The 56,849-nt window shown below is 64.3% G+C and carries 51 protein-coding genes, 1 other RNA gene and 2 pseudogenes; 44 read left to right on the forward strand and 10 right to left on the reverse strand.

The annotated features are described in order from the left end of the window. The first annotated feature begins 50 nt into the window (after positions 1 to 50). From RS897_RS18915 to RS897_RS18950, 8 genes and pseudogenes are all read left to right on the forward strand, one after another. Complete coding sequence (locus tag RS897_RS18915) at positions 51 to 1,655, forward strand: DHA2 family efflux MFS transporter permease subunit (RefSeq protein WP_315838026.1); 1,605 nt, start codon at positions 51 to 53, stop codon at positions 1,653 to 1,655. A gap of 769 nt (positions 1,656 to 2,424) precedes the next feature. Then, positions 2,425 to 4,227, forward strand: coding sequence for an ABC transporter ATP-binding protein (locus RS897_RS18920; protein WP_315838027.1), 1,803 nt, complete (start codon positions 2,425 to 2,427; stop codon positions 4,225 to 4,227). Positions 4,228 to 4,464: 237 nt separating this feature from the next. After that, the gene (locus RS897_RS18925; RefSeq protein WP_315838028.1) at positions 4,465 to 5,601 is read left to right on the forward strand and encodes a thiolase family protein; all 1,137 of its coding nucleotides are present in this window, start codon (positions 4,465 to 4,467) and stop codon (positions 5,599 to 5,601) included. Continuing rightward, on the forward strand, positions 5,598 to 5,969 hold the full coding sequence (locus RS897_RS18930; RefSeq protein WP_315838029.1) for a Zn-ribbon domain-containing OB-fold protein: 372 nt from the start codon (positions 5,598 to 5,600) through the stop codon (positions 5,967 to 5,969). The genes RS897_RS18925 and RS897_RS18930 overlap by 4 nt, the downstream gene beginning before the upstream one ends. A 413-nt stretch (positions 5,970 to 6,382) precedes the next feature. Beyond that, entirely contained in the window at positions 6,383 to 6,907 is a 525-nt protein-coding gene (locus tag RS897_RS18935; protein ID WP_315838030.1) for a peptidoglycan-binding domain-containing protein, read from the forward strand. After that, complete coding sequence (locus tag RS897_RS18940) at positions 6,889 to 7,278, forward strand: hypothetical protein (protein ID WP_315838031.1); 390 nt, start codon at positions 6,889 to 6,891, stop codon at positions 7,276 to 7,278. Before RS897_RS18935 ends, RS897_RS18940 begins: the two co-directional genes overlap by 19 nt. A gap of 371 nt (positions 7,279 to 7,649) precedes the next feature. After that, positions 7,650 to 8,201, forward strand: a pseudogene (locus RS897_RS18945) (thiolase family protein); the annotation flags it as partial. Next, complete coding sequence (locus RS897_RS18950) at positions 8,198 to 8,560, forward strand: Zn-ribbon domain-containing OB-fold protein (RefSeq protein ID WP_315838032.1); 363 nt, start codon at positions 8,198 to 8,200, stop codon at positions 8,558 to 8,560. The pseudogene RS897_RS18945 and the gene RS897_RS18950, both read left to right, overlap by 4 nt. A 9-nt stretch (positions 8,561 to 8,569) precedes the next feature. Here the strand turns inward: RS897_RS18950 and RS897_RS18955 are convergent, their stop codons facing one another. Then, positions 8,570 to 9,124: a GNAT family N-acetyltransferase gene (locus RS897_RS18955; protein WP_315838033.1), complete on the reverse strand. Its 555-nt coding sequence runs from the start codon at positions 9,122 to 9,124 to the stop codon at positions 8,570 to 8,572. Positions 9,125 to 9,291: 167 nt separating this feature from the next. On the opposite strand from RS897_RS18955, the gene RS897_RS18960 reads away from it, so the two are divergent. The 4 genes from RS897_RS18960 to RS897_RS18975 all read left to right on the forward strand — a co-directional run bounded on the left by RS897_RS18960 (position 9,292) and on the right by RS897_RS18975 (position 11,028). Continuing rightward, positions 9,292 to 9,735 (forward strand): hypothetical protein, encoded by a 444-nt coding sequence (locus tag RS897_RS18960; protein WP_315838034.1) that lies wholly within the window; start codon positions 9,292 to 9,294, stop codon positions 9,733 to 9,735. Positions 9,736 to 9,746: 11 nt separating this feature from the next. Beyond that, a complete protein-coding gene (locus RS897_RS18965) occupies positions 9,747 to 9,938 on the forward strand; it encodes a hypothetical protein (protein ID WP_315838035.1) in 192 nt (63 codons plus the stop codon). A gap of 170 nt (positions 9,939 to 10,108) precedes the next feature. Continuing rightward, positions 10,109 to 10,369, forward strand: coding sequence for a hypothetical protein (locus tag RS897_RS18970; RefSeq protein ID WP_315838036.1), 261 nt, complete (start codon positions 10,109 to 10,111; stop codon positions 10,367 to 10,369). An 80-nt stretch (positions 10,370 to 10,449) separates the two neighbouring features. Further along, positions 10,450 to 11,028, forward strand: coding sequence for a nucleotidyl transferase AbiEii/AbiGii toxin family protein (locus RS897_RS18975; protein ID WP_315838037.1), 579 nt, complete (start codon positions 10,450 to 10,452; stop codon positions 11,026 to 11,028). A 244-nt stretch (positions 11,029 to 11,272) separates the two neighbouring features. Here RS897_RS18975 and rnpB read toward each other — a convergent pair. Next, positions 11,273 to 11,692: RNase P RNA component class A (gene rnpB, locus RS897_RS18980), an RNA gene on the reverse strand. Between the two features lie 3 nt (positions 11,693 to 11,695). Beyond that, entirely contained in the window at positions 11,696 to 12,601 is a 906-nt protein-coding gene (locus RS897_RS18985) for an N-acetylmuramoyl-L-alanine amidase (RefSeq protein WP_315838038.1), read from the reverse strand. Positions 12,602 to 13,404: 803 nt separating this feature from the next. On the opposite strand from RS897_RS18985, the gene rsmH reads away from it, so the two are divergent. From rsmH to murD, 7 genes are all read left to right on the forward strand, one after another. Then, positions 13,405 to 14,412 carry a 16S rRNA (cytosine(1402)-N(4))-methyltransferase RsmH gene (rsmH, locus tag RS897_RS18990; protein WP_315838039.1) on the forward strand — a complete coding sequence of 336 codons (1,008 nt, stop codon included), beginning with the start codon at positions 13,405 to 13,407 and terminating at the stop codon, positions 14,410 to 14,412. 3 nt (positions 14,413 to 14,415) lie between these two features. Continuing rightward, the gene (gene ftsL, locus RS897_RS18995; protein ID WP_315838040.1) at positions 14,416 to 14,799 is read left to right on the forward strand and encodes a cell division protein FtsL; all 384 of its coding nucleotides are present in this window, start codon (positions 14,416 to 14,418) and stop codon (positions 14,797 to 14,799) included. Then, positions 14,796 to 16,541: a peptidoglycan D,D-transpeptidase FtsI family protein gene (locus RS897_RS19000; RefSeq protein ID WP_315838041.1), complete on the forward strand. Its 1,746-nt coding sequence runs from the start codon at positions 14,796 to 14,798 to the stop codon at positions 16,539 to 16,541. The genes ftsL and RS897_RS19000 overlap by 4 nt, the downstream gene beginning before the upstream one ends. 213 nt (positions 16,542 to 16,754) lie before the next feature. Continuing rightward, positions 16,755 to 18,215, forward strand: a complete 1,461-nt coding sequence (locus RS897_RS19005; protein ID WP_315838042.1) for a UDP-N-acetylmuramoyl-L-alanyl-D-glutamate--2,6-diaminopimelate ligase — start codon at positions 16,755 to 16,757, stop codon at positions 18,213 to 18,215. Then, complete coding sequence (locus tag RS897_RS19010; RefSeq protein WP_315838043.1) at positions 18,212 to 19,669, forward strand: UDP-N-acetylmuramoylalanyl-D-glutamyl-2,6-diaminopimelate--D-alanyl-D-alanine ligase; 1,458 nt, start codon at positions 18,212 to 18,214, stop codon at positions 19,667 to 19,669. Before RS897_RS19005 ends, RS897_RS19010 begins: the two co-directional genes overlap by 4 nt. Positions 19,670 to 19,679: 10 nt before the next feature. Further along, positions 19,680 to 20,762 (forward strand): phospho-N-acetylmuramoyl-pentapeptide-transferase, encoded by a 1,083-nt coding sequence (mraY, locus tag RS897_RS19015; protein WP_315838044.1) that lies wholly within the window; start codon positions 19,680 to 19,682, stop codon positions 20,760 to 20,762. 68 nt (positions 20,763 to 20,830) lie between these two features. Then, positions 20,831 to 22,231, forward strand: coding sequence for a UDP-N-acetylmuramoyl-L-alanine--D-glutamate ligase (murD, locus tag RS897_RS19020; RefSeq protein WP_315838045.1), 1,401 nt, complete (start codon positions 20,831 to 20,833; stop codon positions 22,229 to 22,231). A 128-nt stretch (positions 22,232 to 22,359) separates the two neighbouring features. Here the strand turns inward: murD and RS897_RS19025 are convergent, their stop codons facing one another. Continuing rightward, positions 22,360 to 22,782 carry a GFA family protein gene (locus RS897_RS19025; protein ID WP_315838046.1) on the reverse strand — a complete coding sequence of 141 codons (423 nt, stop codon included), beginning with the start codon at positions 22,780 to 22,782 and terminating at the stop codon, positions 22,360 to 22,362. Positions 22,783 to 23,024: 242 nt separating this feature from the next. On the opposite strand from RS897_RS19025, the gene ftsW reads away from it, so the two are divergent. The 3 genes from ftsW to RS897_RS19040 all read left to right on the forward strand — a co-directional run bounded on the left by ftsW (position 23,025) and on the right by RS897_RS19040 (position 26,735). After that, positions 23,025 to 24,176 carry a putative lipid II flippase FtsW gene (gene ftsW, locus RS897_RS19030; protein ID WP_315838047.1) on the forward strand — a complete coding sequence of 384 codons (1,152 nt, stop codon included), beginning with the start codon at positions 23,025 to 23,027 and terminating at the stop codon, positions 24,174 to 24,176. A gap of 65 nt (positions 24,177 to 24,241) precedes the next feature. Continuing rightward, entirely contained in the window at positions 24,242 to 25,342 is a 1,101-nt protein-coding gene (murG, locus tag RS897_RS19035; protein ID WP_315838048.1) for an undecaprenyldiphospho-muramoylpentapeptide beta-N-acetylglucosaminyltransferase, read from the forward strand. Between the two features lie 103 nt (positions 25,343 to 25,445). Further along, positions 25,446 to 26,735, forward strand: coding sequence for a hemolysin family protein (locus RS897_RS19040; RefSeq protein WP_315838049.1), 1,290 nt, complete (start codon positions 25,446 to 25,448; stop codon positions 26,733 to 26,735). A gap of 12 nt (positions 26,736 to 26,747) precedes the next feature. On the opposite strand, the gene RS897_RS19045 is transcribed toward RS897_RS19040, so the two are convergent. Both RS897_RS19045 and RS897_RS19050 read right to left on the reverse strand, forming a co-directional pair. After that, positions 26,748 to 27,716, reverse strand: coding sequence for an alpha/beta fold hydrolase (locus RS897_RS19045; protein ID WP_315838050.1), 969 nt, complete (start codon positions 27,714 to 27,716; stop codon positions 26,748 to 26,750). Positions 27,717 to 27,809: 93 nt separating this feature from the next. Then, entirely contained in the window at positions 27,810 to 28,715 is a 906-nt protein-coding gene (locus RS897_RS19050) for a LysR family transcriptional regulator (protein WP_315838051.1), read from the reverse strand. 133 nt (positions 28,716 to 28,848) lie between these two features. Between RS897_RS19050 and RS897_RS19055 the strand changes: the two genes are divergently transcribed. After that, positions 28,849 to 30,021: an MFS transporter gene (locus tag RS897_RS19055; protein WP_315838052.1), complete on the forward strand. Its 1,173-nt coding sequence runs from the start codon at positions 28,849 to 28,851 to the stop codon at positions 30,019 to 30,021. Positions 30,022 to 30,066: 45 nt separating this feature from the next. Here the strand turns inward: RS897_RS19055 and RS897_RS19060 are convergent, their stop codons facing one another. Further along, positions 30,067 to 30,858, reverse strand: coding sequence for an AraC family transcriptional regulator (locus RS897_RS19060; RefSeq protein WP_315838053.1), 792 nt, complete (start codon positions 30,856 to 30,858; stop codon positions 30,067 to 30,069). Positions 30,859 to 30,981: 123 nt separating this feature from the next. Between RS897_RS19060 and RS897_RS19065 the strand changes: the two genes are divergently transcribed. From RS897_RS19065 to ligA, 13 genes and pseudogenes are all read left to right on the forward strand, one after another. Continuing rightward, complete coding sequence (locus RS897_RS19065) at positions 30,982 to 32,220, forward strand: FAD-dependent oxidoreductase (RefSeq protein ID WP_315838054.1); 1,239 nt, start codon at positions 30,982 to 30,984, stop codon at positions 32,218 to 32,220. A gap of 19 nt (positions 32,221 to 32,239) precedes the next feature. Further along, positions 32,240 to 32,650 carry a hypothetical protein gene (locus tag RS897_RS19070; RefSeq protein WP_315838055.1) on the forward strand — a complete coding sequence of 137 codons (411 nt, stop codon included), beginning with the start codon at positions 32,240 to 32,242 and terminating at the stop codon, positions 32,648 to 32,650. Between the two features lie 144 nt (positions 32,651 to 32,794). Further along, positions 32,795 to 34,207 (forward strand): UDP-N-acetylmuramate--L-alanine ligase, encoded by a 1,413-nt coding sequence (gene murC, locus RS897_RS19075; protein ID WP_315838056.1) that lies wholly within the window; start codon positions 32,795 to 32,797, stop codon positions 34,205 to 34,207. Then, positions 34,204 to 35,130 (forward strand): UDP-N-acetylmuramate dehydrogenase, encoded by a 927-nt coding sequence (gene murB / locus RS897_RS19080; RefSeq protein ID WP_315838057.1) that lies wholly within the window; start codon positions 34,204 to 34,206, stop codon positions 35,128 to 35,130. The genes murC and murB overlap by 4 nt, the downstream gene beginning before the upstream one ends. Next, positions 35,130 to 36,128, forward strand: coding sequence for a D-alanine--D-alanine ligase family protein (locus RS897_RS19085; protein ID WP_315838058.1), 999 nt, complete (start codon positions 35,130 to 35,132; stop codon positions 36,126 to 36,128). Before murB ends, RS897_RS19085 begins: the two co-directional genes overlap by 1 nt. A 54-nt stretch (positions 36,129 to 36,182) precedes the next feature. Continuing rightward, positions 36,183 to 36,501, forward strand: a pseudogene (locus tag RS897_RS19090) (D-alanine--D-alanine ligase); the annotation flags it as partial. Next, positions 36,468 to 37,457 (forward strand): cell division protein FtsQ/DivIB, encoded by a 990-nt coding sequence (locus RS897_RS19095; RefSeq protein WP_315838059.1) that lies wholly within the window; start codon positions 36,468 to 36,470, stop codon positions 37,455 to 37,457. The pseudogene RS897_RS19090 and the gene RS897_RS19095, both read left to right, overlap by 34 nt. Then, on the forward strand, positions 37,454 to 38,782 hold the full coding sequence (ftsA, locus tag RS897_RS19100; RefSeq protein WP_315838060.1) for a cell division protein FtsA: 1,329 nt from the start codon (positions 37,454 to 37,456) through the stop codon (positions 38,780 to 38,782). The genes RS897_RS19095 and ftsA overlap by 4 nt, the downstream gene beginning before the upstream one ends. A 105-nt stretch (positions 38,783 to 38,887) precedes the next feature. Further along, positions 38,888 to 40,657, forward strand: coding sequence for a cell division protein FtsZ (gene ftsZ / locus RS897_RS19105; protein WP_315838061.1), 1,770 nt, complete (start codon positions 38,888 to 38,890; stop codon positions 40,655 to 40,657). A 377-nt stretch (positions 40,658 to 41,034) separates the two neighbouring features. Then, entirely contained in the window at positions 41,035 to 42,000 is a 966-nt protein-coding gene (lpxC, locus tag RS897_RS19110; protein ID WP_315838062.1) for a UDP-3-O-acyl-N-acetylglucosamine deacetylase, read from the forward strand. A 453-nt stretch (positions 42,001 to 42,453) separates the two neighbouring features. Continuing rightward, a complete protein-coding gene (locus RS897_RS19115; protein WP_407654514.1) occupies positions 42,454 to 43,344 on the forward strand; it encodes an outer membrane protein assembly factor BamD in 891 nt (296 codons plus the stop codon). A 12-nt stretch (positions 43,345 to 43,356) separates the two neighbouring features. After that, positions 43,357 to 45,030: a DNA repair protein RecN gene (gene recN, locus RS897_RS19120; RefSeq protein WP_315838063.1), complete on the forward strand. Its 1,674-nt coding sequence runs from the start codon at positions 43,357 to 43,359 to the stop codon at positions 45,028 to 45,030. Positions 45,031 to 45,107: 77 nt separating this feature from the next. Further along, complete coding sequence (gene ligA / locus RS897_RS19125) at positions 45,108 to 47,261, forward strand: NAD-dependent DNA ligase LigA (RefSeq protein WP_315838064.1); 2,154 nt, start codon at positions 45,108 to 45,110, stop codon at positions 47,259 to 47,261. A gap of 172 nt (positions 47,262 to 47,433) precedes the next feature. Here ligA and RS897_RS19130 read toward each other — a convergent pair whose 3' ends face one another. Further along, complete coding sequence (locus RS897_RS19130) at positions 47,434 to 48,321, reverse strand: LysR substrate-binding domain-containing protein (RefSeq protein WP_315838065.1); 888 nt, start codon at positions 48,319 to 48,321, stop codon at positions 47,434 to 47,436. A gap of 423 nt (positions 48,322 to 48,744) precedes the next feature. On the opposite strand from RS897_RS19130, the gene RS897_RS19135 reads away from it, so the two are divergent. The 8 genes from RS897_RS19135 to RS897_RS19170 all read left to right on the forward strand — a co-directional run bounded on the left by RS897_RS19135 (position 48,745) and on the right by RS897_RS19170 (position 54,637). Beyond that, entirely contained in the window at positions 48,745 to 49,479 is a 735-nt protein-coding gene (locus RS897_RS19135) for a FadR/GntR family transcriptional regulator (protein WP_315838066.1), read from the forward strand. After that, on the forward strand, positions 49,469 to 49,966 hold the full coding sequence (locus RS897_RS19140) for a 2,4'-dihydroxyacetophenone dioxygenase family protein (protein ID WP_315838067.1): 498 nt from the start codon (positions 49,469 to 49,471) through the stop codon (positions 49,964 to 49,966). Before RS897_RS19135 ends, RS897_RS19140 begins: the two co-directional genes overlap by 11 nt. Further along, complete coding sequence (locus tag RS897_RS19145; RefSeq protein WP_315838689.1) at positions 49,966 to 50,739, forward strand: SDR family NAD(P)-dependent oxidoreductase; 774 nt, start codon at positions 49,966 to 49,968, stop codon at positions 50,737 to 50,739. Before RS897_RS19140 ends, RS897_RS19145 begins: the two co-directional genes overlap by 1 nt. 87 nt (positions 50,740 to 50,826) lie before the next feature. Continuing rightward, on the forward strand, positions 50,827 to 51,690 hold the full coding sequence (locus tag RS897_RS19150; protein WP_315838068.1) for an ABC transporter permease: 864 nt from the start codon (positions 50,827 to 50,829) through the stop codon (positions 51,688 to 51,690). Next, entirely contained in the window at positions 51,687 to 52,493 is an 807-nt protein-coding gene (locus RS897_RS19155; protein ID WP_315838069.1) for an ABC transporter permease, read from the forward strand. The genes RS897_RS19150 and RS897_RS19155 overlap by 4 nt, the downstream gene beginning before the upstream one ends. Beyond that, the gene (locus RS897_RS19160; protein WP_315838070.1) at positions 52,490 to 53,248 is read left to right on the forward strand and encodes an ABC transporter ATP-binding protein; all 759 of its coding nucleotides are present in this window, start codon (positions 52,490 to 52,492) and stop codon (positions 53,246 to 53,248) included. The genes RS897_RS19155 and RS897_RS19160 overlap by 4 nt, the downstream gene beginning before the upstream one ends. Beyond that, on the forward strand, positions 53,245 to 53,580 hold the full coding sequence (locus tag RS897_RS19165) for a hypothetical protein (RefSeq protein WP_315838071.1): 336 nt from the start codon (positions 53,245 to 53,247) through the stop codon (positions 53,578 to 53,580). The genes RS897_RS19160 and RS897_RS19165 overlap by 4 nt, the downstream gene beginning before the upstream one ends. A 1-nt stretch (position 53,581) precedes the next feature. Beyond that, positions 53,582 to 54,637, forward strand: coding sequence for an ABC transporter substrate-binding protein (locus RS897_RS19170; protein WP_315838072.1), 1,056 nt, complete (start codon positions 53,582 to 53,584; stop codon positions 54,635 to 54,637). Positions 54,638 to 54,695: 58 nt separating this feature from the next. Here RS897_RS19170 and RS897_RS19175 read toward each other — a convergent pair whose 3' ends face one another. Next, the gene (locus tag RS897_RS19175) at positions 54,696 to 55,559 is read right to left on the reverse strand and encodes an alpha/beta fold hydrolase (protein ID WP_315838073.1); all 864 of its coding nucleotides are present in this window, start codon (positions 55,557 to 55,559) and stop codon (positions 54,696 to 54,698) included. Between the two features lie 29 nt (positions 55,560 to 55,588). Then, entirely contained in the window at positions 55,589 to 56,812 is a 1,224-nt protein-coding gene (locus RS897_RS19180; RefSeq protein ID WP_315838690.1) for a multidrug effflux MFS transporter, read from the reverse strand. Positions 56,813 to 56,849 lie beyond the last annotated feature (37 nt).

Consider the following 56,849-nt stretch of genomic DNA (forward strand, 5'->3'; position numbering starts at 1 on the left):
ACCTCAGGGTGACGGAGTTAATGATGCCGTAGATCACAGGACGTGCCGTTATGTCCGGCTCCACCACTGCAACTCCGACCATGGGCGGGCCGCCGCAGGCTGCGGCGACCGCTGTGGATTCCGAGCGCCTCGTGCCGAAGCGGGTGTTCGCATTCCTGATCATGGTGTTCGGGATGTTCATGTCGATCCTGGACATCCAGATCGTCTCGGCATCGCTCTCGGAAATCCAGGCCGGCCTCTCGGCCTCGTCGAACGAAATCTCCTGGGTGCAGACCGCGTATCTGATCGCCGAGGTGATCGCGATTCCGCTGTCGGGCTTCATGTCGCGGGCGCTCGGCACGCGTTATCTGTTCGCGATCTCGGCCGCCGGCTTCACCTTCGCCAGCCTGATGTGCGGCATGACCTCGACCATCGGCGAGATGATCCTGTGGCGTGCCATCCAGGGTTTCCTCGGCGCGGGCATGATTCCGACCGTGTTCGCCTCGGCCTACACGATCTTCCCGCGCAGCAAGATGTTCGTGGTGACGCCGATCATCGGCCTTGTGGCGACGCTGGCGCCGACCGTCGGCCCCACCATCGGCGGCTATTTGACCGAAGCGTTGTCGTGGCACTGGCTGTTCTTCATCAACGTGCTGCCGGGCATCGGCATCACCATCGGCGTGCTGTTGCTGGTCGATTTCGACGAGCCGCATCTGGAACTGCTCGATCGTTTCGACTGGGTCGGCCTGATTTCGATGGGCGGTTTTCTCGGCGCGCTGGAATACGTGCTGGAAGAGGGACCGCAATACGACTGGCTGGATGACGAGTCGGTGGCGTTCTTCGCCGTGGTCTGCGGCCTCTCGGCCATCGTGTTCTTCTACCGCGTGCTCACCGCCGAGGAGCCGATTGTCGATATCCGCGCCTTCAAGAACAAGAACTTCGCGTTCGGCAGCATGTTCTCGTTCTGCGTCGGCATCGGGCTCTACGGCCTGACCTATATCTATCCGCGTTACCTCGCCGAGATCCGGGGATATAGCGCGATGATGATCGGCGAGACCATGTTCGTCTCGGGCATCGCAATGTTTTTGACCGCGCCGCTGGTCGGCCGGCTGATGCAGAAGATGGACATGCGGATCATGATCGCCATCGGCCTCGGGCTGTTCGCGCTGGGCACCTGGCAGATGACCTGGATGACCCGCGACTATGATTTCTGGGAGCTGTTCTTTCCGCAGGTGTTCCGTGGCTGCGGCATGATGATGGCGATGGTCCCGGTCAACAACATTGCGCTGGGAACGCTGCCGCCGTCACTGCTGAAGAATGCCTCGGGGCTGTTCAACCTGACCCGCAACCTCGGCGGCGCGGTGGGACTGGCGCTGATCAACACTATCCTCAATCATCGCACCGACCTGCACATCTCCCGCCTGCACGAGAAGGTCAATTGGGGCAACGCCACCGCGGTGGAAACCCTCAACATGCTGACCCAGAAGTTCCAGGGCATGGGCGATGCGTCGATGATGGCGCTGAAGCAGCTGTCGATGATCACCCACCGGCAGGCGTCGGTGATGAGTTATGCGGATTCGTTCCTGATCCTGACGGTGTTCTATCTCGCGCTGAGCACCCTGGTGTTCTTTGTCGACAAGCCGAGCCTGACCGGGCCGCCGCCGGACGCGCATTAGTCTAGAGCGCGATGATATGACGTTCGAACGTGTCATCCGTCATCCTGAGGTGCGAGCCCAACGGGTCCGCGCAAAGCGCGGCCCGATGACCGGCTCCGGCGAGCCTCGAAGGATGCACGGCCCATACGTCAGACGCCGCCTCGGCCCTCCATCCTTCGAGGCCCGCTTCGCGGGCACCTCAGGATGACGGGAGCTTTTCGATCTGAACACGTTATGCTCTGTCGTCCGTAGCCCGCATGAGCAACGCGACATGCGGGACGGGCGATTGTGATCGACCCTGAATATCGCGCTTGCGCGCTTATCCGGGCTACAGCTCTCAGCTGCCCCGGCCTGCCGAGGGCGCAAAATGTGGATTCCCGGCGACACTTTGTCGGAATCATTCCAGCTTTTCGCATTTCGGCAAAATGCTGCCACAATGACTGCCCATGAGATGAGCATTGTTTCCATGCGCGCCATATCGGCCCGCCACCATGTCAACGCGATCGTTTCAACGTTTATCGTTTTAACGCCAACCGGGAGGGACTGCATGAGCACCACGTTTTTGCACACAGCGCCTCTCAGCGTCGACCTCTGGTCGTTGATCCGCACTAGCTAGTTCTTCGCTAGAGCGCGATCGCCCCCGGCCCGGTCTGACGACTGGCCGGCTTCGTCCCCGGGACGACTTCACCCTTTGATCTGCTTATCCGACGCCGGCGGCGCATGCCTGTTGCTGTCGCGTCCTCTGCCAATGGAGCCGGTTTGCGCCCGCAATGCGCGACCGGATCGCACAATGACCCAACTTCGCAAACAGCGTGCGGCTGCGTTCCGCACGGTTTTACCCTTTGTCTTCCGGCACTGGCGCAACCAGTCGTGGCGCGTCACCGGTGTCTGCGCGGCGCTGTCCGTGTCGACGCTGGCCGACGTGTTCATGCCGTATTACGCGGGACGGCTGGTGGACGCGGTGGCGTCCAGCGGCGCCGATCACGCCGGACGCGACGCCGCTTTCGTCGCGTTCGGGGCAATCATCGCGCTCGGTGCGCTGTCCGTCATGCTGCGACATGTCGGGTTCCAGAGCATCGTCGCTTTGACGCTGCGCACCATGAGCGATGTGGCGCGCGATGCGTTCTGGCGGGTGCAGCGGTTCTCGACCGACTGGCACGCCAACAGCTTCTCGGGCTCGACCGTGCGCAAGATTACGCGCGGCATGGGCGCGCTGGATCTGTTGAACGACACCATCCTGATGGCGCTGTTGCCGTCATTGGTGGTGCTGCTGGGGTCGATGCTGCTGCTCGGCGCGCAATGGCCGGCGCTGGGGCTGGTGATTGCTGTCGGCACCATCGCCTATGTGGCGCTGACCGTGGTGTTCTCGACGCATTACATCGCGCCCGCGGCGCGCTCCTCCAATGCCTGGGACACCAAGCTTGGCGGAACGCTGGCGGATTCGCTGGGCTGCAATGCCGTGGTGAAATCGTTCGGCGCCGAGTTTCGCGAGGATGATCGCCTTGCGAACGTGCTCGGTCACTGGTCCGTGCGTACCGGCCGGACCTGGCGGCGTTACACCCGCTCGGGCACGGCGCAACTGGTGTTGCTGCTGGTGATGCGGACGGCGGTGATCGGCGGCGCGCTGCTGATCTGGCTGGCCGGCAGCGCCTCGGCAGGCGACGTCGCGTACGTGATGACGAGCTATTTCGTCATCCACGGGTATCTGCGCGACATCGGCATGCACATCAACCACCTGCAACGCTCGGTCAACGACATGGACGAGCTGGTTGCGCTGCATGATGAGGAGATCGGCATCGCCGACGTTGTGGACGCGAAGCCAATCGCGGTGCGCTATGGCGCCATCCGGTTCGACGACGTGACGTTCCACTACGGCCAGCACGCCGCCCCGCTGTACAACGGATTGTCGGTCGACATCCGTGCCGGCGAGCGGGTCGGTCTGGTCGGTCGCTCGGGCTCGGGCAAAACCACGTTCGTGAAGCTGATTCAGCGGCTGCACGACGTGAATGGCGGCCGGGTGCTGATCGACGGGCAGGACGTGCGGCTGGCGACGCAGCAATCGCTGCGCAGCCAGATCGCAATCGTGCAGCAAGAGCCGATCCTGTTTCACCGTTCGCTCGCCGAGAATATCGCCTACAGCAGGCCGGAGGCGACGCGCGAGGAGATCGAGCGCGCTGCGGAACTGGCCAATGCGCACGACTTCATCACCCGGCTGCCGAAAGGCTACGGCACGCTGGTGGGTGAACGCGGCGTCAAGCTGTCGGGCGGCGAACGTCAGCGCGTCGCGCTGGCGCGCGCATTCCTGGCGAATGCGCCGCTGCTGATCCTGGACGAGGCCACATCGAGCCTCGATTCGGAATCGGAGGCGCTGATCCAGCAGGCGATGGAGCGGCTGATGCAGGGCCGCACCGCGATCGTGATCGCGCACCGGTTGTCCACGGTGCGTTCGCTCGATCGCATCCTGGTGTTCGAACGCGGCCGCATTGCCGAAGAGGGCACGCACGCCTCATTGGTGCGCCACCCCGACGGCATCTACCGCGGCTTGTTCGAGCGCCAGGTGCTCGAATTCGGCGGCCTGAGCGCCGCCGAGTGATCGGTGCCGCTATTCCGCGACGCGGGAATAGTGAACGACTTGCGAAAGATCCACGGCCCGGCATGATGTGCCGGGCCGTGGATCGTTGAATAAGGCGATCTCCGACTCCAACCCTCATGGTGAGGAGGCGCTTTTGCGCCGTCTCGAACCACGAGGCCCATGCAGCCGGCCTCATCCTTCGAGACGCGGCCAAGAGGCCGCTCCTCAGGATGAGGGTGTAGGTCACAGGATGACGGAATGAGCTTCATCACCGGTGTCGGGCTGACGCCGTTTGGCAAACACGAGGGGCGTTCGACCCTCGATCTCATGAGTTTTGCCTCGACGCTGGCGCTTGCGGACGCGGGCCTCGGACGCGGCGAGATCGATGGCGTGATCTGCGGTTATTCCACCACGATGCCGCATCTGATGCTGGCCACCGTGTTCGCCGAGCATTTCGGACTGAAGCCGCAGTACGCGCATGCGATCCAGGTCGGCGGCGCCACCGGTTTGGCGATGGCGATGCTGGCGCACGAATTGGTCGAAGCCGGTGTGGTCAGGAATATGCTGGTGGTCGCCGGCGAAAACCGGCTGACCGGCCAGGCCCGCGACAGCGCCATGCAGACCCTGGCCCAGGTCGGCCATCCCGCCTATGAGGTGCCGCTCGGGCCGACCATCCCGGCCTATTACGGTCTTGTGGCGTCGCGCTACATGCATCAGTTCGGCGTGACCGAGGAAGATCTTGCCGAATTCGCCGTGCTGATGCGCCGCCATGCGCTGGCGCATCCCGGCGCCCAGTTCCAGGAGCCGATCACCGTGGAGCAGGTGATGGCCTCGCGCATGATCGCCACGCCGCTGAAGCTGCTGGATTGTTGTCCGGTGTCCGACGGCGGCGCGGCCTTCGTGGTCAGCCGCGAGCCGACATCGTCCCATCATGTGCGGATACGCGGCTGCGGCCAGGCGCATCTGCATCAGCACGTCACCGCGATGGACAATGTCACCGAGACCGGCGCTTCGGCTGCTTTTGCGCGGGCGCAGGCCAAGGCCGGTATCGGCGTTGCCGACATCAAGTATGCGGCCGTCTATGACAGCTTCACCATCACGCTGACCATGCTGCTCGAAGAGCTCGGATTGGCGGCACGCGGCGAGGCGGCGGCACGCGCCCGCAATGGCGACTTCGGCGTATCCGGCGCTTTGCCGCTCAACACCCATGGCGGCCTGCTCAGCTACGGCCATTGCGGCTGTGGCGGCGCCATGGCCCATCTGGTCGAAACCCAGTTGCAGATGACCGGGCGTGCCGGGCCGCGCCAGGTGCGCGACGCCTCGGTGGCGCTGCTGCACGGCGACGGCGGCGTGCTGTCGTCCCATGTCACCATGATGCTGGAGCGGGCACGATGAGCGATGTGGCGATCGACGACATCAAGGACTGGACCACTGGCGCGAACGCCATCGCCTATCAATCCTGCAGCACCTGCCGCGCGGTCTGGTATTTTCGTCGCGGCTTCTGTCCGTCCTGCGGCGCAGCCGACCCCAGGAGCCTTCGCGCCAGCGGTCGGGGCACGGTGTATGCGGCATCCCTGGTGTGCCGCGCGGCCACGCCTGAAGCCAAGGCGCATGTGCCTTACATGGTGGTGCTGGTCGATGCCGCCGAGGGCTTTCGGTTGATGGCGCACGGCGACAAGGACTTGAAGATCGGGGACGCGGTGACGGCGCGGTTCGAGAATTTTACCCGGCGTCCGATGCCCTATTTTGTGCGCTTGAAATAAGCGGTGTTCGATCTCATCCGGTGGCGCATTCATGTCGGACACGGCGACATGCCGCCACCGCCGGGTATCTTCCCGCACGACCAAGCGCCAGTCATCAGGATGGCCGACGATGGCCTTGAACTGCTCATGGCCTGTTGGGGCATGCCAAACCCTCGTCAGATCAATGGAAAAGCACGAACATCCACAACGTTGGATCGCCTCACTGGCGGCGCTGGATGGTCCCGGCCCATTGCTGCCTGGTCCCAGTGACCGGCTTCTCTGGGTACGCACCGGAGCCGGACCCGGCAACCGAGAAGAAGGACATCGTCTGGTTTTCGACTTCAACGATGTCCTTCGATTGAACTAGAACACCTCGATAAGCGACTGAGAGAAAGTGGGGCTGCATCCGTTTCACGACGCAAGGGGACACTATCGTGCCGCTCTCATCGCCGCTGTTCACCAAAGAAGGCGCGGGCAAACAACGCCTGGAAGATTGCGCCTCCCTCCCTGACGCTAATTTTTATGCCGGCAAGCCGCCGACCAGGCCCGGCACGGAAGACGCCGTGAGGCGGATCCAGACCGCGCTGCAGACGCTGGGTTTCAAACTCGCCGTGGACGGCGTGTACGGAAGCGAGACGGCAAATGCGGTGTTCGCTTTCAAGAACTCGCGTAGTCCCAAGATCCTTGGCCCCGGCCAGACGATTCCGGACAAGGTCGTCGGCATCGGGACCATCACCGCCCTCGACAAGGCGATGGGCGGAAGCCCGAGCCCACCCGGCCCACCGCCCCAGCCGCCGAGCCCCCGCCCGCGCCGCCGCCTCGGCCCGTGCCGCCGCCCAAGCCTGTGCCGCCGCCCAAGCCCGGGCCCGCGCCGCAGCCTACGCCTCAATCGTCAGTCACCTGGAATTTCAAGCTCAGCTTCCTCGCAAATGAATTTGGCATGGCCAGTTACAAGATAACGCTGACCGATCCCCTCTTTGGGGACATCAAAACCTTTCCCGTCACCAAGGACCAGTTCAAGTCAACCATGGGTCAAGGTGTCCTTGTCAAATTCCAAAAAAGTGCTGGTACCGTCATTTTCCCAAGACAGGTCCAACTCGATGATTTCCCTGGTTCCTCCCTCGGCATACGTGCAACGCCCAACGGCACCGCCGCGTCCGTTGACGCCAGGTTACTCTTCACCCTCAATCTGCCATCCGATGATGGTCAGACGAAACCGTTTCTGGCCGCATCGACAGTCATCGTCGGCACGACTCTGGGAACGCCCCCTCCATCAGCAGAACTTGACGGGCTCGGTGCGATACAGGTCGGGCACGATGGCGACGATTGACGCACTTGGCAGACTGTCTTGACAGACTGTCTTGGCAGTCCGTTCCTGACATCTTTGCGCAGGGTCAGCGGACCGGGCGCCATGCGGCGCGTGACAACGAGAGGCGTGGCTCCGGCGCGTCCTGAGCCTGTTAACCGTTGAGTAACCATGTCTGGTGAGGCGCCGTTAAGATCTGATCTGGCCCGAAAAACCCGTTCCCTGTTCGGTCCGCGAGAACGTTTCGTGATTTCAGGCCGTCGGCTTTGCTAGACCTCCGGCTCCCCTGGGATGCGGTCATCGACGGAGAGATCGTCGTCGTCGTGGATGGAAAGCCGAACCTCTAGGCGATGCAGGCACCGCTCGACAACAGGCGAGGGGCCCGGCGTGGTGACGCCGAGCCGCTGAAGCTGCTCGACTGCTGCCCGGTGTCCGACGGCGGCGCCGCCTTTGTGGTCAGCCGCGAACCGATATCGTCCCATCATGTCCGCATACGTGGCTGCGGCCAGGCGCATCTGCACCAGCACGTCACCGCGATGGACAATGTCACCGAGACCGGCGCTTCGGCTGCTTTTGCGCGGGCGCAGGCCAAGGCCGGTTTCGGCCTTGCCGATATCAAGTATGCAGCTATCTACGACAGTTTCACCATCACGCTCACCATGCTGCTCGAAGAACTCGGATTGGCCGCACGCGGCGAGGCGGCGGCGCGGGCCCGCAATGGCGACTTCGGCGTATCCGGCGCTTTGCCGCTCAACACCCATGGCGGTCTCCTGAGCTACGGCCATTGCGGTTGTGGCGGCGCCATGGCCCATCTGGTCGAAACCCAGTTGCAGATGACCGGGCGTGCCGGGCCGCGTCAGGTGCGCGACGCTTCGGTGGCGTTGCTGCATGGGGACGGCGGTGTGCTGTCGTCCCATGTCACCATGATGCTGGAGCAGTCACGATGAGCGAGACGGTCGACACCATGGATTGGACGCAAGGCGCTGAAACGATCAGCTATCAATTGTGCGGCGCCTGCCGCTCCGTCTGGTATTTCCGCCGTGGGTTCTGTCCGTCGTGTGGAGCGGCCGAGCCGGAATTGCACCGGGCGAGCGGCAAGGGTGTCGTCTATGCAGCGTCGCTGGTATGCCGGGCTGCCACGCCCGAGGCCAAGGCCCACGTGCCCTACATGATCGTGCTTATCGATATGGCGGAAGGCTTTCGTGTGATGGCGCACGGCGACAAGGCGCTCGCGATCGGCGACGCGGTTGTCGCGCGGTTCGAGAACTTCACCGATCGTCGCGTGCCGTATTTTGAGAAGGTATGAAGCCGGACATCACTCCGTGCCGTCGCTTGCGGAGCTGTTGTTTTCGGGAGATCGGGCGACCCAGATAAGCCCGTGCCAGGCGCCGGTGCTCTGATAGTGGGCGGTGAAGTCGCGGCTCCCGTCCCGTTGCAAACCTAGTCGCGACATCACCGCCTGGGATCGCAGATTGTCCGCTGCCGTGTAGGACACGATCTCCTGCAAACCCGCGCGCTTGAATGCATCGTCGAGTGCGCCTTGCGCAGCCTCGGTCACGTATCCGTGGCCCCAGGCGCTTCGGACCAATCGCCAGCCGATCTCGAAGTGCCTCCCCAGTGGATGATCGGGGCCGGCCGGCATCACGCCGGCATAACCGAGGAAATCACCGGCATGGTTCTCAATGACCCATCTGCAGAAGCCGTGCCGGTTGAAGGCGGCGACATAACGATCGAGCTTTGCGTCGCTCGCCACTCGACCGATCGGACCTCCAAGATCGTGCATCACCTCGGGGTCTGCGTTCATCGTGGCGAATGAGTCGCGATCAGTTTCGTGCCATGGGCGAAGTCGCAACCGATCTGTCTTGATCACTGAAACAGCCCTCCGGATCCTATGCGGCGCCTATGCGGAGGAGTCCGTAGCGCTCTCGAAATCATATCCTGACACGACGATATTGACGGCATGAGTCAAGCGTCCCGCACCGACGATCTCCAAATGGGGGCGGCGTGGACGGGACGATAACGAACGAGAGTGACGTCATGTCTGATCTTCAGGTCGCCAATGGCGACAGAATTATTGCACCGATGATCGAACTTGCGGGGTGTGCGGCACGGCACCGCATCATCGTCGCCGGCGCGAAGAGCATGGAAATGATGCTGGAGTTGCATCGGCGTGGTTATCCGCACGCCGCGGCCACGGGCAATTGCGGCCGCCCCGCCGGTCAGTACGACATTGCGCTGATCGATTGGCGCAGGCGCACGCTGCATGCGCTTGAGCCGACGCTGGACTGGCTGATGAATTTCCTCAGCACGAGAGGCGTGCTGGTGGTCTGGGTCGACGCCCAGAAGCCGGCGGCGAACCAGAGCCTGCGCGACGCGCTGGAAAAACGTGGCTTCATGATCGAGCAGAGCACCGTGCACGACTGCGGTTGCGCGCTGTCGGCGCGACGCTTCCTGGCTCATCCGATTCAAAAGGCAGCTTAGGGACAACTCACATGGCCAAGGCCAGAGTACGGCGCGACGTCATTCGCGAATGGATGTCCCTTGCGCGGGACCAGCGACAATCCAGCCAGCAGGCACTCGCCTTCGCGACAGCGGCGCTCCAGCGACACAGCCTGCCGCGTAGCCGGCGATCGCCGCACACCGTCATCATGGGATGGCTGCGGCCACGCGCGGGACGTCCCTGAGGACAAGCGGCCGCTAGGTCGTCGCTGCAACTGTAAGCCACGGATGGAACTCACTATTTTAGGCTTTGTTGACGGGATATAAAAGGATTGGTTGACAACGTGCGTCGTCGGATCAATCTAAAAGAAGCCTATGAGGGAACCTTTCCCCTTTTGATGGCAGTGAGATTAGGATGATGAGCCCCGCCCTGGTTTTAACAACCGTGAATGCGCCGCATAGCAAACAGCTAAGCGCGTTGGAGCTTGTCCATTATCTGCTTGATCATCAAGCCGCGAAGGACGTCCCGGGCCACATGTCGTTGTTTTTTGGCGAAGTCAGTCCTGATTTGCAGATCGGCTTTGCCAACATGTTCGATATTACCGAGGTACAGCTTGTGGACGCGGCGAAGGCTTTCGCCTCCTATTCGGGCGAATCTTATCCGCTCGCAGCGTGAACGGTCAAAATCGCCCATCCGATTGGACGCGGTTGTTTCGCATCGCTTGTTCGCTCATAGACCAAGTAAACTCAGAACAATTGATCATCGATGCTTGGGCATTCGGCGGCGGGACAGCCATGATGCTCCAAATCGATCATCGCGAAAGCCGTGACATCGATATTTTCCTATCGGACCCACAATTACTTGCGTTTTTCGATCCACGGACCCACGACTTTGAATTTGAAGTTCGACCGGCCGAATATAATGGTGACGGCATCGGCTTTCTGAAACTCGCGTTCGGGGATATCGGAGAAATTGATTTTATCGTTGGCCATGCGATGACCTCATTACCAACGACACAACGAACGATTGAAGGTGTCTCGGTTCAGTTGGAAACTATCCCTGAGATCATCACCAAGAAAATCTACCATCGTGGATCAAACATAAGGCCCCGAGATATTTTTGATATTGCAGCGGCCGGTGAAACTCACTCAGATGCAATTATTGAAGAGTTGCGTTCCTATCGCCTGCAAGTGACGCAAACACTTGCGAGGATTGAAAAGTTGAATCCACAGTTTGTGCGCGATGCGATTGCCCAGTTGGCCATAAAAGAAAACTACAAAGCGATCTCTCAAACTGCAATCGAACGGGCACAAGCAATCCTTCTCTCTGTATAGTCCAAAGTCATGCCGCGGCTCGTGAGGCGTCTGGCGAGGTCGACGGTCTCTTGTCCATTGGAGCGACAAGGCCAACGACGCTGACATAGCGAGTCGCGATGCGCTCTTCGTCATCGACAACTTCATACCGCGAAGCACGAGGCACTTCGCCGAGACCGTGAATAAATCAAGGCCCAAACGGGCGAAGGGCCCGGCGTGGTTTGCGCCGAGCCCTTCATTCAAAACGCGTGACGCGTTCCTTAAAAGCATCAGCCGGCCTGTAAGCCGGGTTTTGTAGGGCACCGCGCGCTTGCGCGCGCGATACGTGACGGCCATTCCTCTGGGACAACGCTTGCGCGTTGCCTCGAGCAACCTACCCGAACGGTCGAGCCAGACATGCCCTGCGGAGTTATCGCTCGATGAGCGAACTGTCCGCGACGCCGTTCCTATTCGGTTTTGCTCCCGGTGGGGTTTACCCTGCCATCTCCGTCGCCGGAGACGCGGTGCGCTCTTACCGCACCTTTTCACCCTTACCCGCGCCGCGGCGCAGGCGGTTCGTTCTCTGTGGCACTTTCCCTGGGGTCGCCCCCGCCGGACGTTATCCGGCACCGTTTGTCCATGGAGCCCGGACTTTCCTCTCCCGCGACCTTTCGATCCTTGCGGGAGCGGCCGTCCAGCCGACTGACGGTCATGTCATGGAGTGCGGCGGCAACGGGGTCAAGTGCGGCGCATCGGCCGGCCGGCTGTCGAGCAGTGCCTGCAGGGTGGCGATCGTCGAGGGATCGGCGAGGCCGTCGACCCGCTCAGGCCGAAAATGGCGCTGAAACGCAGTCACCACGTCCATGGTGCCGCTGTCGTACTGGCCGGTGCGCGGCACGGCATAGCCATAAGCCGCGAACCGTTCCTGCAGCGCCATGACGTCTTCGCCGGCGGCCCCCAGTGTGAGGGCAGGGCCCTTGCTGATTCGCGCCGGCCGCACCCAGTGGCCGACGCCGGAGCTTGCGAGCAGCCGCCACGGGAATTTCTCGCCGGGATCCTTCTTGCGATCCGGCGCGATGTCGGAATGCGCCAGCACCCGGTGTTTGACGATCTTGCGGCGAATCGTGATGCCGCGGCAGAGCGCGATGACGGCAGCGATCTGGCGCGACGGGAAATCCGGATAACCCCAGTCGTGGCCGCCGTTGATGATCTCGACGCCGATGGAGCAGGAATTGATGTCGGTCTCGCCCGCCCATTGCGAGGTGCCCGCATGCCAGGCGCGCCGCGCTTCCGGCACGCACTGCACGATGCGGCCGTCCTCCAGCACGACATAGTGCGCCGAGACCTCGGTGCCGGCCTTGCACAGCCGCGCCAGGGCGCTCTCGGCGTCCTGCATCCCGGTGTAATGCAGCACGACCATGTCCGGCGCGCGGTTGCCGCGCCGGTCGCCATAGTTTGCGGAGGGGATTACATCGGAAATCACCGACGAATCCGGCATGAACTTCAGCATGTCGGCGTGGAACCAGGGCGATGGAAGTTTCGAGCGAAGCGTGGACGCAGGGGTCCTTTGACGCTTCGACTCAGTGCCACCCGACGTAAACGACCCTTGGTCCATCTCACACCCAAACCCGGCAGCACAGCGGCGGTAAGCCGACTTTCGAAAGACTTGGGAACCGCAGACTTGGGAACCGCAGCCTTGGGAACCGCAGACCTGGGAACCGCGGTTCCGACCTCATCACACCCCAACGCAGCGCATCCATTCCAGCAAACGAGATTCAAGGTTTCCGCCTGACCGACGGCTGTCGCGTCGTCGCCGGGCAACCCTCGGGTAATGTTATCCCGCCATGGGACAGCGGGCGCAATCGCTTTGCGTTGTCCGGCGCTGCACTGCGAACATCCTTAATCGAAGAATATCTTTTAGAATCAATGGATTGGGATCTGCTAGAGGGTGCGACGCATGGTGGGACCGCAAAACCGGGCAGCGGGTTTTACAATTTGAGCCGGATTATCAACGATTCCTTAATGTTAACTCCCGCTTACTGAGCATGAACGCCGGTTCGCGGCGAGTTCGCGGCAACAGGCAGTGTGGCGGTTCAGAAATTTCCCCCGAGCGAGCGGCGAGTCCGGGAGGGAAATTTCTGAACCACACGCCACACTGCATTTAAAACATCTAGCGTTCTTCGAATCCGAAGTTCGCTCGAAGGTGCTGCTAGGTCGAAGCGAACTTCGGATTCGAAACGCTAGAATGTTCATGATCGATCGCAACATCCCATGGTTGGCCACCAGATCCCATGCGGACGCCACGTTGCCCTTGAGGATGCCTTTAAGGGTCCCTGGGGGGCCTCGCAAAGGCGGCGTGCCGCTGAGGTCGCATCTGCGCGCCGGCGATTGGATCGCTCAGTCGGATGGGGGCGGCTCATGACGTCCAGCACGAAAGCGGAAGCTCCGCTGCATATTCCCGTGCTCGGCCGCGAGGCCGTGGACGCGCTGGCGCCGCGCGACGGCGGCATCTATGTGGACGCGACTTTCGGGGCGGGCGGCTACAGCCGTATGATCCTCGATGTGCCCGGCACCCGCGTGATCGGCATCGACCGCGACCGCACCGCCATCGCCGGTGGTTTCGATCTCGTCGACGCCGCGAACGGGCGCCTCACCCTGGTGGAGGACCGGTTTTCTGAGCTGGCTGACGTCTGCGCCGTGCAGGGCTTTGAGTCGGTCGACGGCATCGTCATGGATGTCGGCGTGTCGTCGATGCAGCTCGATCAGGCCGGGCGCGGCTTCTCGTTCCGGTTCGACGGTCCTCTCGACATGCGCATGGGCCACAACGGCCCGACCGCGGCGGACGTGATTGCCACGGCGTCCGAGAGCGATCTCGCTGATGTCATCTATATCTTCGGCGAGGAGCGGAAGTCGCGCGGCATCGCGCGCGCCATCGTCGCCGCGCGGCGCGAGACGCCGATCACCACCACCCGGGCGCTGGCCGACATCGTGGGTCGCGTGGTGCGCTCCAAGCCGAACGACATTCATCCCGCCACCCGCACGTTCCAGGCGCTGCGCATTCTGGTCAATGAAGAACTCGACGAACTGCAGACGGCGCTGGTCGCGGCCGAGCAGGTGCTCAAGCCCGGCGGCCGGCTGGCGGTGGTTTCGTTCCACTCGCTGGAAGATCGCATCGTCAAGACCTTCTTCAATGCGCGCGGCAAAAGCGGCGGCGGCTCGCGGCATCTGCCGGAGGTCAGCCAGCTTGCGCCGAGCTTCGAGATTCTGACCCGGCGTCCGGTCACGGCCGACGACGCTGAAGTCGCGGCCAATCCGCGCGCGCGCTCGGCGAAGTTGCGTTCGGCCGCGCGCACCGAGGCCCCTGCGCATCCGGCCGACGGACTGCAGGATTGGCCGTCACTGGCAACCGTCATGAGGGGAGGCTAGCACGTGCGCATCGTGCATCTCTTCGTGATCTGCGCGCTGGTGTTCGCGGCCGCCTATGTCTATCGCATCAAGATGGAATCGACGGTGCGCACCGAGAATGTGCTGAAGCTGCGCGCCGACATCCGCGAGCAGCGCGACGCGATCGCGGGCCTGCATGCGGAATGGGCCAAGCTGCAGAATCCGGCGCGGCTGCAGGGATTGGCGCAACGCCATCTGGCGACGCGGCCGATCGAAGCCCTGCAATACGACCAGCTGAAGAACCTGCCGGACCGGCCGCCGAGCTTCGCGCGATCCACCACCCCCGATCCGATCGGCGCCATGCTCGATACCATCAACAAGGATGTCACCAGCTCGGTGCCCACCCCTGCGGCGGAGGATGCGCAGTGACCGACACCGCGCTGACCGTCGCCCGCCCGCAGGAGCCGTTTCGCCGCCGGCTGATCCGCAGCCTGCTGTACGGACGCAAGGACCGCAGCGCCAAGGCGCGCGCCCGCGTTGGCCTGATCATCATTGCATTCACCGCGATTTATGCGGTGATCGGGGTGCGGCTGATGATGTTCGCCGTGGTCGGCGACGGTCACGGCGCGCGGCGTAGCGTGTCCGGCGACGCCACCGCCACCGCGCGCCCCGACATCGTCGATCGCAACGGCGAAATCCTCGCCACCGACGTCAAGTCGCCGTCGCTGTTCGGCGAGCCGCGCCGCATCATCGACAAGGATGAGGCGATCGAACTGCTGACCGCGACACTGCCCGATCTCGACACCGCGGAAGTGCGGCAGCGGCTGAGCACCCGCAGAGGTTTTGTCTGGCTGAAGCGTGAAATCACCCCGCAGCAGCAGCAGGATATCCACAAGCTCGGCATTCCCGGCATCGGCTTCCTGCGCGAGAACAAGCGGGTCTATCCGAGCGGCCAGGAGGTCGCGCACCTCATCGGCCTGGTCAACATCGACAACCAGGGCATTGCCGGCATCGAGAAGTGGTTGGACAACAACGGCCTTGCGGATCTGCATCGCGCCGGCTTCGCCACCGATCGCCAGCAGGAGCCGGTCGAACTGTCGGTCGACCTGCGTGTCGAGCATGCGCTGCGCGACGAACTGATGAAGGCCAAGGAGAAATTCCGCGCCAAGGCGGCCTCCGGCCTCGTCACCAATGTCCGCACCGGTGAAATCGTGGCGATGGTCTCGCTGCCGGACTTCGATCCGAACAATCCGAAAGAGGCCAACGATCCCGATCGCATCAACCGGCTGACCACCGGCGTTTATGAAATGGGGTCGACCTTCAAGTCGTTCACGCTGGCGATGGCGCTGGATTCCGGCAAGATCAACCTGAATTCGATGTGGGATGCGCGCGGGAATCTGCACTACGGCAAATTCACGATCCACGACGCCCATCCGCTCGGGCGTTTCATCAACACTAAAGAAGTGTTCACCTTCTCGTCCAACATCGGCGCCGCGCGGATCGCGCTGGGTCAGGGCGTCGAGGCGCACAAGGCGTTCCTTGCCAAGATGGGCCAATTGACGCGGCTGCGCACCGAGCTGCCGGAGAGCGCGGCGCCGCTGGTGCCGCGGCGCTGGGGTGAGCTCAACACGGTGACCATCGCATTCGGCCAGGGCCTGTCGGTGGCGCCGCTGCAGGCGGTGATGGGCATCAACGCGCTGGTCAATGGCGGCTACCTGATTCCGCCGACGTTCCTGAAGCGCAGCGAAGCCGAAGCCAAGGCGATGGCCAAGAAGGTGGTCAAGACCGAGACCAGCGACAAGATGCGTTATCTGATGCGCCTCAACGCTGAAGTTGGTTCGGCAAGACAGGCCGACGTCAAAGGCTATTATGTCGGCGGCAAGACCGGCACGTCCGAAAAGGTCATCAACGGCCGTTATGCCAAGAAACGCGTGCTGAACTCCTTCACTGCGATCCTGCCGGCCGACAATCCGCAGTATCAAATTCTGATCATGCTGGACGAGCCGCAGGCGCTGCCGGAAACCCATGGCTTTATCACCTCGGGCTGGAACACGGTTCCGACCGGCGGCAAGGTGATCGCGCGAATTGCGCCGCTTTTGGGCGTCGAGCCGCGGATGGATTTGCCGCCTGCGGACCGCCTTATTCTTGCGGCATCGAAGGAAAGCCGGTAAGCGCAGACGCATTCCGCCGTCTCGCGGCCGGGCCTGACAACGGGCTCTTGAGAGCGGCCTGGGATACCGTGACACGATTTTGTGACGCGATTTTGCGACTTGGACTCTCAGATCTGGAATTCAAGATCTGAAGTCCGTGACTGGATTTGCAGCAACGTTCTGGTGCCGGGTTTTCATGTGCTTGACATGTCGCGAACGAGAGATGCCGTCACGATGAGACTTCGTGATCTTCTTGGTGACGATGCCGCGCTCGACACGGAGACCGGCGCCATCGCGGTGTCGGGCCTCGCCCTGGACAGCCGAGCGGTCGCCAGCGGCGATGTGTTCTTTGCGTTGGCCGGGTCGAAGACCGACGGCACGCGCTTCATCGACCAGGCGGTGATCGCCGGTGCTGTGGCCGTGGTGGGCGATCAGCCGCCGCCGGCGATCTGCCTCGTGCCGTATATCGAGGTCGCCAATGCCCGCCGAGCGCTGGCGCTGGCCGCGGCGCGGTTGTACCTGCGCCAGCCGGGCACCATCGCCGCGGTGACCGGCACCAGCGGCAAGACATCGGTTGCGGCTTTCACGCGCCAGATCTGGCAGATCCTCGGCTTTGCATCCGCCTCCATCGGCACCATCGGTCTCGTCGCGCCCTCGCGCACGATCTATGGCTCGCTGACCACACCGGATCCGATCGCGCTGCATCGCTCGCTGGATGAGTTGGCCGGCGAGGGTGTCACGCATCTGGCGTTCGAAGCCTCGTCCCACGGCCTCGACCAGTTCAGGCTTGACGGCGTGCGCGTCAGCGCCGGCGCCTTCACCAATCTGTCGCGCGACCACATGGATTATCATCCGAGCGTCGAGCACTATCTCGCGGCGAAGCTGCGGCTGTTCCGCGATCTGGTGGCCGCCGACGGCGCCGCGGTGATTTCCGCCGACCATGATCATTCGCAGGCGGTGATCGATGTGGCGCGGGCGCGCGGGCTTCGGGTGCTGACCGTCGGGCGCAACGGTGACGACAAGGGCGGCGGCATTCGCCTTGTCGATGCGACGATCGACGGGTTCGGGCAGAAGCTGACGCTCGCCTATGGCGGCAAGACCCGCTCGCTGCGGCTGCCGCTGGTCGGCGAATTCCAGATCGAGAACGCGCTGGTCGCTGCGGGCCTCGTGATCGGCACCGGTGGTGCCGTGGAGCGGACGTTTGCGGCGCTGGAACAGCTCGAAGGCGCCAAGGGGCGGCTCGAATTGGTCGGTGAGCGCCGGGGCGCGCCGGTGTTCATCGATTATGCCCACAAGCCCGACGCGCTGGAAAAGGCGCTGGTCGCGCTGCGGCCTTATGCCCGGCGGCGGCTGGTGGTGGTGTTCGGCGCCGGCGGCGATCGCGACGCGGGCAAGCGTCCGCTGATGGGCGAGATTGCTTCGCGTTTTGCCGATACCGTGATCGTCACCGACGACAATCCGCGCAGCGAAGATCCTGCCACGATCCGTGCCGCGATTTTGGCTGCGGCCACGGGTGCCCGCGAGATCGGCGATCGCGCGGAGGCCATCCGTGTTGGGGTTGCGGGGCTCGAGGCCGGTGACGTGCTCGTGATTGCCGGCAAGGGCCATGAAACCGGACAGATCGTCGGCGAGCGGGTATTGCCGTTCAGCGATCACGATGCGGCGCGCGCCGCGCTTGCGGAGACTGCGAGATGAGTGCGGAGCCGTTGTGGACCCTCGCCGCCATGGCGGACGCGATGCGCGCCGCGCGCAGCGGCGCGTTGCCCGCCGTCGTCACCGGCATCTCGATCGACAGCCGCACCGTCGCGCCGGGCGAGGCTTATTTTGCCATCAAGGGCGATGTGCATGACGGGCACGCTTTCGTCGAAGCCGCCCTGAAGAATGGCGCGGCGTTGGCCGTGATCGCGGATTCGCACCGCAGCAAATTTTCCGGCGATGCGCCGCTGCTGGTGGTGCCGGACGTGCTCGCAGCACTTGGCGATCTCGGCATCGCGGCGCGGGCGCGCTTGAACGGCCGGGTGATCGCCGTCACCGGCTCGGTCGGCAAGACCTCGACCAAGGAGGCGCTGCGGCGCGTGCTCGGTGCGCAGGGCAAGACCCATGCGGCGGTGGCCTCCTTCAACAATCACTGGGGCGTGCCGCTGACACTGGCGCGCTGTCCGGCCGACGTCGCCTATGGTGTGTTCGAGATCGGCATGAACCATGCCGGCGAGATCGAGCCGCTGGTGAAAATGGTGCGGCCGCATGTGGCCGTCATCACCACCGTCGAACCGGTGCATCTGGAATTCTTCTCAGGCATCGAGGCGATCGCCGATGCCAAGGCGGAGATTTTCTTAGGCCTGGAGCACGGTGGCGCCGTGGTGCTGAATCGGGACAATTCGCAATTCAAGCGCCTGCAAAAGGCGGCGGAGAAGCGCGGCATCAAACGTATCGTCTCGTTCGGCACCGACAAGAAAGCCGATGCGCGGCTGCTGGATGTCTCGCTGCACGCGGATTGTTCGGCGGTGCATGCCGATATTCTCGATCACGACATCACCTACAAGATCGGAATGCCGGGCCGGCACATGGCGATGAATTCGCTGGCGGTGCTTGCGGCTGTGTCGCTGGCCGGCGCGGATCTGGTCGCCGCGGCGCTGTCGCTTGCCGGGATGCAGGCGGCCACCGGCCGCGGCGCGCGGCAGACGCTGGAATTGCCGCAGGGCACCGCGGCCCTGATCGATGAGAGCTACAACGCCAATCCGGCCTCGATGGCGGCGGCGCTGAATGTGCTGGGACAGGCCCTGGTCGGCCCGCGCGGGCGGCGCATCGCGGTGCTCGGTGACATGCTCGAACTCGGGCCGACCGGCGCGGAGCTGCATCGGGGGCTGACTGATGCGGTGACCGCCAACAAGATCGACCAGGTATTTTGTTGCGGCCCCCTGATGCGAAATCTGTGGGATGCCCTTCCATCGACGCGCCGGGGCGGCTATGCCGACAGCTCCGCGGCGCTCGCGGGCGAGGTGGCGGCGGCGCTGCGCAGCGGCGATGTCGTCATGGTCAAGGGCTCGCTTGGTTCCAAGATGAAGATCATTGTCACGGCGCTGGTCAAGCGCTTTCCCGGCAATGCCGCGTTCGATGACGTTCGTGTGCAGGGCGATCCGGCGGTGTAAGGCGGTTTGAATGTTTTATTGGTTGATCGATCTCTCCGGCACGATTCCCGTGTTCAACGTGTTCCGCTACATCACCTTCCGCACCGGTGGCGCGATGGTGACCGCGGCGCTGTTCGTGTTCCTGTTCGGGCCCTGGATCATCGACAATCTGCGGCTGCGCCAGGGCAAGGGCCAGCCGATCCGCACCGACGGACCGCAGTCACATCTCGCCAAGAAGGGCACGCCCACCATGGGCGGCCTGATGATCCTGTCGGGTCTCGTGGTGTCGACGCTGTTGTGGGCCAATCCGCGCAACCCTTATGTCTGGATCGTGCTGGCGGTGACGCTCAGTTTCGGTTTCGTCGGCTTTTATGACGATTATCTGAAGGTGACGAAGCAGACCGACGCCGGATTTTCGGGGCGGTTCCGCCTGCTGATCGAATTCGCCATTGCGGGCCTCGCCTGCTTCGCGTTCGTGTGGCTGGGGCGGGCGCCGTTCTCCACCTCGCTGGTGATTCCGTTTTTCAAGGATATCGCGCTGAACTTCGGCTGGTTCTTCGTGGTGTTCGGCGCCTTCATCGTGGTCGGCGCCGGCAATGCCGTCAATCTCACCGACGGCCTCGACGGCCTGGCCATTGTGCCGGTGATGATCGCGTCGCTGTCGTTCGGCATGATCTCGTATCTGGTCGGCAACGCGGTGTTCTCGGATTATCTGCAGATCAATTACGTCGCCGGCACTGGTGAGTTGGCGGTGTTATGCGGGGCGGTGCTTGGCGCAGGACTCGGATTCCTGTGGTTCAATGCGCCGCCGGCCTCGATCTTCATGGGTGATACCGGATCGCTGGCGCTCGGCGGCATGCTCGGCTCGATCGCGGTGGCGGTGAAGCACGAGATCGTGCTGGCGGTGATCGGTGGTCTCTTCGTGCTGGAAGCCGTCTCGGTGATCGTGCAGGTGACGTCCTTCAAGCTCACCGGAAAACGGGTGTTCAAGATGGCGCCGATCCATCATCATTTTGAACAACTGGGGTGGACCGAGCCGCAAATCGTGATCCGGTTCTGGATCATTTCCGTGATGCTGGCCCTTGCCGGCCTCTCCACGCTCAAGCTTAGATAGGCTCTTGCCCGGATGGGCTTTGGCTCGGCTCTGGGCTAAACAGGCTTTTTGCAGGCTCAGGTGAAATCGTGATCCCTGTTACCAGTTTTGCGGGCCGCACCGTTGCTGTGTTCGGATTGGGCGGCTCGGGGCTGGCGAGCTGCCATGCTCTGAAGGCTGGCGGTGCCGAGGTCATCGCCAGCGACGACGATGCGGGCAAGCTTGCGGAAGCCGCCAAGGCGGGCTTCATGACCGCCGACCTGCGCACGGTGTCGTGGTCGAATATCGCCGCGCTGGTGCTGACGCCCGGCGTGCCGCTGACCCATCCGGTGCCGCACTGGAGCGTGCTGCTGGCCAAGCAGGCCAACGTGCCCGTGATCGGCGATATCGAATTGTTCTGCCGCGAGCGGCGTCGCCATGCGCCGAGTGCGCCGTTTGTCGCCATCACCGGCACCAACGGCAAGTCGACCACCACGGCCCTGATCGCGCATTTGATGAAGGTCGCCGGCCATGACGTGCAGATGGGCGGCAACATCGGCACCGCGATCCTGTCGCTGGAGCCGCCGCGGCTCGGCCGCGTCCATGTCATCGAGATGTCGTCCTACCAGATCGATCTTGCGCCCTCGCTCGATCCGCTGGTCGGCATCCTGCTCAATGTCAGCGAGGATCACCTCGATCGTCACGGCACCATCGATCACTATGCCGCGGTGAAGGAGCGGCTGGTGGCCGGCGTGCAGCGCGGCGGCACCGCGATCATCGGTGTCGACGACCACTGGAGCCAGGCGGCGGCGGATCGCGTCGAGCAGGGCGGCAAGCATGTGGTGCGCATCTCCGTGAAGCGCCCGCTGGCCGATGGCGTCTATGCCGATCACGAAAGCCTGCTGCGCACATCCGGCGGCGCCCGCACCGAGATCGCGCGAATTGGCGGCATCGGCTCGCTGCGCGGACTGCACAATGCGCAGAACGCGGCGTGCGCGGCGGCTGCGGCGCTGGCGCTCGGAGTATCATTTCCAGTGCTGCAGGAGGGATTGCGCAGCTTTCCCGGCCTTGCGCACCGCATGGAGCAGATCGGCCGCCGCGACAAGGTGCTGTTCATCAACGATTCCAAAGGCACCAACGCGGACGCCGCGGCGCGGGCGCTGGCATCGTTTGACGACATCTTCTGGATCGCCGGCGGCAAGCCGAAGAGCGGCGGCATCGAAAGCCTGCGCGAATTTTTCCCGCGTGTCCGCAAGGCTTATCTGATCGGCGAGGCGGCCGGCGAGTTCGCAGGCACGCTTGGCGCCGAGGTGGCGCACGAGATCAGCGGCACGCTCGATGTCGCCGTCGGCCAGGCCGCGCGTGATGCGGAGGCGTCAGGCCTCGCACAGCCGATCGTATTGCTGTCTCCCGCCTGCGCGTCGTTCGACCAGTACCGCAATTTCGAACTCCGCGGACAGCACTTCCGCGAGCTGGTGCTGGCACTGGGCGGTGTGGTGCCGGTGGTTTAGCGGCCTAGGCTTTCGACCGTAGCCCGGGCGAGCGAAGCGACCCCGGGGGGCCAGATGCACCGTCGTTCCCGGATATCGCGCTTGCGCGCTCATCCGGGCTACGAGGCATCCGTCTTTTAGTTGCGCTACTACTCCGGAACCGCCTCTCCCGATCCCCCCAGCTCCGCCGGAAAATCCTTCAACTTCGGCAGGCCGTCCTTCATCGGCAGCACCGTCTCGGAATAGTTGACGTGAACGCCGGGCGTAAACGTCAGGCTCGGGATGGTCGCTGCGAACACGTCGATAAGGCCGAGGGGCGGGTGAGTGGTCATCAGATGCCCGCCGCACTTCTTGCAGAACTGGCGCTGGCTGACCGGGGTCTTCTGGAACATGCCGACGTGTTCGGCGCCCGAGGTGATCTGCACCGCTTCCGGCTTCCACAAGGTGAAGGCGTTGACCGGTCCGCCGGACCACGAGCGGCAGGACCGGCAATGGCAATAGCCCATGCCTTCCGGCGATCCCTCGACTTTCAGTTCGACTGCGCCGCAAAAACAACTTCCAACATGGGTCATGGTGTTCCTCTTAATGTTTTGGTCTTGGCCCGCCTGCAGGTGCACACGAGCAGATCCAGCGTCAGGTGATCCGGGTCTTCGTTCAAGTCCTTATTCACGCTCTTGTTAGCCAACCCGGCCCGGCGCCGCGCCCTGCGATCAGGGGATCAAACCGCTTTCTCTGCAAATGTTTCCAATTTCTTAATGGTCTGGAAACCATGTTGGGGGACCAATGGAAGCGGTTTTTCGGCCAGGGATTAGCCATGATTTCTCGTGAACAGCGCACCCCGTTGAGCGAATGGTGGTGGACGGTGGATCGCCTGCTGCTGGCGGCGATGTTTGCGCTGATGCTGGCCGGGATCATCCTGTCGCTGGCGGCCAGCCCGCCGGTGGCGGTGCGCATCGGGCTCGATCCGTTCCACTTCTTCAACCGTCATGTCATTTTCCTGCTGCCGTCCTTCATGGTGATGATCGCGGTCTCGTTCCTGTCGCCGCGCCAGATCCGACGCGCCGCCTTGATCGTGTTCGCCATCAGTGTCGTGCTGATCGTGGCGACGCTGCTGTTCGGGGCCGAGGTGAAGGGCGCCCGGCGCTGGATCACCATCCTCGGCCTCAACATCCAGGCCTCGGAAGCGGCGAAGCCGTCGTTCGTGGTGCTGGTGGCGTGGCTGTTTTCGGAATCCGCGCGGCGGCCGGAAATGCCGGCGACCTCTATGGCGCTGGCGCTGCTGCTGACACTGGTGACGCTGCTGGTGGCTGAGCCCGATTTCGGCCAGACCATACTGATCCTGATGGTATGGGGCGCGCTGTTCTTCATCGCCGGCATGCGCATCATCTGGGTATTCGGCCTCGCCGGTGCCGCCGCCGCCGGCCTGTTCGCCGCCTACATGTTCGTGCCGCACGTCGCCGGCCGCATCAAACGCTTCATGGATCCGGCGTCCGGCGACACCTTCCAGGTCGATATGGCGACCGAGTCCTTCAGCCACGGCGGCTGGTTCGGGCAGGGGCCGGGCGAGGGCACGGTGAAACGCATCCTGCCCGACAGCCACACCGACTTCGTGTTTGCGGTGGCGGCGGAGGAGTTCGGCATCATCCTGTGCCTGATCCTGTTGTCGCTGTTCGCCTTCATCGTGATCCGCACCCTATCGCGCGCCTATGCCAGCGAAGACCTGTTCGCGCGGTTCGCGGCCTCCGGCCTTGCGATCCTGTTCGGCGTGCAGGCCTCGATCAACATGGCGGTCAATTTGCACCTGATCCCGGCCAAGGGAATGACGCTGCCGTTCATCTCCTATGGTGGCTCGTCGATGATCTCGCTGGCCTATGGCGTCGGCATGATGCTGGCGCTGACGCGGCTGCGGCCGAGCATCGAGGTGCAGTCGGTGGGCGATGCTTATGACGCGCGCCAGTACGCCTGACCTGGGCGCAGCGCTGAGCGCTTTGCCGGTTGTGTTTGTCTCCGGATCTTGCTCTATCCCGAGCCATGACTGACGCGCCCCTGATCATCCTTGCCGCCGGTGGCACCGGCGGCCACCTGTTTCCCGCCGAAGCGCTGGGCACCGAGCTGTTGAAGCGCGGCCTGCGGGTGCGGCTTGTCACCGATGCGCGCGCGGTGCGCTACAGCGGGCTGTTCACGCCTGAGATGACCGACGTGGTGCCGAGCGAAACCGTGCGCAGCCGCTCGCCGCTGTCGCTGGCGAAAACCGGCGTGCTGCTCGCCACCGGTACAATGATCGCGTTCAATCTGATGCGTCGGCTGAAACCCGCCGCGGTGATCGGCTTCGGCGGTTATCCGACGCTGCCGCCGCTGATCGCGGCACGGCTCGCCGGCCGGCCCAGCATCATCCATGACGCCAATGCGGTGATGGGCCGCGCCAACAAGTTCCTGTCCGGCCGGGTCACCGCGATCGCTACCTCGCTGCCCGGCGTGCTCGACCATGCGCCGGCACTGGCTGCTAAAACAACCGTCACCGGCACGCCGATGCGTCCGGCGATTCTTTCAGCCGCCGGCATGGCGTTCGTGCCGCCGGATGTAGACGGCGCGCTGCGCCTGCTGGTGGTCGGCGGCAGCCAGGGCGCGCGGGTGATGGCGGATATCGTCCCTCCGGCGATCGAGCGGCTTGAAGCCGCGTTGTGGCGCCGTCTCGTGCTGGTGCAGCAGGTGCGCCAGGAAGATATGGCGCGGGTGCGCGCGGTGTATGACCGGCTCAAGATCAATGCCGACCTGCAGCCGTTCTTCAGCGATCTGCCGGCGCGGCTGGCGTCCAGCCATCTGGTGATCTCGCGCTCCGGTGCCGGCACAGTGGCCGAACTCGCCGCCATCGGACGTCCCTCGATCCTGGTGCCGCTGCCCGGTGCGATCGATCAGGATCAGTTCGCCAATGCCGGCGTGCTCCAGCGCGTCGATGGCGCGATCCGCATCGTGCAGTCCGATTTCACGCCGGACCGGCTGGCCACGGAAATCTCGTCGCTCGCGGCCGCGCCGCTGCGGCTGACCACGATGGCCACGCGCGCCCGCTCGGCAGGCACCCTCGATGCCGCGCAGCGGCTTGCGGACCTGGTGATGAAGGTGGCGGGGATTTAACCGCCAACCTGACCATCCGGCGGCGCTTTGGCCCGCGTCAAGTCTGCCAATTGTCGTTGCAACGCCTTATATAGTCGGCTCGGATTTCAGAAAGTTGGGATCGATGTTGGCGTTGGAACTCGGGATCGTCGTGGTCCTGATCGTGGTGAATGGCTTGCTCGCGATGTCGGAGCTGGCCGTGGTGTCGTCCCGGCCGGCACGGCTGGCGGCGCTGGTTGAAAAAGGCGTCACCGGCTCGCGGCGTGCGCTGGCGCTGGCATCGGACCCCGGAAAATTCCTCTCCACGGTGCAGATCGGAATCACGCTGGTCGGCGTGCTGTCGGGCGCGTTCTCCGGCGCCACGCTGGGGCAGCGACTGACCGCGCTTTTGGTCGAGGCGGGCCTGCGCCAGGGCGTGGCCGATGCGGTCGGCGTCGGTATCGTGGTCAGCGTCATCACCTATGCTTCACTGATCGTCGGCGAACTGGTGCCGAAACAGATCGCGCTGCGCGATCCGGAAGCGATGGCGGTGCGCGTCGCGCCGGCCATGACCGTTGTCGCCAGAATCAGTTCACCACTGGTGTGGCTGCTCGATGCCTCGGGCGACGCGGTGCTGTGGCTGCTCGGCCAGCGCGGCGAGGTCTCCGACAAGGTGTCGGAGGACGAGATCCGCACGCTGATTGTCGAAGCCGAGAATGCCGGCGTGCTGGAGCCCGGCGAAAAGGAGATGATTGCGGGCGTGATGCGGCTTGGCGACCGTCCGGTCGGCGCGGTGATGACCCCGCGGCGCGAGGTCAGCATGGTCGATCTGTCCGGCGACATCGGCAGCGTTCGCTCTGCGTTCGTGGCGAGTCCGCATTCCCGCCTTGTCGCCCACGAGAACAATCGCGATCACCCAATCGGCATCCTGCACGCCAAAGACCTGCTCGATGCTTTTGTCGCAGGCAGCGCCATCGATGTTCGCGCGCTGGTCAAGGAGGCGCCGGCAATTCCGGAGTCGGTCGACGCGCGCGACGTAGTGGCGATCCTGAAGACGTCCGCCGTCCATATGGGTCTGGTGTTCGACGAATACGGCACTTTCCAGGGCGTGGTGACCAGCGCCGACATTCTCGAGTCCATCGTTGGCGAGTTCAAAAACGGCGACGGCCCGGACGAGCTGGCCTGGGTGCAACGCGACGACGGCAGCTATCTGTTGTCCGGCTGGATGCCGGTGGACGACATGGCCGACTTGCTGTCAGTCATCCTGCCGGAGGGCCGCGATTACCAGACGGTGGCTGGCTTCGCTCTCCAGCATTTCGAAACCCTGCCGAACGTCGGTCAAAACTTCACACGCGACGGCTGGCGTATCGAAGTGGTTGATATGGACGGCCGCCGTATCGACAAGCTGCTGGCGGCGCGCGAGGTTGCGGGTTAGCGCGAGATATCTTTACATCCCGCGGAGCGCTGCGATCAGGGCTTTGTTGAACGCGATCGAATCTTCGATTTGCGGGATGTGGCCGAGCCCCGGCAGGACGTCGAGCGACGCCTTCGGCAACAGTGTCTGTAGATCCCTGGCTTGCGCCAATGGGGTGACGGTGTCCTTGTCGCCCCAGAGCAGGGCGGTGGGCGCCGCGATGCCTGCGACGGCGCGGCGATCCGCACTCAGCGCGCCGCGATCGGCGCTGGTGAAATACAACAGCCAGTCGGCGATGTCGGCGGTGCTGTTCTTCAGCCGCATCGGTGTCTGCAGGATGCCGATGGTCTGAGCATCCGCAGCGGCTTTGTTCGCGATCAGTTGTGACAGCAGGGTCTTGGTGGCCAGCGGATTGGTAACGGTCAGTGATACCAGGAGCTCGCGGATCCATCGCGGATGAAGCAGCCATGGCGGGTCGCTCGGCGGAGCGGTCAGGCCCAGTGCAGCATCGACGAGCACCAGGCCACGCGTGCGGTCCGGATGGCGCATCACGTATTCCAGGGCTGTGCCGGCACCAAAGGAATGTCCGACAATGATGGCTTTGGTAACGCCGAGGGTGGTGAGGATATTGTCGATCCGCGCCGCCTGCGCGCCGCGAGTGTAATCGCCCGGCCGGTCCGAGAAGCCGAACGGCGGCAGATCGAGCGCGATCACGCGAAAGCCTGACGACGTCAGCGCATCGGTGGTTCGCCACCACAATTGGCTCCACGCGGCGGTGCCGTGAATCAGGACCACGGGGATGGCCTGAGTGTCACCCTTGTCCTGGATGAAGATCCGTCCGGAGCGCGTCGCGATCGTCTTGCCGGAGGCCGGCATGATCTGGTCGCGGTCCGCGGTCTCGCGCAGCGCCGCGGCCAATCGAAACGCGATCGCCGCCGCGCATGCCAGGACAAGCAGCAGGAGCAGGCTTCGAACGGCGAACTTGACGAGCTTGCGTATCATCGAGATGCGGCCCCGTGGGCTGTTGGCCGATCTCGCTTGATAAAGAGCGGGCGTTAATCGTCTTTTACGACGCGTGCGGCATTTCGCGCCCGTCTACAATTTCACATGCTCCACCAGATAATCCAGGAACGCCCGGACACGCGCGGGCAGCTGGCCGCCATGGCCGACGAACACCGCGTGGATCGCTTCGAGATCGCCGGGGTTGAAGTCTTCCAGCACCGGGACCAATCGGCCGGCATCGATATCGGTCCTGACGTGAAAGCGCGTCAGCCGCGCCAGGCCCATGCCGGCGACCACCAGCCGCTGCATGGCTTCGCCGTCGCTGACCAGCGAATTGCCCGATGGTAAAACGCTGACGGTTTTGCCGCTGTCATCGCGGAACGGCCAGCCCTCGACCTGCTTGATGAAGCAGAACCCAAGCATGTTGTGGTGCTCGAGATCCGCCGGCGTTCGCGGCGTGCCGTGCTCGGCGAGATAGGACGGCGCCGCCACCACCACCATCGGGCTTTCGCCGAGTTTGCGCGCGAGCAGCCGCGATTCACGTAACGGTCCGACGCGGATGGCGACGTCGGCCCGCTCCTCCATCAGGTCGACCACGGTGTCGGTGAGCGACACGTCGACACTGACGCCGGGGTAGCGCTTGATGAAGCCGGGCAGCAGCGGCAACAGCCGGTGCAGGCCGAAGGGCACACTGGTGTTGACCCGCAGCCGGCCGCGTGGTGTCGCTCCCGTGGTGGCTTCGCGCTCGGCGGCATTGATGTCCTCAAGGATCCGGATCGCGCGCTCGTAATAGGCGCTGCCCTCCGGGGTCAGCTGCAGTTTTCGCGTCGAGCGGTTGACCAGCCGCACCCCTAGCCGGCTTTCCAGCCGGGCCAGCAGCTTGCTGACCGCCGAGGGGGTCATCCGGAAGGTGCGGGCGGCGGCGGAAAAGCCGCCGAGATCGACCACGCGAACGAAAACTTCCATCTCGCCGGAGCGATTGACGTCCATTCGCGACATTGTGACTTCAATTCATAAATATTGTTCCTTAGAGAATTCTAATTCACGAATAGCCGGATGTCCATCTCAGGCCAGTCGGGTCTCGTCCCGGCCCCCCCTCCGTCGGGCCTGCTGCTTTCCAAGGACTCCTGCCATGCCACTTGCACTCTATGCGCTCACCGCCGGCGCTTTCGGAATTGGCGTCACTGAATTCGTCATCATGGGTCTGCTGATCCAGGTCGGCGCCGATCTCGGCGTCTCGATCCCCGCGGCAGGCCTGCTGATTTCCGGCTACGCGCTCGGCGTCGTGGTCGGCGCGCCGATCATGACCATCGCCACCAGCCGCTGGCCACGCAAAACCGCGCTGCTGGTGCTGATGGCGATCTTCACCATCGGCAATGCAGCGTGCGCGATCGCGCCGGACTACTGGACGCTGATGGCCGCGCGGGTGCTGACGGCGTTCGCGCACGGCACCTTCTTCGGCGTCGGCTCGGTGGTCGCAACCAGTCTCGTTGCGCCCAACAAGAAGGCCTCGGCCATCGCCGTGATGTTCACCGGGCTGACCGTGGCCAACATTCTCGGTGTTCCCTTCGGCACCTGGCTCGGCCAGGGCTTCGGCTGGCGCGCGACCTTCTGGGGAGTGACGGTGGTCGGTCTGGCCGCATTGGCCGTGATCGCGGCGTTCGTTCCCCGTGATACGGCCGTGCAGGAACCCACGAAGTTGCGTGATGATCTCGCGGTGCTGGGACGTCGCTCGGTGCTGGTGGGACTCTTGACCACCGTGTTGAGCTGGGTCGGCGTGTTCGCGGTCTTCACTTACATCGCGCCGATCCTGACCCGCATCACTGGTTTTCAGGATGCTGTGGTGTCGCCGATCCTGCTGGTGTTTGGCGCGGGCCTTGTGGCCGGCAACCTGGTCGGTGGCCGCCTTGCTGACCGCAAGTTGATGCCGACGCTGTTTGGCAGCCTGCTCGGGCTCACCGTCGTGCTGGGGCTGATGACGTTCGCCATCCACAGCCAGATCGCAGCGGTTGTCTTTGTCGGCCTGCTCGGTTTCGCGGCATTCGCCACGGTGCCGCCATTGCAGATGTGGGTGCTGGAGAAGGCTCATGGTGCTGGCCAGAGCCTCGCCTCCAGCTTCAACATCGCCGCGTTCAATCTCGGCAACGCGATCGGCGCCTGGCTCGGCGGCATCGTGATCACCCATGGCCCCGGCCTCGGCGCCATTCCATGGGTTGCGGCCCTGGTGCCGCTTGCCGGACTGCTGCTGGCGCTGTTCAACCAGCAACTGGACCAGCGCCGCGTTCAGGCTGTTCCTGCGGAATGAATGCGTCGCGGGCCCGCAGAACACGCCATCATGCAAAAAGCCGGCCTAGAAGGCCGGCTTTTTGCTGGCGAAATAATGCGCCGGGGAATCGCCGTAGCAGCGGCGGAACATGGCGATGAAGTTGCTGGGCGATGCGTAGCCCAGGGTATCGGCGACCAGCGCCACCGGTTCACCTTGCGCCAGCCGCTCCAGCGCATGCGTCAGCCGCGCCTGCTGGCGCCACTGCGCAAAACTCGAGCCGGTCTCTGCAACAAACAACCGCCGCATGGTGCGCGACGACAGGCCGGCCCATTGCGCCCATTCGTCCAGCGTGCGGTTATCGCTGGGACGATTCAAAAGCGCGGTCGCGATGCGCACCAGTCGCTCATTCGATGGCATCGGCAGATGCAGCGGCTGCTGCGGTGATCGTCGAACTTCATCCATCAACACGGCAAGCAGACGCGCCTGTTCGGGCGCAAGGTCATGATCGCTCGGCCATGACGCCGCACGCCGCACCAGCGCGCGCATCAGCTCGCTGGTGCCGATCACACACGGGCGCGTTGGCAGCCCGCTGCAGCTGTCGGGTGTGATCAGCACGCTCCAGCCGCTCAGTGCGCCGCTGATGCTCACCTTGTGCTGTTCGCCGGGTGGCATCCAGCCGGCGCGGTTGGGCGGCAGCAGCCACGAGCCGTGCCGGGTGCGCACGTGGATCAGCCCGCTCTCGATGCAGAAGATCTGGCCGCGCAGGTGGGCGTGCCAGTCATGTTCCCGCGTGCCCAGCTTGAAAGCGTCGGCAGGGTCATCCGAGCCCCACAGCGCGATGACGGCCGGCCCGTCGAGGCGGTCGAGGGCGTCCAATAAGATTGTCTCTAGGCTGGCCATTTCTCACTATTTATTGGCCAAATATCGTTATCGCAAGCATGTCTTCCTTGGCTATCGCTGACCAGCCGGCATGAGTCGGCAACAGGCGATGGTGAAGTTGTGAGCCGGAATCAGTTTCAGGAGACGGGACGCGTTGCGATCATCGGGGCCGGGCTTGGCGGCCTCTGTCTTGCGCAGGGACTGCGGCGCGCCGGCATAACCGTCGACGTCTATGAGCGGGACGCCGCGCCCGACAGCCGCGACCAAGGATACCGGATCCGGATCAACGATTGCGGCCAGCGCGCGCTGGCGCAGTGCCTTCCCGACCATCTCTACCGGCTGTTTTGCGATACCTGTGCGAGGTCCGAGACCGGCGGGCGGTTCTGCGATCCGCAACTCGTGCCGGTGACGGGACGTGCGGCCGGGACTTGGCGTCCCTCCGTGGTCGACACCACGGGCGCGCAAGAGGAGGAGTTGGCGGAGCGGGGCGATCTCAGCGCCAACCGCCAGACCCTGCGCGAAATCCTGCTGTGCGGATTGCTGGACCGGGTGCATTTCGGCAAGTCGTTCCGCCGCTTCGACCTGAAGAGCGACGGCAAGGTTGCGATCGCCTTCGAGGATGGCAGCTCGGTTCAGTCCGACATCGTGGTGGCTGCGGATGGCGTCGGCTCGCCGGTGCGGGCGCAGCGCTGGCCGCATGCGCGGGCCGCCGACACTGGCTCCGTTTGCATCTACGGCACGACACGGCTTTCGCCCGAGATCCGGTCGCTGATCGCGCCGTCATTGTTGAGGGGAACGTCGGTGATTTTCGCCGATGGCTTCGCACTCATCGTCGACGCCATGCGTTTTCGGCAATCGCCGGTCACGGCCGGATGGCTGTGTGATGGTTCGCTCAGCCCCGTCGAGGACTATCTGTACTGGGCCTTCATCGGTCCGCGCGACTGCTTCGGCTTTGACGAGAGCGGCGATTTGCCGCCGGCGGGGCCGGCGCTGCGTTCGATCGTGGCGTGCCGCACCTACGACTGGCACCCCGGCCTGAGGGCGATGTTCGAACACGGCGAGCGATCGTCGCTTGCGATGCTGCCCGTCAGGAGCGTCGTGCTGCAGGCGGCCTGGATACCGACGCCGGTGACGATTCTGGGCGATGCGGCCCATGCGATGAGTCCCGCCGGTGGCCTCGGCGCCAATACCGCACTGGACGACGCAGCGCGGCTTGCCGGGCGGCTGGAGGAGGCGGCCGCCGGCGACCTCTCTCCTCTCGCAGCGATCGCGGCCTATGAGCACGACATGCGCTTGCGTGCAGGCGCTGCGATCCAGCTTTCACAACAGGGCGCGGCGCGCCTGTTTTCACCAGCATAGTCCCAGGGAGCAGCAGACCATGCCGTTCGATCCGGAATCCTTTACCGTCCATGATGTCTCGACCTTCCCGGTGGTGCGGGCGCGAAGCGAGGGCATGACGGAGGGCTATGCCCCGCAATGGGTGCAGGAGATGGAGGCGCTGCTCGCACGCGGCGAGCCCTATGTGCTGATGTTCGAGGGCGGGCGCGTCGACGAGGCCCATGAGGACCGCAAGCAGCGCGGGCTCTGGCTGAAGAAAAACAAGCAGGCGCTGCAGAAGGTCTGCCGGGCCTTGATCAGCATCGAACCGGATGCGCTGAAACGCGCGGCCTTCCGGCTTCAGGCCGTCGGTGCGGTCAAGGCGTTCGGTATTCCGATGGACGTGGTGGCGTCCGCGCCTGAAGCGGCGGCGTGCGCACGCCGGCGGCTGGAGGATCACCCCGAGGGGTAACCGAATCCGGCGTCGCCTTTGATCCGCCGAATTGTCGATTTCTAGCTGTTTCCGGGCTTGTCCCGGTCCGTCTCGTCTTGCATGAAGGAGGCTGGATTCGTGGGTGCTTCGGCCCCTGCGCCATACACAGCCGGTGAGATCGAGATGAGACTGCCCCGCGAAATCGGACCTATTCACTTCGTCGGGATCGGCGGCATCGGCATGAGCGGCATTGCCGAGGTGCTGAACAATCTCGGCTATACGGTGCGCGGCTCCGATGTGGCCGAGAGCGCCAACGTCAAGCGCCTGCGTGACAACGGCATCGCTGTCGTCGTCGGCCATGCGGCCGACAATGTGGCCGGCGCCGGTGTCATGGTGGTCTCGTCCGCCATCAAGCGCGACAATCCGGAATTGATGGCGGCGCGCGCCCAGCGCATTCCGGTGGTGCGCCGTGCCGAGATGCTGGCCGAGCTGATGCGGCTGAAGAGCTGTGTCGCGATCGCCGGCACCCACGGCAAGACCACCACCACCTCGATGGTGGCGACGCTGCTCGATGCCGGCAATCTCGATCCCACCGTGATCAATGGCGGCATCATCAATGCCTACGGCACCAATGCGCGGCTCGGCGCCGGCGAGTGGATGGTGGTGGAAGCCGACGAGAGCGACGGCACCTTCCTGAAGCTGCCCGCCGATGTCGCCATCGTCACCAATGTCGATCCCGAGCATCTCGATCACTTCAAGACCTTCGATGCGGTGCAGGAAGCGTTCCGCAATTTCGTCGAGAGCGTGCCGTTCTACGGCTTCGCCGTGATGTGCATCGATCATCCGGTGGTGCAGACCCTGGTTGGCAAGATCGAAGACCGCCGCATCATCACCTATGGCGAGAACCCGCAGGCCGACGTTCGCCTGATGAATCTCGCCGCCGCCAATGGCGGTTCGACTTTCAAGGTGTCGTTCCGCAATCGCAAGGACGGCTCGACCCACGAAATCGACAAGCTGGTGCTGCCGATGCCGGGGCGCCACAACGCGTCCAATGCGACCGCGGCGATCGCTGTGGCCCACGAACTCGGGCTTTCCGATGATGCCATCCGCAAGGCGCTGGCCGGCTTTGGCGGTGTCAAGCGCCGCTTCACCAAGACCGGCGACTGGAACGGCGTCACCGTGATCGACGACTACGGCCATCACCCGGTCGAGATCGCCGCCGTGCTGCGCGCCGCGCGCGACTCGACCAAGAACAAGGTGATCGCCGTGGTGCAGCCGCACCGCTACACCCGCCTGCAATCCCTGTTCGAAGAATTCTGCACCTGCTTCAACGACGCCGATACCGTCATCGTCGCCGACGTCTATCCGGCGGGCGAGGCGCCGATCGCGGGCATCGACCGCGATCATTTCGTGCTGGGGCTGCGCGCCCACGGCCATCGTGAGGTGATTCCGCTGAAAGATTCGACACAGCTCGCCGAGGTGGTTCGCGGCGTGGCCATGAGTGGCGACTATGTCGTCTGTCTTGGCGCCGGCAACATCACCCAGTGGGCCTATGCGCTTCCGGCGGAATTGAAAGCGTTGGAGACGGCGAATTGAGCTTTCCCGACCTGCTTCCCACTCTGACCTCCGCAATGCCCGACCTGCGCGGGCGATTGCTCGGCAATGAAGGTCTCGCGGCACTGACCTGGTTTCGTGTCGGCGGCCCCGCACAGGTGCTGTTCACACCGGCGGATGAAGACGATCTGGCTTATTTCCTGGCGCGGTTGCCGCAGGACATCCCGGTCTATCCGATTGGCGTCGGCTCCAACCTGATCGTGCGCGACGGTGGCGTGCCGGGCGTGGTGATCCGGTTGTCGCCGCGTGGCTTTGGCGAGGCCAAGGCGGATGGCGACACCGTGCGCGCCGGCACCGCGGCCCTCGACAAACGCGTGGCGGAGACGGCGGCGGCCGCCAACATCAGCGGGCTCGAATTCTATTTCGGCATTCCCGGCTCGATCGGCGGTGCGCTGCGCATGAACGCCGGCGCCAATGGCGGCGAGACCAAGGATGTGCTGGTGGAAGCGCGGGGTGTGACGCGCGCCGGCGATATCAGAACCTTCTCCAACGCCGACATGAAGTTCGTCTATCGCAACAGCGGCGTCGAGGATGGCGTGATCTTTACGTCTGCGCTGTATCGCGGTCGCATCAGTGATCCCGAAGCGATCCGCGCGCGGATGGCCGAGGTGCAAAACCATCGCGAGACCGCGCAGCCGATCCGGGAAAAGACCGGCGGTTCGACCTTCAAGAATCCGGCAGGACACAGCGCCTGGAAGCTGATCGATGTCGCCGGCCTGCGGGGCTTCCGTGTCGGCGGCGCCCAGGTCTCGGAGATGCATTGCAATTTCCTGATCAACACCGGCGACGCCACCGGTCACGACATCGAGACATTGGGCGAGACCGTGCGCACGAAGGTCAAAGAGACCTCCGGAATTGAGCTGCACTGGGAAATCAAGCGGATCGGAATCAACGGACGGGCATGATGCGCACGACCATTCTTTTCGGCGGCACCAACAAGGAGCGTCTGGTATCGGTGGCGTCCGCTCAGGCCCTGCACGCGGCTTTGCCCGACGCCGACCTGTGGTTCTGGGACATCGACGACACGGTGCATCAGGTGCAATCCGAACAACTGCTCGGTCATCTCAAGCCGTTCGAGGATCCGTTCAAGCCCGGCGATCGCGGTTTCGGTCTGGAGCAGGCGCTGGACCAGGCGAAGGATGAGGGGCGGGTGCTGGTGCTCGGCCTGCACGGCGGCCGGGCCGAGAACGGCGAGCTGCAGGCGATGTGCGAAATCCGCGGCATCCGGTTTACGGGGTCCGGTTCGGCGGCATCGAATCTCGCCTTCGACAAGATCGCCGCCAAACGGTTTGTCGCCACTGCGGGGGTCGAAGCGCCTGCCGCTGTGACATTGGACAATATGGAGGGCGCGTTCGCGCAGTACGGCCGGTTGATCGCCAAGCCCGCGCGGGATGGATCGAGCTACGGTCTCATTTTCGTCAATTCGACCCAGGACCTCGTTGCGGTCCGGACCGCAGCAAAGACCGAAGACTATGTGGTCGAGCCGTTCATCGCCGGCGTGGAGGCGACGTGCGGGGTGCTGGAGCAGTCCGATGGGTCGCTGATATCGCTGCCGCCGATCGAGATCATTCCGGCGGACGGCGGTTTCGGCTTCGACTACCGGGCCAAGTATCTGGCGAAAGCGACCCAGGAAATCTGCCCCGGGCGGTTTTCGCAGGAGATCACGGCCCTGTTGATGGACAAGGCGCTCAGGGCGCACCGGGTGCTGTCGTGCCGCGGCTATTCCCGAACCGACTTCATCATCTCGGACAAGGGGCCGATCTACCTCGAAACCAACACCCTGCCGGGCCTGACCAAGGCCTCGCTCTACCCGAAGGCGCTGAAGGCGCAGGGGATCGAATTCGTCGATTTCCTGCATGACCAGATCGCGCTGGCCGAAAAGCGGACCCAGATACAGCCGTGATCTCCCTGGAGGCCGGGAACCGAAGGGAACCAGAGTCGTCAACCGTAAAATTCTTACGATTTCGGAATAAACCGTTCTTCCGGCGCATCAAAATACGTCCAGATCCCCCCGGTTTTACCTTTTGTTTACCAGGAAGCCCGAAGGTTAACGCTGGCGGCGCATGACGCGCTTGGCTGCCAGGGCGTGAGCCGTGCGGATTTCCGTGACGACGACCGCATCGAGATGCGGGGGCCTGATCTGTTAGAGGTCAAAACCCACATTTGAGCCCGGCATGACCGAGACGTCACCTGCGCCAGAGCCTGCGATGTATGCAGGCATAACGTTTGACGAGCTCGTGCAATGGATGGTGGAGGACGCCTCGCTCGGTCGCTGAGACAGAAGGGGCCCCAATCCGAACAGACGACGACAACGGCGCGACGCGCTGCGCCGCGGGCTGCGCGCGCGGCTGACCGTTCGCGTCGCATGAGCTATCGCACCGCCGCCCAGGACGAGGACATGCCGCGTTTCCTGGTGCAGCTGCAGCGCCAGCTGCCGCGCCGGTTCGGGCTGTTCGCTACACTCTTTATATTGCTGGCCTCTCTCGTGCTCGGCGTGGTGAAGGGCAACCATGTCGACGACGTGGTGTCGACCCTGAGCGATGCCCGCAACGCAGCGGCCAATGCCGTCGGGTTCCGCATCACCAATGTCGCCATCAGCGGCCGCAAGCAGCTGACCCAGGATGAAGTGCTGGCGATCGGTGGCGTCACCGGCCGCTCGTCGCTGCTGTTCCTCGACGCCGCGACCGTGCGCGACAAGCTCAAGTCCAGCCCCTGGATCGCCGATGCCACCGTTCTCAAGCTCTATCCGGGACAACTGCAGATCGACATCACCGAGCGCAAGGCGTTCGCTCTCTGGCAGCAGGACGGCGCGCTATCGGTGATCGCCGAGGACGGCGCGGTGCTGGAGCCCTGGGTGTCCCGCCGTTTCACCTCGCTGCCGCTGGTGGTGGGCAAGGGCGCCGCAACCCGGGCCAAGGATTTCCTCACTTTGCTGGCGCAGTATCCGCAGGTGCGCTCCGCCGTGAAGGCCATCGTGTTCGTTGGCGAGCGCCGCTGGAATCTGCGCCTGGCCGACGGTCTTGACGTGCGGCTGCCGGAAGCCGGGCTCGAGAGCTCGCTGGCGCTGCTGTCGAAGCTCGACAAGGAAGACCGGCTGTTCTCCCGCGATATCACCGCCATCGACCTGCGGCTGCCGGATCGCGTCACCGTCCGGCTGTCCGACGATGCGGGCAAGGCGCGGGACGAGCTGCTCAAAGACAAGAAGCCGAAACGCAAGGCCAGTGACGCATGACCAGTCTCGACCGTCAGCTGACCCCCAAGACCCGCGCCATGCCGGCAAACCGCACCGCTTTGGTGGCGGCGCTTGATATCGGCACCAGCAAGGTGGCCTGCCTGATCGCCCGGCTGAAGCCGTGTCCGCCGAGCGAGGCGCTGCGCGGCCGTACCCACGCCATCGAATTGATCGGCATCAGTCACATCCAGTCGCTCGGCGTCAAAGCCGGTGCGGTGATCGATCTGGCCCAGTGCGAGCAGTCGGTCCGCCAGGCCATTTCGGTGGCCGAACGCATGGCCAAGGTGCGGGTCGAATCCGTGCTGCTGTCGGTGTCTGCCGGCCGCCTGCAGGGGCAGTTGATCGAAGCCGCCGCCGATATCCGCGGCGGCACGGTGTCGCCGGCCGATGTCGGCCGCGTCACCTCCACCGGCATGCACCACGCCACCGCCACGGGCCGCACCGCGCTGCACGCGCTGCCGGTCGGCTATTCGCTTGACGGCGTGAAGGGCATTCGCGATCCGCGCGGAATGGTCGCAAGCAAATTTGGTGTCGACATGAATGTCGTCACCGCCGACGCCTCCGCCTGCAAGAACCTGATGCTGGTGGTCGAGCGCTGTCATCTCAATGTCGAGGCCATGGCAGCCAGCCCCTACCTCGCCGGCCTCTCCGTGCTGACCGACGACGAGGTCGACACCGGTGCCGCCATCGTCGACATGGGCGCGGGAACGACGACCATCGCCACCTATTCGACCGGCCGCTTTGTCCATGCCAGCGGATTTGCGCTCGGCGGGCAACACATCACGATGGATTTGGCCCGTGGACTCGGCGCCTGCATTGCGGATGCGGAGCGAATCAAGACTTTATACGGTACCGTGCTGACGGGTGGTTCCGACGCGCGCGAGTTGATGAGCGTGCCTTCGGCAGACGACCACGACCGCGATGTGCCGCAGATCGTCTCCCGCGCCACCATCGCCAACATCATTCGCCAGCGCGCCGAGGAGATTTTTGAAATGGTCAGGGACCGGCTGGCAGATTCTCCCTTTGCGGCCGAACCGCGGGCGCGGGTGGTGCTGACCGGCGGCGCCTCGCTGCTGACCGGCATTCCGGAGCTGGCCAGCCAGATTCTCAATCGTCCGGTGCGCGTCGGCCGTCCGCTCGGCTTCGGCCGGCTGCCGGCGGAAGCCAAGAGCGCATCGTTCGCGGTGCCCACCGGGCTGCTGGTCTACCCGCAATTCGCTCACCTCGAACATGTCGAACCGCGGCACACGCGGCAGCTCAAGACGGGGACTTATGGCGGCGGCTATTTCGGGAAGGTCGGACAATGGCTTCGCGAGGGGTTCTGATGATCCGGCAGTGCGTACACATGATTTCGTCAACCGCTTCGGTCCGGTGTTCCGGTTTGGGCCGCAGGCATTCCGGCACAACTCGCGCGTAATCGAGAGGCAAACATGACCATCAATCTCAACATTCCCGACATCCGCGAGTTGAAGCCGCGGATCACCGTGTTTGGCGTCGGCGGCGCGGGCGGCAACGCCGTCAACAACATGATCACCGCGGGCCTTGTTGGCGTCGACTTCGTGGTCGCCAACACCGATGCCCAGGCGCTGACCATGTCGAAGGCCGAGCGCATCGTGCAGATGGGCACCCAGGTGACCCAGGGCCTCGGTGCCGGCTCGCAGCCGGACGTCGGCGCGGCCGCCGCGCAAGAGGTTATCGACGAAATCCGCGACCATCTGACCGGCGCCAACATGGTGTTCGTCACCGCCGGCATGGGCGGCGGCACCGGCACGGGTGCGGCTCCCGTCATTGCCAAGACGGCCCGCGACATGGGCATCCTCACCGTGGGTGTGGTGACCAAGCCGTTCCATTTCGAGGGCCAGCGCCGCATGCGCACGGCCGAGACCGGCATCACCGAACTGCACAAGGTGGTGGATACGCTTCTGATCATCCCGAACCAGAACCTGTTCCGGGTCGCCAACGAGAAGACCACCTTCGCCGACGCCTTCGCGATGGCCGACCAGGTGCTGTATTCGGGCGTTGCCTGCATCACCGACCTGATGGTCAAGGAAGGTCTGATCAACCTCGACTTCGCCGACGTCCGCGCCGTGATGCGCGAGATGGGCAAGGCGATGATGGGCACCGGCGAGGCCTCCGGCGAGAAGCGCGCGCTGACCGCGGCTGAAGCTGCGATCGCCAACCCGCTGATCGACGATTCCTCGATGAAGGGCGCCCGTGGCCTGCTGATCTCCATCACCGGCGGCAAGGACCTGACGCTGTTCGAGGTCGACGAAGCCGCGACCCGCATCCGTGAGGAAGTCGACCAGGACGCCAACATCATCGTCGGCGCCACCTTCGACGAATCGCTCGACGGCGTCATCCGCGTCTCGGTGGTGGCCACCGGCATCGACCAGACCGCGACCGCGCGGCTGACCCAGACCCCGTCCGCCCCTGCGGTGGCCGCGGCGCCCGACAGCCGTCTCGCCGACCTGACCGCGCGCCTGAAGGCCGACAACCAGCGCATGGCCGAACGCGCCAAGCAGGATGGTGGACGTCCCGTCCAGGCGGCGCCGCCCGTGCAGGGCCAGCGCCCGCCGGCCGACTTCGATCGCGCCGCGCTCGCAGCCATCGCGGCTGCGGTCTCGCCCGAACAACAGGCGGAAGCCGCGTCGCAGATGCAGCCGGGAGCCTATGGCGATGTCATGATCCGCCCGATCGCGCCGAAGCCCTCGCTGTTCCCCGACCAGCCTGCCGCCGTGCAGCTGCAGGAGCCGGCGCTGCCGACCGCGTTCATTCCGCCGGCCGCCGAGCGTGCGCCGCTGCGTGCGCCACGGATGCCGAAGTTCGACGAGCTGCCGATGCCGGCCCAGAACCAGATCCGCCAGGCGGCTGGTGAGGCCGAAGACGAGCATCCGCAGCAGAAGCGGCTGTCGCTGCTGCAGCGCCTCGCCAATGTCGGTCTCGGCCGGCGTGACGAAGAGAGCGAACCGCCGATCGCAGCGCGGGCCTCCAACCCGGCCATGCCGCAGATGCCGCCGCTGCAGGAGCGCAAGCCGCAGCGTCCGATGCCGCAGGTCGGCGCCGGCGAGCCGGTGTCCGAGTATGCTCGCCGCCCGGCCCCACAAGGCCTCGATTCCCATGGCCGGCCGGCGCCGCAGCCGCCGGCCCAGGGCGACGACCACCTGGATATCCCGGCGTTCCTCCGCCGGCAGGCCACCTGAGCATTGTTACAGGCCAGCTGTGGCTTTGTTACATCAGCTGAAATCGACCATGTCCCGGCCCACCAGGCCGGGACATTCGTTTGTGCGGTGGGAATGTTGTGAAGTTTTTTAACGCTTTGAATTAACTGGAGAATTTGAGAAGGCGAGGGCTTGCAATCGCTGCCCGAATTTGGTTAACGGGCGGCGCAAATACGGCGGGTTTGGGGTAACAATCGGTAAAAAACCGTGACTGGCGCGACTCCCGTCGAGGAGTATGGTGAAAAGGACTTGGGGATCACTTTGAATCAAATCGCCTAATCTAGGAACGCGACTCTCGGGGACGTTCCATAAGACGCGGCGGGGGAAATTTGGTTCAGTGAGTCATTAGTGGGCAGTGCATGAAATTCAGCCGGCAAACGACGCTTCGTTCGCACGTCACCGTGACGGGCGTGGGCGTACATTCGGGCTCGCAGGTCACGATGACCATGGGACCTGCCGATGTCGACGCCGGTTTTGTTTTTGTCCGGACCGATCCCGAAGGGCAGAATCGCGAGCTGCGCGCCAAGGCCGGCGCGGTCGTCGCCACCGATTTCGCCACAGTCCTGGGTGATCGCCAGGGCGTGATGGTCTCCACTGCCGAGCATGTTCTTGCTGCGCTGCGCGGCATGGGCGTCGACAATGCCACCATCGAAGTCGACGGTTCTGAAGTGCCGATCATGGACGGCAGCTCCGCTCCCTTCGTCGCCGCGATCGATCGCGCCGGCATCCGGCAGCAACCGGCGCCGCGCCGCTATATCGAAGTTCTCAAGCCGGTGCAGGTGACACTCGGCCAGTCATTCGGCGAACTGCGCCCCTATGCCGGCGGTTTCCGCACTGAGGTCGAAATCAGCTTCACCAACCCGATGATCGGCCACCAGAGCTACATGCTCGACGTGACCCCAGATGCGTTCCGCCGCGACATTTCGCGCGCCCGTACCTTCGGCTGCATGGGCGACGTCCAGCAGCTGCTGAAGTCCGGTTTTGCGCGTGGCGCGTCGCTGGACAATTCGGTGGTGTTCGAAACCGACCGGGTGCTGAACCCGGAAGGCCTGCGTTACGCCGACGAATGCGCCCGTCACAAGGTGCTCGACGCGATCGGTGATCTGGCGCTGGCCGGCCTGCCGCTGATCGGCCTGTATCGCTCGGTGCGGGGCGGCCACAAGCTCAATCACGCCGTGCTCAGCGCCCTGATGGCTGACCGCAGCGCCTGGCGGGTCGTCGAGGCGGAGCCCGCCGTGTCCGTTCGTCACGCCCGCGGTCATGCCGACGTCGTCGGTGGTCTCCTGGGTGGTCTCGTTCCGGTCTACGCTCCGGACGTCTCCTGAGCCTTCCTGTCCTGAATGATCAGGGTCTTAGCGCTGAGATTCGTTGTTTTGACGCGTTTTCTTCTCCGCGCAAACGCTTTGCGTTTGTCGCGAGGGAACCGGTATCCACTTCGCTGGAAAACGCTATAGCCGGCGCCGGCCCTTTTGCAACACTCCCCAAAGCTCATCTCCCGTCCCCCGGCATCAGTGCAATTCGCCTTAATCCGGGCGGAATGTGTGCATAGTCGGTTGGTTCAGGCAGGTTTTTCAGCTACATAGGCGCACGACCAACGTGCAGATGATCAACGTGCGCACATGAGCGGATTGGCGCCGATGGTCCAGGCCGATAAGGCCATGGCAATCTGATCGCACTAATCTGGTTCGATAAGTTGGCTTTGTAGTTAGAGACTCTTGATAGCAAGAGACTCGCGTCTCTTGAGGTCGGTCACATCCATGATGGTTGGACAACGCAACATGTCGTTTTCTCGCGCGAACCGGACAGGCCGGATCGGACGCCACCTCGGCTTTGCGGGCGGACTGATGCTTCTTGCGACCACGCTCGGCGGCTGCGGCACCGGGCCGATCTGGGACAAATTCCTCGCCAAGGACGACAACACCTTCGTCGAGGAGCCGGCGGACAAGCTCTACAACGAGGGCTTGTACCTGATGAACGAGAAGAAGGACATCAAGGCGGCCAACAAGAAGTTCGAGGAAGTCGACCGCCAGCATCCGTATTCGACCTGGGCGCGCAAGTCGCTGTTGATGTCGGCTTACGCGGCCTATGAGGGCGGCGACTACGACACCGCGATCGGCTCGGCCTCGCGTTATGTCAGCCTGCATCCGGGAACGCCGGACGCGGCTTATGCGCAGTACCTGATCGCCGCCTCGCATTACGACCAGATCCCGGACATCAGCCGCGATCAGGGCCGCACCGAGAAGGCCATGAGCGCACTGGAAGAGGTGATTCGCAAATATCCCGATTCCGAATACGCCACCTCCGCCAAGAAGAAGCTGGAAGGCGCTCGCGACCAGCTTGCCGGCAAGGAAATGTCGGTCGGCCGCTATTACATGGACAAGCGCGATTACACCGCCGCGATCAACCGCTTCAAGCTGGTGGTGACCCAGTATCAGACCACCCGCCATGTCGAGGAAGCGCTGGCGCGCCTGACCGAGGCCTATATGACCATCGGCGTGGTCGGCGAGGCCCAGACCGCCGCCGCCGTGCTTGGCCACAACTTTCCTGACAGCAAGTGGTACAAAGACAGCTACAATCTAGTAAAGTCCGGCGGACTCGAACCGAGCGAAAACAAAGAGTCCTATATCAGCAAGGCCTTCAGGGTCGCGAAGAAATGGGGCCTTGGATAGGATCTGACCGCAATGCTGGCGCGCCTTTCGATCCGTGACATCGTCCTGATCGAGCGGCTCGACATCGATTTCGCCCGCGGGCTTGCGGTGCTGACCGGAGAGACCGGGGCGGGCAAATCCATTCTTCTCGATGCATTCGCGCTGGCGCTCGGCGGCCGCGGCGATGCCGGCCTTGTCCGCCACGGCGCGGAGCAGGGCCAGGTAACAGCGGTGTTCGATGTGCCCAAGCGCCATCCGGCCGCGAAAATCCTCAGCGAGAACGGGCTCGACGACACCGGCGAGATGATTCTGCGCCGCGTGCAGCTCGCCGACGGCCGCACCCGCGCGTTTCTCAACGACCAGGCCATCAGTGTGCAGACCCTGAAGGCGGTCGGCACGGCGCTGGTGGAAATCCACGGCCAGCACGATGAGCGCGCGCTGGTGGATGCCGCCACCCATCGCCGCCTGCTCGATGCCTTTGCCGGCCTGGAAAAAGATGTCACGGCGCTGGAAGCGCTGTGGGAGGCGCGCCGCACTGCGCGCACCGCGCTGGACGATCATCGCGCCGGCATGGAGCGCGCCGCGCGCGAGGCCGATTTCCTGCGCCATGCCTCCGACGAATTGCGCAAGCTCAAACCGCAGGCCGGCGAGGAAACTTCGCTGGCCGAGCGTCGCACCACCATGATGCAGGGCGAAAAGATCGCCTCCGACCTGCGCGAGGCGCTGGAAGTGGTTGGCGGCCATCAGTCGCCGGTGCCGGGCCTGGCCGCGGCGGTGCGCCGGCTGGAGCGCCGCGCGGCGAATTCACCGACACTGATCGAGCCCGCGGTCAAGGCGATCGATGTCGCCATCAACGCGCTGGAAGAGGCCGACCAGCATCTCAACGCGGCGCTGAGGGCGGCGGATTTCGATCCGGCGGAGCTCGAGCGGATCGAGGAGCGGCTGTTCGCGCTGCGCGCGGCGGCGCGGAAGTATTCCACCCCGGTGGACAGCCTCGCCGCACTGGCGGAACGTTATGCCTCCGACGTGGCGCTGATCGATGCCGGTGCGGAACGGCTCAAGGTGCTGGAAAAAGCCGCCGGCGAAGCGGACAAGGCTTATGACGCCGCCGCCGTGAAGCTCTCGGCCGTGCGGGGCAAGGCCTCCGAGAAGCTCAACAAGGCCGTCAATGCCGAGCTCGCGCCGCTCAAGCTCGAGCGCGCCAAATTCATGACCCAGGTCGACAGCGACACTGCTGCAGCCGGCCCGCAGGGCATCGACCGCGTCGAGTTCTGGGTGCAGACCAATCCCGGCACGCGGCCCGGGCCATTGATGAAGGTCGCCTCCGGCGGCGAGCTGTCGCGTTTCCTGCTGGCGCTGAAGGTCGTGTTGTCGGATCGCGGATCGGCGCCGACCCTGGTGTTCGACGAAATCGATACCGGCGTGGGTGGCGCCGTGGCGGATGCCATCGGCGCGCGGCTGGCGCGGCTGGCCGGCAAGGTGCAGGTGATGGCCGTGACCCACGCGCCGCAGGTCGCCGCGCGCGCCGACCAGCATCTGCTGATTTCCAAGGATGCGCTCGACAAGGGCAAGCGCGTCGCCACCAGCGTCGCAACGCTCAAGAGCGATCACCGCCGCGAGGAAATCGCCCGCATGCTGGCCGGCGCCGAGATCACCGCAGAGGCGCGCGCCGCCGCGGACCGGTTGCTGAAGGCGGCGACGGCGTAGCGTATGTGCCTCCTCGCCTGAGGCCGGCCAACAACGTAGAATCACATAACGCTTGAATTGAAGGGGTGGGGGCGGCCATGTCGGCAAAGAAGGTGACGGCAAAAGCCGCAGCCAAGAAGAAGGCGCCTGCCGCCGTCGAGCATCTCACCCATGCCCAGGCCAAGGCCGAACTGGTTCGGCTGGCGCTGGAAATCTCCCTGCACGACAAGCGCTACTATCAGGACGACGCCCCGAAGATTTCCGATGCCGAGTATGACGCGCTGCGCCGGCGTGTCGGGGATATCGAGGCGCGGTTTCCCGATCTGCTGACGGCGGAATCACCGTCGCAAAGGGTCGGCGCGCAGCCGTTGGGCCGTTTCGCCAAGGTGCGCCACGCGGTGCCGATGCTGTCGCTGGGCAATGCCTTCAGCGACGAGGATGTCGCCGATTTCATCGAACGTATCCAGCGCTTCCTCAAGCTGGACGAGATTCCGGCGATTGTCGCGGAGCCCAAGATCGACGGTCTGTCGCTGTCGCTGCGTTATCAGAACGGCGAACTGGTGACGGCCGCGACCCGCGGCGATGGCTTCGAAGGTGAAGACGTCACCGCCAATGTCCGCACCATCAAGGACATCCCGAACACGTTGAAGGGCAAAGCCATTCCCGCGGTCTGCGAGATCCGCGGTGAAGTCTATATGCGGACCGCGGATTTTCTCGAGCTGAACAAGAAGCAGGCGGAAGCCGAAGACACGGTGTTCGCCAATCCGCGCAATTCCGCCGCCGGCTCGCTGCGCCAGAAGGATCCATCGATCACCGCGTCGCGGCCGCTCAAATTCTTTGCCTACACCTGGGGCGAGATGAGCGAGACGCCGGCAGATACGCAGTTCGGCATGATCAAATGGATGGCGAAGGCGGGCTTCGTCACCAATCCGCGCACCACGCTGTGCAAGAGCGTCGACGAGGCGCTGACGTTCTATCGCGGCATCGGCGCTGAGCGCGACACGCTCGGCTACGATATCGATGGGGTGGTCTACAAGGTCGATCGGCTGGACTGGCAGAACCGGCTCGGCTTCGTGTCGCGCAGCCCGCGCTGGGCGATCGCGCACAAGTTCGCCGCCGAACAGGCCACCACCGTCATGAACGGCATCGACATCCAGGTCGGCCGCACCGGCGCGCTGACGCCGGTGGCGCGGCTTGCGCCCGTCACGGTCGGCGGTGTGGTGGTGTCGAATGCGACGCTGCACAATGAGGATTACATCAAGGGCATCGGCAATGACGGCGAGCCGATCCGCGATGGCGTCGACATCCGCGTCGGCGACACCGTGGTGGTGCAGCGCGCCGGCGACGTAATTCCGCAGGTCGTCAGCGTGGTGCTGGACAAGCGGCCGAAGGACGCCAAGCCCTACAAATTTCCGGACACCTGTCCGGTGTGCGGCAGCCACGCGGTGCGCGAGGAAGGCGAGGTCGTGAAGCGCTGCACCGGTGCGCTGATCTGTCCGGCGCAGGCGGTGGAGAAGCTGAAGCACTTCGTCTCCCGCAATGCCTTCGACATCGAAGGTTTCGGCGACAAGCAGGTGCAGGAATTCTATGCCGACGACCTGGTAAAGTCGGCGGTCGATATCTTCACACTGGAAAAGCGCGACGCTCGCTCATCCAGCAAGCTGATGCAGCGCGAGGGCTATGGTGAAGTCTCGGTGCGCAATCTGTTCAGCGCCATCAACGAGCGCCGCCGCATCGAGCTCAACCGGCTGATCTACGGGCTCGGTATTCGCCATGTCGGCGAGGGCAACGCCAAGCTGCTGGCGCGGCACTACGGCACCGTTGAAGCCTTCGAGCGCGCGATGCGCGCGGCAGGCAAGGGCCACGACAGCGAAGCCTACGAGGATCTCAACGACATCGAAGGGGTGGGCGAAGTCGTGGCCGATGCGGTGGTGGAATTCTTTGCCGAACCGCGCAACCTCAAGGCGTTCCACGATCTGCTTGGTGAAATCGAGGTGCTGCCGGTCGAACAGGCGCGCAAGGATACGCCCGTCGCCGGCAAGACGGTTGTATTCACGGGCTCGCTGACCAAGTTCACCCGCGACGAAGCCAAGGCCGCCGCCGAACGACTGGGCGCCAAGGTGTCGGGTTCGGTGTCGAAGAAGACCGACTATGTCGTGGCCGGCGAGGACGCCGGTTCCAAGCTCACCAAGGCGAAGGAGCTCGGCGTGGCCGTGCTGAGCGAGGACGAGTGGTTGAAGCTGATCGGGTAGCGCTGCGACAGCAGATTATCCGTCATCCTGAGGTGCGCACTCTTGCGCGCCTCGAAGGATGGACGGCCAAGGTATTTAAGGTTCGGGCTGTCATCCTTCGAGGCTCTCCCCGCGGTGCAAGTGCACCGCGAGGCTCGCACCTCAGGATGACGGGTTGCTCTTATCGCCTGCCCTAAAACTCCAGCGGCGGCAGGCCGAGCTCCCGGGCCAGCCAGGTGGCGAACATCCGCACCGCGCGCCGCGGCTTGGCCTTGGGTGGAAACACCAGATAGTGCCCGACATAACTGACGTCGCGGGTGATGCCCTTGAGCGGTGCAACCAGCTGGCCGCTGGCCAGTTCGCGCTCGGCCAGGCGGGTGGATTCCAGCGTTATGCCGAGGCCGTCGACGGCGGCGGCGATCGCCATGAAGCTGCGGTCGAAGCGGCTGCCGCGCTGGCTCGGCGGGGTGGTGTCGTTGGCGGTGAACCACTCGGTCCAGCGCACCCGCTTGTAGTCGCTTTCGATCAGGTCGTGGGCGGAGAGATCCGCGATCGAGCGGATGTTTGCAGCGATCTGCGGCGTGCACAGCGGCGTCACCAGCTCTTCGCCGAGCGGGCAGACAATCAGGCCTTCCTGGCGGGGCGGGCCGTAGCAGATGTCGGCATCGAAATCGTCGTTGTGGAAAGCGGGATAGTCGTTGCTGGCTGACAGACGCACCTTGAGGCCCGGCTGCTCGGCAATCAGGCCGCGCAGTCGCGGCATCAGCCATTGCGTCGCCAGGCTTGGCGCGCAATGCAGGCGCAGCAGATTGCCGGAGCGGGCTCCGACTGTCTCAAGTCCGAGTCGCACCTCGTCGAAGGCGCTGGAGACATGGCGCAGCAGGGCCTCGCCGCCGGGGTTGAGTCGGACCGACCGTCCTTCGCGCTCGAACAGCGCTGCGCCGATCAGGTATTCCAATTTGCGAATGGCGTGGCTGACGGCACTCGGCGAGATGCCCAGTTCTTCGCCCGCAGAGCGAAAAGAGCTAGTCCGTGCAGCAGCTTCGAAAGCGCGTAGCGCGCCGAGTGGGAGTTGTTCCATGGTACCTCAGATGAACACGTTTCATCGGTAGGCGCAATTTTTGTGTTTTTCCTTTGCCGGTTCGACGATCAGACTGCGAATCGTAAACGTGTCTCGGCTCCCCGTCACAGTGCCTCCCGGGTCATGACCTCCGGGTGCAGCGATCCCGTCGTTGTGCACCGCGACACCTCACCGAGAGACGTTTCTCCTCCCCGCGTTCCCTCACACGCGGACCACCTCAAGCCCCGGTCGCAAGATCGGGGCTTTTTTTATGTCCGGCCGTTCGGTGTCCCGAGGCTTGGGCCCAGGATTGACTCTTTCAAACATCGGATGTTTAACATCCGATGTTTGAAAGAGTCCAATCCAGCCGGGCAAAGGCATCCCTTGAATCTCGCGCGCACGAAACAACCTGACAGAAAAGCCAAGCCGGGGCGGATTCAGTCCGTGGTGGCGACGCTGGGACGGGAGATCACGCGCGGTGTGATCGAGATCGGCGAGGCGTTGCCGGCGGAGCCTGAACTCGAAGCGCGTTTCGGCGTCGGGCGTGGCGTTATTCGCGAGGCGATGAAAACCCTGGCGGCGAAAGGCCTGGTCAGCGTCCGGCCACGCCACGGCACCCATGTGCTGCCGCGGCGCGACTGGAGTCTGCTCGATCGCGAAGTGCTGACATGGCTGGTCGGCGACGGCGAACCCGATCCCGAGATGATGTCCAGCATCCAGGAGGTGCGGCTGATGATCGAGCCTGCCGCCGCCGCGCTCGCCGCGCAGCGCGCGACGAGGCAGGATCTGGAGCGCATCAACGCGGCGCTGGCCGCCATGGAAACGTCGCACGATCAGGCCAGCGCGACGGCCGCCGACAAGAAATTCCATCTCGCCATTCTCGATGCGACCCACAACCCGGTGCTGCAGGGCTTTCGCGGCGCGATCGACACCATCCTGGGGGCGGTGTTCTTCGTCGCGGTGGGCTCGCAGGACTGGTTCGACGAAAACCTGCCCAACCACGCCCGCGCCGCGCGCGCGATCGAGGACGGCGATCCGGTCAAGGCCCGCGCCGCGATGGAGCGGGTGCTGGGCTACACCGAAACACAACTCAACCGGCGCGAAGCCAGCCGCCGCCGCGCTGCCAAGCTGGCCAAGAAGCCGGTCGCGCGCAAAAAAGGGAAACGCGATGTATCGTGACATGAACGGCTCGACCCATGTGCTGGCCTCGCCGGAAATCGCGGTCGTGGCCATTCCGGAGGATGAACGGGTCTGGGTGCCGCAGGCGCCCGACGTCTGGTTCCGTCCGCTGATGCTGAACACCCGCCAGGGGCAGTGGTGCAATCTGCTGCGCGTCCGCCGTTCCGGCGTGCTGTCCCGGCATCTGCATCCCAATCCGGTGCACGGCTTCGTGCTCAAGGGCAAATGGCACTATCGCGAGCACGACTGGGTCGCGACCGAGGGCTCCTATGTGTTCGAGCCGCCCGGCGAGATCCACACGCTGATCGTGCCGCAGGACACCTCCGAGATGATCACCTTCTTCAACATCCAGGGATCGATGGTCTATCTCGACAAGGACGACAAGCACGTCGGTTATGAAGACGTCTTCACCAAGATCGACATGTGCCGTGCGCACTATGTGTCGGCCGGGCTCGGCGCCGACTACGTCGACCAGTTCGTGCGATGATGGATACTCAGGTCTCAGCGAGCGCGTCGCAGAGCGGCGCCTGGGCCTCGACCTGGTACGCCGGCAAGCGCGTGCTTGTCACCGGCGGGACATCGGGAATCGGTGCCGGCATCACCCGCGGCTTCATCGAAGCGGGCGCGGAGGTCATCGCGGCGGGTGTCGGTGAGGCCGAGATCCGCGAGGCCAAGGCGGACGGCCTGCTGTCGCGAGCGGATCTGCGGCAGGTCGATGTGCGCGAGCCGGATCAGGTCAATGACCTGGTGGCCTCGTGCGGTGACCTCGATGTCGTGGTGAATTGCGCGGGCGTGATCCGGCGCGGCGAGGAGCATGATCCCGACGTGTTCGAGTCCGTTGTCGATATCAATCTGAACGGTACGATGCGGGTGTGCGCCGCAGCGCGGCCTGCGTTGGCGCGTAGCAGCGGCGCGATCGTCAACCTGGCCTCGATGCTGTCGTTTTTCGGCGGTGGCCTGGTGCCGGGTTATGCCGCCAGCAAAGGCGGCATCGCGCAGCTGACAAAATCGCTCGCCATTGCGTATGCGCCCGAGCAAATCCGCGTCAATGCCATTGCGCCCGGATGGATCGCGACGCCATTGACGGCGGGGCTGCGCTCGGATGAGCAGCGCAGTTCTGCGATCCTGGACAGGACGCCGCTGCGGCGGTGGGGCACATCGTCCGATCTGCTCGGCGGGGTGCTCTATCTGTGTTCACCGGTGGCGTCATTCGTCACCGGAACGGTGCTGGTGATCGACGGAGGTTATGCCGTCGCCTGAGCTGCGTATTGTCTGTGCAAACCACGCGCGGACGACCGGGATGTTCGACGGCAAGATCGAAGTCCCTGCCAAGAAGACCAACGAAGAATGAATAAACGAAGTGCCAAGAGGAAACCGGAGGGAGGGTTCGTGCTGGCAAGCCGCGACAGTCTGAAGCAATCGGTCGGGTTGATGCGCGCGCTGTCGCGCCTGTCCGGCGCTGCGCTGTTTGTGGCGCCGTTGCTTATGCTCGTGCTGATCTGGGCACTCGTCGTGCCGCTGTTCCACGTCAGTCCGCGGATTTTTCCGTCCGTCGCTGCCGTGGCCGAGGCCGGTTGGGACATGATCGTCGACGGCTCGCTGTTCGCCCATGTCGGCGCCAGCATGCTGCGGGTCGGGCTCGGCACCGTGATCGGCGTTGTCATCGCCGTGCCGCTGGGGATCGCGATGGGCATCAGCCCGGCGGTCTCGGCGTTTCTGACACCGCTGTTTCGGTTTTTCTCGGTGCTGGCCGGCATCGCCTGGATCCCGATCGCCACACTGTGGTTCGGTTATGGCTTCGGTGCGATCATCTTCGTGATCGTCAACGCGGTGTTCTTCGTGGTGGCCTACAACACCTTGCTCGGGGTGCAGACCATTCCCCACACCCTGCGCAACGCGGCCTATTCCCTTGGCGCCGGCCGCTGGGCGCTGTTCACCGAAGTGCTGCTGCCCGGCGCACTGCCGAACATCGTTACCGGCATTCGCACCGGGCTCGGTTTCGCGTGGCGCGGGCTGATCGCGGCGGAGATGATCGCGACCAACGTCGGGCTCGGCTACATGCTGTTCGTCGCCCGCGACTTCTATCGCACCGAGGTGATCGTGTTCGGCATGATCGTCATAGGCGTGCTGTGGCTGCTGATCGATCGCCTGCTGCTGGCGCCGCTGGAGCGCGCGACGATCGAGCGCTGGGGACTGGTGAGGCGGTCATGAACCTGCTGCTGCAAAGCTGGAGCCTGTACACCCGGGCGACCGCGCGCTGGCCGGCGATCGGCGCGATCGTCCCCTTCATTCCGTTGCTGCTGTTGTGGGCGGTCGTCGCCCAGGCCGGCGTTTTCCCAAGGGTGTTCTTCCCGGGCCCCGCCGATGTCGCCGGAACGTTCGTAACTCTGGTCTACAAAGGCATTCTGCCGGCCTATCTGCAGGACAGCGTGGTTCGCCTCGCGGCGGGCGCCGCTGTGGGCATGGCGCTCGGCATTCCGCTGGGCCTGCTGATCGGCACCAACCGCCGCGCCCGTCAAGCGCTGTGGCCGATTTTGCTGTTCTTCCAGGCCATCGGCGACATCGCGTGGCTGCCGATCCTGCTGATCTGGTTCGGCTTTGGCCTCGGCACCATGACTTTCGTCATTGTCTACACAGTGCTGTTCCCGGTGGTGCTCAACACCGTGCTCGGCGTCGAATCCGTGCCGCGGGATCTGATCCGTGCCGCCCGCAGTCTCGGCGCTTCGCGGTTGCGGGTGCTCACCGAAGTGATCATTCCCGGCGCACTGCCCAACATCATCACCGGCCTGCGCAACGGGCTGGGTTATGGCTGGCGCGCACTGATCGCGGCGGAGATGATCATCGGCACCAGCGGCATCGGCTTCCTGATGTTCGATGCGCGCCGCGCCGGCTCGGTGGTGGAAATCTTCCTCGGCATGATCGTGCTCGGGGTGCTCTGGTATCTGGTGGATGCGTGGATCCTCGCGCCAATCGAGCGCGCGACCGGACAACGATGGGGATTGGTGACGCGATGAAAACTCTGTCTCTGCGCAATCTCGAAAAGACCTATTTCGATCCGTATGCCGGCACGCACGTCACCGCGGTGCATGATGTGACGCTGGACGTCGAGCCCGGCGAGTTCGTCTCCGTGGTGGGGCCATCCGGCTGCGGCAAGACCACGATCCTGAACATGATCGCGGGTTTCATTCCCAATTCGGGCGGCGAGATGCTGCTGGACGGCAAGCCGATCAAGGGGCCGGGCGCCGAGCGCGGCGTCGTGTTCCAGTCCTTCGCGCTGTTTCCGTGGAAGACCGTGATCGACAATGTCGGGTTCGGCCCGAAGATGCGGGGCATCAAGAAGCCGGAGCGCGACAGGATCGCGCGCGAATACCTGGCGCTGGCGGGCTTGTCGCATGCGGCGAATCGTTATCCCAACGAACTGTCCGGCGGCATGCAGCAGCGCGTCGGCGTGGTGCGGGCGCTGGCGAACAATCCCGACGTGCTGTTGATGGACGAGCCTTTTGCCAGTGTCGATGCGCAGACCCGCATGACCTTGCAGGAAGAGCTGACGCGGATCTGGCAGGAGCGCAAACCGACGGTGATCTTCATCACCCATGACGTGCCCGAGGCAGTGTTCCTGGGCACCCGCGTGGTGGTGCTGTCGAAAGGGCGGGTGCTGGACGATATCCCGGTGACCCTGCCGCGCCCGAGGGTGTGGGGCGAACTGATGGAGGACGCGGAGTTCAAGCGGCTTTCCGCCCAGGTGCTGCAGATGGTGCGCGCCGCATGAGTTTGCTCGGGGAGATTTTGCGCTCAAGCAAGGGGCGCGCCGTCACCGTCTGTCTCGCGCTGTTCGTGGCCTATCAGGCGTGGCTGACGCTGGCCGCGCCCGGCAAGATCTCGCCCAAGCTCGTTGGGAGCTCGGAGAAGGTGAATGTGCTGGTGACCCTGCCGTTCGAGCCGGAGCGTTTTCATGTTCTTGCGTTTCAGCAATACGGGCGTGTCTCCGGGACGGACGATCATTCGGTTGAATTGCGTGGTGTGAAACGAACGGACCTTAACGCCGTCGCCCGCCCCTATTGGGTGACGAAAGTTGGGCCGCTTTTGGAGGAGGGAAGCTAGAATGAAACGATTATTGATACTGGGATTGACGTTGATGCTGGGGGTGGCTTCGGCCAGCGCCCAGACCATGGTGAAGTTGACCGCGGGCATGGTTGCGAGCATCGACCAGATCGGTCTGCCGATCGCGGTCGAACGAGGCTTTTTCGAAAAACAGGGCCTCGATGTCACCATCGCGCGCCCCTATGCCACGGGCGTCGATGCCCTGAACGCGCTGCAGGCCGGCGAAAGCCAGATCGTGCAGGTCGGCGTGCCGATGATCGGCGCAGTGCTGCGCGGCATGGATCTGGTCGCGCTCGGCAACTACAGCGGCAGCGCAACCAAGGCGGGCTCCGACGGCACCGTGGCGATCATTGCCCGCGAGGGATCGGGCATTGAAAAAGGCAATCTCAAAAGCCTGAAGGGCAAGAAGATTGCGGCGTCGTTCGGCACCATCAATCATCTCTACATTCTGGCGCTGCTGGACAAGACCGGCCTGAAGCCTGATGACGTGACCCTGGTCAACACGCCGCCACCGGACATGACGGTGGCGCTGCTGGCCAAGGGCATCGACGCTTTCGTGGGTTGGGATCCCTGGCCGATCGTGGCGCTCAAGGATGTTCCCGGCGCCTTCGAGGTGGTGCGTGGCGGCGAGTTCATCGCCTATCTCGGCTTCAATGTGGCGCTGCGCTCCTGGGTCGACCAGAACATGGAGACCACGGTGAAGTTCCTCACCGCCATGTCGGAGGCCGACCAGTGGATGCGGAAGAACCCGAAACAGGCGGCGCAGGTGGCGACCCGCTGGATCCCGGGCCTCAAGCAGGACGTGGCCGAGGCGGCCATGCAGTTCAACATCCAGCAGGTGGACCGCCGGCTCTCCGCCAACAACTACCGCGCGCTGTGGGCGGCGGAAGACAAGCTGTCGAGCCTCGGCATCATCAAGTCGACCTTCGACGTCAACAAGCATCTGCAGCCCAAGCCGATCCTGCAGGTGATGAAGGATCACCCGCAGCTGTTCTCGGATCTGGCGCCGATCCCGGACAGTGCGGCGATCAAGCCCGACTTTGTGTTCAAGCCGTAGGTGAATGTGGAGGAGACCCGCGCTTCGGTCTCCTCCATGTCTCCGGTCGGCTGGTAGGTCAGCGCCAACCAATCCGCATGAAGAAATGATCGATCTCGGCGGCGGCCTGGTCCGGCGCCTCGCGGTGCGGGAAGTGGCCGACATCAGCGAACCGCGCGAGGTCGAGATTGCTGAAGGTTTCGCCGAGACGGTCGGTCCAGGCATAGGGAAACAGCGGGTCGTGCTCCGCCCAGCGCACGCAAGTGGGTGTTGCAATCGGCGGCAGCGGCGGCGCTTCGCCTTTGATCATCGCCATGCGGCCGGCATGCGCCGCACGGTAATACGCAAAGCCGCCAGCGAGGTTGCCGGGTTTCAGGAAGTTGTCGGTGAAGATCTCCAGCACGTCGTCGAACGCATCCTTGCGGTGGGCCCAGTGCCGCAGGAAATGCGCGAAGTAGGTCCGGCAGCTGTCGCGCGTAGCGCCGACCAGCGCCGGCGCCATCGCCATCTGGTGAAATGATTGATACCAGATCTCGTTCAGCCGTTCCGGCGTTCCCATGCGGCCGCCGATGCCGGGATAGACGAAGTCGAAAAAGAACAGCCCGGCCACTCGCTCCGGCGCGCGCCGCGCTAAGGGCTGCATGATCGCGCCGCCGACATCGTGGCCGATCACGCCAACCTCTTTGAGATCGAGCGCATCCAACAGCGCCAGCAGGTCCTCGGCGTGCTTGTCAGCACCATAAGGTCCCTCCGGCTTGTCGCTGTCGCCAAAGCCACGCAGATCCGGTGCGATCAGGTCGTAGCGGCGCTCCAGCCGCGCCATCACCGGCTCCCAGGTCAGCCAGAATTCCGGCCAGCCGTGCAGCAGCAGCAAGGGGCGGCCGTGTCCTGTGCGCGCGACATGGAAGGTGGCGCCGTTGGCCTGGATGGTGAGATGTTGCATGGTCGTCCCCGCGGGTGCACGAGTTTCCGCTAGATCACGCCGGCTTCCTGCTCCTCGGCCTCGATCATGGTCTCGGCGCTGACGAAGGTGTTGCGGCGGGGCACCAGGAAGATGATCGCCGCGGCGCAGGCCGACGATAGCGTCAGGATGGCGATGTTGAGTGGCAGCGGCGTGACGAAGTGGCCGCCGAGGTAAGCGCCGACTTGCGAGCAGATGGCGCCGAAGCCCATTTGCAGGAAACCCATTGCGCCCGATGCAGTGCCGGAAGCCTGCGGCCGCACGCTGATCGCACCTGCCGAGGCATTGGCCATCGCGAAGGCGTTGCCGAACATGATGATCATGTGGGTGCCGTAGAGCCACGATGGCACTTGGTTCCAGCCGATCACGCCCCACAGTGTGTTGAGCAGCGCGCCGGCGATCTGGATGGCCAGGCCAAACCAGATCATGCGATCGAGCCCGTGGCGCGGCGACAGTCGCACCGACACCAGATTGCCGACCATGTAGGCGAAGCCGGCGGTGGCGAACCACAGGCCGTATTCGGTGGCGGAGCGTCCCATGTGGTTGATGACCAGATACGGGCCGCCGCCGGCGAACACGAAGATGATGGATGACGCCAGCATCTGGCACAGCACATAGCCCATGAAGGGGCGGCTTGCGCTCAGCGCCTTGACGTCCTTGAGGAAGCCGGAGTCCTTCGATGGCGCTTCGAAGCGTCGCGTCTCCGGCAGCGCCAGCATGATGGCCACCACGATCAGCGTGGTGCCGGCCGCCAGCACATAGAAGATCGAGCGCCAGCCGAACCAGGCGTCCAGCACGCCGCCGAACAGCGGGCTCAGCATCTGGGCGATCATCATCACCGCGATGACCAGGCTGATCATGCCGCCGACGCGGCTGCGGTCATAGATGTCGCGGATGATGGCGCGGCTGATCACCATGCCGGCGGCGCCGCCGAGCGCCTGCAGGAACCGGCCCGCGATCAGTTGCGGCAGCGTCTGTGCGAAGATGCAGCCGATGTTGGCGACGACCACCAGCGCAAAGCAGGCGATCAGCACGGGGCGGCGGCCGAAGCGATCGGACAGCGGCCCCATCACCAGCTGCGAGAGCGCGAGCCCGATCATGTAGACCGAGACCGTCATCTGCGCGAAGGAGATGTCGCTGGCGAACAGCACCGCGAGCTGCGGCAGCATCGGCACCAGCATATAGAGCGAAATCGGGGCGAGGCCGTTCATTGCCACCAGCAACACGAGCGTCATCCGGGTGGCCCGGCCGGTGGCGGGCGCCGTGGACTTC

It is taken from the genome of Bradyrhizobium prioriisuperbiae (genome assembly GCF_032397745.1).
Classification (GTDB): Bacteria; Pseudomonadota; Alphaproteobacteria; order Rhizobiales; family Xanthobacteraceae; genus Bradyrhizobium_A; species Bradyrhizobium_A prioriisuperbiae.

Excerpts from the sequence above, each read along its gene's own strand:
- murG (WP_315838048.1), top strand. The coding sequence starts at position 24,242 with ATGACTGACGCGCCCCTGATCATCCTTGCCGCCGGTGGCACCGGCGGC.
- RS897_RS19085 (WP_315838058.1), top strand. The coding sequence starts at position 35,130 with ATGCGCACGACCATTCTTTTCGGCGGCACCAACAAGGAGCGTCTGGTA.
- recN (WP_315838063.1), top strand. The coding sequence starts at position 43,357 with ATGCTGGCGCGCCTTTCGATCCGTGACATCGTCCTGATCGAGCGGCTC.
- RS897_RS18925 (WP_315838028.1), top strand. The coding sequence starts at position 4,465 with ATGAGCTTCATCACCGGTGTCGGGCTGACGCCGTTTGGCAAACACGAG.
- RS897_RS18920 (WP_315838027.1), top strand. The coding sequence starts at position 2,425 with ATGACCCAACTTCGCAAACAGCGTGCGGCTGCGTTCCGCACGGTTTTA.
- RS897_RS19160 (WP_315838070.1), top strand. The coding sequence starts at position 52,490 with ATGAAAACTCTGTCTCTGCGCAATCTCGAAAAGACCTATTTCGATCCG.
- RS897_RS19050 (WP_315838051.1), bottom strand. The coding sequence starts at position 28,715 with ATGTCGCGAATGGACGTCAATCGCTCCGGCGAGATGGAAGTTTTCGTT.
- RS897_RS18940 (WP_315838031.1), top strand. The coding sequence starts at position 6,889 with ATGGCCAGTTACAAGATAACGCTGACCGATCCCCTCTTTGGGGACATC.
- RS897_RS19145 (WP_315838689.1), top strand. The coding sequence starts at position 49,966 with ATGGATACTCAGGTCTCAGCGAGCGCGTCGCAGAGCGGCGCCTGGGCC.
- mraY (WP_315838044.1), top strand. The coding sequence starts at position 19,680 with ATGTTTTATTGGTTGATCGATCTCTCCGGCACGATTCCCGTGTTCAAC.
- RS897_RS19095 (WP_315838059.1), top strand. The coding sequence starts at position 36,468 with ATGGATGGTGGAGGACGCCTCGCTCGGTCGCTGAGACAGAAGGGGCCC.
- RS897_RS18930 (WP_315838029.1), top strand. The coding sequence starts at position 5,598 with ATGAGCGATGTGGCGATCGACGACATCAAGGACTGGACCACTGGCGCG.
- lpxC (WP_315838062.1), top strand. The coding sequence starts at position 41,035 with ATGAAATTCAGCCGGCAAACGACGCTTCGTTCGCACGTCACCGTGACG.
- ftsZ (WP_315838061.1), top strand. The coding sequence starts at position 38,888 with ATGACCATCAATCTCAACATTCCCGACATCCGCGAGTTGAAGCCGCGG.
- RS897_RS19070 (WP_315838055.1), top strand. The coding sequence starts at position 32,240 with ATGCCGTTCGATCCGGAATCCTTTACCGTCCATGATGTCTCGACCTTC.
- RS897_RS19055 (WP_315838052.1), top strand. The coding sequence starts at position 28,849 with ATGCCACTTGCACTCTATGCGCTCACCGCCGGCGCTTTCGGAATTGGC.
- RS897_RS18965 (WP_315838035.1), top strand. The coding sequence starts at position 9,747 with ATGGCCAAGGCCAGAGTACGGCGCGACGTCATTCGCGAATGGATGTCC.
- RS897_RS19175 (WP_315838073.1), bottom strand. The coding sequence starts at position 55,559 with ATGCAACATCTCACCATCCAGGCCAACGGCGCCACCTTCCATGTCGCG.
- RS897_RS19130 (WP_315838065.1), bottom strand. The coding sequence starts at position 48,321 with ATGGAACAACTCCCACTCGGCGCGCTACGCGCTTTCGAAGCTGCTGCA.
- RS897_RS19150 (WP_315838068.1), top strand. The coding sequence starts at position 50,827 with ATGAATAAACGAAGTGCCAAGAGGAAACCGGAGGGAGGGTTCGTGCTG.
- RS897_RS19165 (WP_315838071.1), top strand. The coding sequence starts at position 53,245 with ATGAGTTTGCTCGGGGAGATTTTGCGCTCAAGCAAGGGGCGCGCCGTC.
- RS897_RS19045 (WP_315838050.1), bottom strand. The coding sequence starts at position 27,716 with ATGATACGCAAGCTCGTCAAGTTCGCCGTTCGAAGCCTGCTCCTGCTG.
- ligA (WP_315838064.1), top strand. The coding sequence starts at position 45,108 with ATGTCGGCAAAGAAGGTGACGGCAAAAGCCGCAGCCAAGAAGAAGGCG.
- RS897_RS19155 (WP_315838069.1), top strand. The coding sequence starts at position 51,687 with ATGAACCTGCTGCTGCAAAGCTGGAGCCTGTACACCCGGGCGACCGCG.
- ftsW (WP_315838047.1), top strand. The coding sequence starts at position 23,025 with ATGATTTCTCGTGAACAGCGCACCCCGTTGAGCGAATGGTGGTGGACG.
- murC (WP_315838056.1), top strand. The coding sequence starts at position 32,795 with ATGAGACTGCCCCGCGAAATCGGACCTATTCACTTCGTCGGGATCGGC.
- RS897_RS18915 (WP_315838026.1), top strand. The coding sequence starts at position 51 with ATGTCCGGCTCCACCACTGCAACTCCGACCATGGGCGGGCCGCCGCAG.
- RS897_RS18950 (WP_315838032.1), top strand. The coding sequence starts at position 8,198 with ATGAGCGAGACGGTCGACACCATGGATTGGACGCAAGGCGCTGAAACG.
- RS897_RS19140 (WP_315838067.1), top strand. The coding sequence starts at position 49,469 with ATGTATCGTGACATGAACGGCTCGACCCATGTGCTGGCCTCGCCGGAA.
- RS897_RS19040 (WP_315838049.1), top strand. The coding sequence starts at position 25,446 with ATGTTGGCGTTGGAACTCGGGATCGTCGTGGTCCTGATCGTGGTGAAT.
- RS897_RS19025 (WP_315838046.1), bottom strand. The coding sequence starts at position 22,782 with ATGACCCATGTTGGAAGTTGTTTTTGCGGCGCAGTCGAACTGAAAGTC.
- RS897_RS19180 (WP_315838690.1), bottom strand. The coding sequence starts at position 56,812 with ATGACGCTCGTGTTGCTGGTGGCAATGAACGGCCTCGCCCCGATTTCG.
- RS897_RS19010 (WP_315838043.1), top strand. The coding sequence starts at position 18,212 with ATGAGTGCGGAGCCGTTGTGGACCCTCGCCGCCATGGCGGACGCGATG.
- RS897_RS19170 (WP_315838072.1), top strand. The coding sequence starts at position 53,582 with ATGAAACGATTATTGATACTGGGATTGACGTTGATGCTGGGGGTGGCT.
- RS897_RS18960 (WP_315838034.1), top strand. The coding sequence starts at position 9,292 with ATGTCTGATCTTCAGGTCGCCAATGGCGACAGAATTATTGCACCGATG.
- RS897_RS19005 (WP_315838042.1), top strand. The coding sequence starts at position 16,755 with ATGAGACTTCGTGATCTTCTTGGTGACGATGCCGCGCTCGACACGGAG.
- RS897_RS18970 (WP_315838036.1), top strand. The coding sequence starts at position 10,109 with ATGATGAGCCCCGCCCTGGTTTTAACAACCGTGAATGCGCCGCATAGC.
- RS897_RS18985 (WP_315838038.1), bottom strand. The coding sequence starts at position 12,601 with ATGGACCAAGGGTCGTTTACGTCGGGTGGCACTGAGTCGAAGCGTCAA.
- ftsA (WP_315838060.1), top strand. The coding sequence starts at position 37,454 with ATGACCAGTCTCGACCGTCAGCTGACCCCCAAGACCCGCGCCATGCCG.
- rsmH (WP_315838039.1), top strand. The coding sequence starts at position 13,405 with ATGACGTCCAGCACGAAAGCGGAAGCTCCGCTGCATATTCCCGTGCTC.
- RS897_RS19115 (WP_407654514.1), top strand. The coding sequence starts at position 42,454 with ATGTCGTTTTCTCGCGCGAACCGGACAGGCCGGATCGGACGCCACCTC.